This is a genomic window from Micromonospora sp. NPDC050397 (genome assembly GCF_044901685.1).
Lineage (GTDB): Bacteria > Actinomycetota > Actinomycetes > Mycobacteriales > Micromonosporaceae > Micromonospora_G.
Map to the genome: position 1 here is coordinate 229,952 of NZ_JBJDPS010000006.1, position 55,829 is coordinate 285,780.

Here is a 55,829-nt window from a genome sequence, read left to right on the forward strand (position 1 = left end):
CGGTGGGGCACAGACCGGCAGGCCAGGGGCATGGCCTCCCGTCAGCAGTTGGCCAAGAACCTGTCCGCCGCTGCGGTTCTACGGAAAGCGACCCGACTCCGCCCCGAACTCCCTGGGAAGCCGCAGCTGGTCGACGTCGCGGTGGAACTCGGCACCGCCGGGCGGATGCCGTTGTACGGGAGCCTGGAATCGTCGGTGCTGGTCGTGGCCGCACCCCGGCAGGGCAAAACCTCTCAGGTGATCATTCCGTGGCTGCGCGGGTTTCCCGGCGCGGCAGTGGTGACCTCGGTCCGCCCCGACGTTCTCGAAGCCACGGCGACGCTGCGTGCCGGCACGGCGTGGGTGATGGAGCTGACCGGGGACCTCACCTGGCCGCATCGGGTCACCTGGACCCCGATCGCCGGTTGCGAACGTTACGACATCGCCCGCAAACGCGCCGACGTCATGATCCAGGTCGGGAAGCAGGACGGGGCGGACGCGACCAACGCCGGGTTCTTCGGCCTGACCGCCACGAACCTCGTGGCCGCGTGGCTGCACACCGCCGCGCTCACCGGCAGAACCATGGCCGACGTCCTGGTCTGGTCCACCGATGACACCAACGACGAACCCGTCAAGCTCCTACGGGACGCCTACGGCGCCCGCGAGGGGGTGCTGCGAATGCTCGACGGGTTCTACCGCCAGCCACCCACCACCCGTTCGAACCTCTGGACCACGGTCCAGACCGGTACCAGTTGCCTGTTCGGCGAGGCCGCCCACCAGGTGTTCAGCGGACCAACCTCGGACTCGTTCGATGTCGAGAGGTTCCTGCGCTCGGGTACCGACACCATCTACCTGCTCGTCGACGAGAATCAGGCCGAAGCGCTCGCACCCCTGGTCACCGCGTTCGTGGACGAGATCACGACAACCGCGAAACGCCTCGCCCTGCGCGCACCCACCGGGCGCCTGGATCCACCGCTGGGCATGATCCTCGACGAGGTCACGAACGTCGTCCCGCTGCCCGACCTGCCGCAGCTCATGTCGTACGCGGCCGGTAGTGGAATCTTCGTCGCCGCCGTCCTGCAGAACCTCGCCGCCGCCGAACAACGCTGGGGAGCCGTCGGCCGCAAGATGTTGTGGGCCAACTCCACCATCAAGATCGCCCTCGGTGGCCTGGCCGGCGCGGACCTCGACGACTTCTCCCAACTCGCCGGCACCTACCGCGAAACGCTTCTCGTTCCGCAACGCAACGCCCACGGCGTCAGCGTCCAAGCCAGCGTCGTCGACCGGAAAACGATGGCGCCCGAAGCCATCCGCGTTCTCGACGAAGAACACCGTGAGGCGTTGGTCATCCACGCCACGACCCCGGCGGTGAAGACCCGGATGGTCCGTCACTACGAAAGCCGTCACGCCAAGGACTACGCCCGGGCCACCCGCGACGCCCGCACCCTCATGGACCACACCCCGAAGGCATCCCGATGACCGCAACACCCCAACGCGACACCGACACCCTGGACACAGGCCGGGCCCCTTCAGCGGGCACGGAGACACCGCGCCCGCTGATTCGGGAATGGCACACCATGACCGCCGACGAGCAGGTAGCCGAATGGAAGGCCCTTGTCGAGTGGGTGGTTTGGATCCACGACCTGTACGAGCTGTCCCGGGAAGAACGTCTACCGCTGTGCTGGCCTCAGCACCCCGGCCTCGTCGAAGAGTTCCGTAGCCTCAAAGCCTGGCGAAACGCGATCTACAACAGCCCGGACGCTGCCGCAGCCGCACACACCGCCCGGTCTTGGCATGGCGAACTACGCCAGACCATCGCCGCCATCACTTCCTTTTGGGCCCCTACCTGCCGCGCCGGCCACAAGGACGCCACCGTCCTGAGCGAGGCACACCCGGACCTGGCTGAGCGGTGGCAGAGGGTCGGGCCGCCACTCATGAACTCCAGCCCCACGGCAGAGCCAGGGGCTGCGATCAGTGACGAGATTAGCGATCAGGACATGACCACCGCCTTGAAAGCTGGTCACGCTCAGCCGCACAGCCGCAGCATGCCCTACTACACCCGCCTCGACGGGACGTGGTGGACCCGCAGCACCGACGGCACTACCTGGTTGCGCTGCACCGACCCCGCCCACCACGCCCAACTCGACGACACGAGCGCCCGGATGCGCGCCGCCGACACCGCCCGCGACCAGCTCGACCACCAGTAAGGAACGCCATGTCAGACCTGATCATGCGCGCCGAACAAGGCATTCTCGGCGCACTGCTCGCCGACCGCGACCAGGCCCTCATCACCGAGCACCTCAGCACCGAGGACTTCGGTCACCCCGCCCACCAAGCCATCTACACCGCGATCCTCGACCTACAAACAGCTGGCTACGAGACACAACGGCTCACCGACGCAATCGTCGAACTGGTCGACCGGCCCGATGTCGACACTGCCTGGCTACAAGCACTCGCGGTTAACGCACCAGGAAGCGACCGGATCCGCGCCTACACCCAGATCGTCATCCAAGCCGCGTTCGACCGCGACACCGCCGACTTCGCCGACCCCTACCTCGCGGCAGCCGCACTTACCAGCAACCCGGAAGCCCGAGATAGCCTGACCCGACTCGGACAGGCCCTCACCGTCCAAGCCGACACCTTCACACCCACCAGCACCATCGACCCGGACCGCACCGTCCAGGTGACATCGGTGACGGCCGTACAGCTACACCGGGAAGACGCCGTCATCGCCGATCTGGTGCAACACCCCGAACAAGCCCGCGCCGTGGCCGGATGGCTCACACCAGAGGTATTCACCACCGAGCAACGACGCCTGAGCTACGAGTTCGCCGTCTCGATCGCCTACGACAACGACCCCATCGACGCCGTCATCCTCGCCTGGCACGTCCAGCGCGCCCGCGACATCAACAGCATGTACGACCACGAAACGCGACTCCCGGACCCGCGCACCGAGTCCGAGTACGCCTACCTCACACGCCTGGAAATCACCACCGTCGCCGTCGGGACCGCGGTCATGGTCGGCCATGAGCTGGTCTCCGAACACGTGACCGCCACGCTCGCCCTCAGCGCCACCACTGCGACCGAACACACCAAACAAGTCACACCCGCACAGCGCGGTGAGCATCACATCGGGTTAGAGCCACCCATCACGCCAGCTGCCACTGTCGACGTTCGCCGCATCGAGCTGTGAAGGGAGGGCAAGACATGAACGAGATCACGAACCCGATGACCACCGCTCCCAGCGACGTCGACCCCGACCGCACACCGCGTTCCATCGACCACGCCCAGATGCGCCTATACCAGGAGCAGCGCCTCGTTACCCTGCTTTCAACCCGTGACCGATACCGGATGATCGTCCGTTACGACAGCTCGTGGTGGATAGGCGACCGCGAAGGCTTCACCGAGATCACCAGCACCACCCAGACAGCGAAGCTCGACCGTTGGCATGAGCGGCTCAACAACGGAGCCCTCTGGTCCTGAAGGGCTACTGACCGGCCCGTGAAGGTCCCCCGGCCCAGGCACGAGGCTGGCTCTAGTGCTTCGGCTACTGGTCGTCTGGCCCAACCCAGAACAGACCCCGGTCGGCACCGTCGTCGGCGTATTCGCGCACGATGAGCCAGCCGGGCCCGTCATCGGGAGGGCGGATTCCCAGCGACAGAGCGTGTGCGGTCAGCGCGGGGGTATCGAGGATGTGTGCCCGCTCCTGGAGGTCCGCCACGGCGGCTTCGTCGCCCTGTACGGGGTGCTCGTCAGCTTCGATCATCGGCGATCCCTTCCCCGGTTCCATCGAACAGCCAGACCCGCACGCCCCCGTTGGGGCGTACCTGGTACACGGTCAACCTATAGCCTGCCGGCAGTGTGGCCTTGATGTTCTGGGTGCAGCCGTCCTCGCCGAGGCAGGGCCTCATGTTCGTGTAGAGCACGGCGTGCCGGATGCGATGCCGGCGCATGTGCGCGGTGGCGTTCGACTCGATATGGCTGATGAACCGAAGCGACGGCAGCGGAGCGGCGAGACCCGCACCGGCGCCGGTGTCCCCCGGCCCGACCAACGGCGTCAACGGCCGCCCCTCGGTGTCGTACAACCGCCCCGCAGCGACATCACGCCCGACATGCGGTCGAATCTCGTCAACGGCCGACTTCTGCGGCCGGGCCTGCGCCGCAGCGGGCCCGACCGAGGCGGCGGCCTCGCCGCCACCGGCGGTGGCGACTGTTGTACCAGTGATGAGGCGGACGTAGGCCGCGACGGCCGCCTCGGCGCCACCGGCAAGCTGCGCCCCCTCACGTAACCGCTGCGCCCCAGCAGCGAGGCGGGCCAGGGCCATCCGGGCATGAGGGTTGGTGGACGTGCCGATCATCGCGGTCAGCCGGCGGGTGGTCTCATCGAGCTGGTCGGCAAGGCTCAATGCGCTCTGCCGCTGCTGATGGAGGTCGACGCGGACCGCGTTGAGCCGCGCCACGACCTCGGCGACCAACGACAACGCCTCACCTCCGCCACCCGGCCCGCACGCTATCGAGAACCGCAGATGTCAGGCAAGAGCCGCCAGCAAGGTCCCGAGCAGGACGTGAGACGCCCTCAACAGATGACTGGCGCTTGTTCGGAGGAGACCCCCGCTGGCAGCGTGGCTGCGGGCCACGACATCAACGGGCGGTGGGAAGAGGGCGAGCCGCGTTTACGCCATGATGGGGCGGTGGGGGCAATCGAGGTTTGGCTTCTGGACGGCCCGGCGGATGGCCGGTTCCAACTCGTGGAGACTGACGGGCATGGTGGCCTGCCGGCGACGCTGGTGTTGCCCCAGACGGGCTTTTATATCGGCACCAATGCCGATCCAGCCCCTCGCGTGGACCATGTCTACCGGCGCACCGACGACATTGATGGCAAGCCCGTCTATCGCCACGAGTCGCACCCTCACCCCGCGCAGACGCCACGACCCGAAGACCTGCCATCGTCGGCGACGACGGAATGACCGTGGTCGAGAAGGAGTCCCACCTCGCGGCGGCGTTACACGCGGCCTACGGACTGCCCGAGGCAAAACTGCGGCGAGTGCTCGGCGGGCAGACGACGGTGAACTACGCCGGCACGGCGGGCGGCAGGCCGGTGTTCGCGAAGCAATACCTGCCCGGAGTCGACCTGCACGCCGAGGAAGCGGCCATCGAACTGTCCGAGTTCGCGGCTGGACATGGGGTGCCAACAGCACGCGTGGTCCGGACGATCAGCGGGTCCGCGATACACCCCTGCGGCGAGGCGGGATTCTCGGTGTGGGAGTTCGTGGCGGGTGAGCCGGGCGGTGGGGTCGCGATGGGATCCCGCCGGATGGCTGCTGTCGGCCACGTGGTGGGCGGACTGCACCGTGTCCTGGCCGGCCACCCCATGGCCCAAGCCGTGATCGGGCCGGCTGCGGTCGTGTGCGACGTCGCCCGGTCAGCGCGGCGTTTCGAGAGGATGCTGGCCGAAGTATCGCGAGCGTCTGACCCTGACGAGTTCCTCGACTGGGCGGCGGACGTGCTCAGGTGGCGGTTATCGATCGTGCCCAGGGTCGCGGACATGCTTGCCGGGTTGCCGCCCTTGACGAGCCAGATCGTGCACGGCGACCTTGCATCACCCAACGTCTTGTTCTCGGGCGACGATGTTGCCGCGCTGATCGACTTCCGGCCACCACGGGCACGACCAGTGGCCTGGGAACTGTCCCGAATCGGCTAGTCCTCCTCGGGGAGGAATGGCGTCGCGGCCTGAAGACGATGGCCGCCGCGTACCGAACGGCGCACCCGAACGTCAGGGCGGAGGATCTACTCGCTGTCATCCCAGCATGGATTTGCTACACGGCCAGCTCGGTCTACCCCTACGAGGACCTGGTCCTCGGACAGGCGTTGCTGCCCGAACAACTGCAGACATACGCCAAGGATCGGCACGAGGCACTGCTCGCCGTCATGGAGGACCCCATTGCGGCAACAGACGCCCTGCGCGAGGGAATCGAGACCTCATGAGGCAACGCACCCGTAGCCAAAGACTGCTGACATGGGCAACAGCTTGGTGCCCGCTATCACCCCTGGCCCGGAGGTGATGTGGCCGTGATCCAGCGTCGACGAGCCGCGGCGGTGATCGTACGGGGCGACCGGCTGTTGATGGTGCGGGAGCGCGGCCCGCGGTCCTTCTGGCCGCCACGATGGTCAGGAATACTGGACGCTGCCGGGCGGGGGGATAGCCGCCGGTGAAACAGCCGAGGACGCGGTCCGGCGCGAAGTGGTCGAGGAGGTTGGTCTTCGGCCCCTAGCCGTTCGGTATCTGCTCGACATGCCGTACCCGTCGGGGCTGACATCCTGCTTCGCCGTGCAGGTGGCCGACGGCGAGCCGACCCTGGGCAATGACAAACTCCCCTGCGACTGCCCGGTCATGGTTGGCTTGGACTGGGTGCCTCTGCCACAGCTTCAGACCGAGACTCCGGGGTTGCCCATGCCGACGATGATCGTTGTTTGGGACCCATCGATCCGATAGCCTTCCGTGACAGCCCCGTCGCCGGTCACTTTCGCAGACAAGTGCCTATATGAGGGCTTCCACGCTTTCGACGATCTCGCGAGGAAAGGGCATCCGCTCGAGCTCGGCGCGTATCCGTTCCCGCGGCGGCCCCGATGGTTCGTTCCCTGTATCGCTTCGGCGGTGGCCCGGAGCCGTCCGGGTTGGAGTTCGTTCGGTCGAATGGTCAGGCCCGTGCCCGCGGCCGGTGCTCGGGATGACGCTGAGCCGACGCGGGGGAGTCGATCATTTGAGATATCAGTGTCGAGTTCACCAGCGTCCGACGGCCGGCCGATACGGTGGGCACTACGACATCGTCATAACCGCGCCTACGCGGGGCTTCCAGGATGTATGCACACCGCCCTGGCAGGAGAGATACCGATGGACGCTATCGAGCAGAGCATCGCCAGGCTGGCGGTCCTCATCGACGCTGACAACGCTCAGCCCGGACTCATCGCACCACTGCTGGCCGAGGTCGCGAAGTACGGCACCGCGCACGTCAAACGCGCCTACGGCGACTGGACCGGCGCCGGCCTACGCGGCTGGAAGGAACAACTGCTCGCACAGTCGATTCAGCCGATGCAGCAGTTCGCCTACACCACCGGCAAAAACGCCACCGATGCCGCCCTGATCATCGACGCGATGGACCTGCTCTACACCAACCGGTTCGACGGCTTCTGCATCGTCTCCAGCGACAGCGACTTCACTCGCCTGGCCTCCCGGATCCGCGAATCCGGCCTCACCGTCTACGGCTTCGGGGAACGGAAGACACCCCAGTCCTTCGTCGCCGCCTGCGACAAGTTCGTCTACACCGACAACCTCTCCTACGACGACCCCGTCGCACCGGCCGAGGCCACCGTCGTCAAGCCCCGAACCCCTACCCGCTCCGGGCAGCTCAAGAGCGACACCGCCCTCGTGACGCTGCTGCGCGACACCGTGGAAGCCACCTCCGGCGACGACGGCTGGGCCCACCTCGCCGCAGTCGGGCAGCTTCTGACCAAGCGGCAACCCGACTTCGACTCCCGCACCTACGGATACGCCAAGCTCACCGACCTGGTCACGGCGACCACCTTGTTCGAGGTCGACCGCCGCCTGCCCGGCGGCGGAAAACCCGCCGTCGTCTATATCCGCGACCAGCGCCGGCCCACACCCGAGCGAGCCAGCTGATGTCGGAGCTGCGAGTGCGCCAGATGAGAGGTGTGCCTGTAGCAGGCGCTGATGAATGTTCCCAGGCGGGCGGGCTGTCCAACCAACGTGGATGGGAGACCTCGTTGTGCGGACGCTGATCGCGACCCCTCGTCTGGAACTGCGTCCGTTCTGCATGGCGGACGCCGATGAGCTGCACACCATTTTCAGTGACCCTGAGACCCACACCATCGGCGATGGCCCCTTCACCTCGGCCGAACAAACTCGTGCCTGGATCCGTCGGCGGGTCCAGGTCGCGCAGGAATCCGGACTGCTCTGGTACGCCGTACGCGCGCGCCTTGGGGGTGACCTGCTGGGCAACTGTGGCCTGTTCTTCGGCCGGGTCGGGCAGGTCGAGCCGGAGATCGGCTACGAGATCAGGCATTCGCACCAGGGCCAGGGGTTCGCCGGGGAGGCCGCCCACGCCGTGCTGGACGAGGGGCTGGCAGCCGCTGTCCCTCGCGTCTGGGCAACGATTCGACCGCACAACGTCGCGTCGCTCCGTATCGCAGCCAAGATCGGCATGAGTGAGCGGTATACGAAGGTCGACGCCCGTGGTCCGCTCATCTACCTCGCGCGTCCCTGAGGATCGGACCGTTCGAGGGGCGGGCGGCGGAACCGGTGTTTGCGGAAGCTGAGGTCGGTCCCGCCGCCAGCCGACGACGTACTACCCACATCCAGTCGAGTGAGAACGCTTGTCAGACCAGGTGACGGACCATTTAATCGGTCACCAGAGGTCGAGGTGTTCGAGTATTTGGGCGGCTCGGGGGAGGGGCGGGGTGGGTTGCCCCGTGACGATGTCGGCGGGCAGGGCGACGTCGTCGCGCAGGCGGATGATGTCGCGCCACGCGAGGACCTGGTCCCACTGCTCACGCACCTCCCGGCAGCGGGGGCTGTCCAGCCGGGGTGAAGCGGGCAGATCTTCGAGGTGCAGACCGCCGGACAGCAGGGAGGCCGCGGTCTTGGGGCCGATGCCTCTGATGCCGGGGATGTTGTCTGCGGGGTCTCCGGTCAGGGCCCGGTAGTCGGGCCACTGACGGGGCAGTACGCCGAATCGCCGCTGCACGTCGGCGCCGGTGAGTTCGGCTCGCGTCGGGGTGAGGATCGTGACGGTGTCGTCGAGGAGCTGGTAGAAGTCCCGGTCGCCGGAGAAGCAGATGACGGGGCGTCCCTGCCTGGTGGCGGCGCTGATCGCGGTGGCGAGTACGTCGTCGCCTTCGTGGTTGTCGAGTTCGGCCCATCTCACGCAGGCGGCGCTGAGCGCCTGTTTCACGGCCGGGAGGGATTTGATCGGGGTGTGATCGGCGGTGGCGCGGTTGGCTTTGTAGGTCGGCTCGGCGCGGACACGATCCGCCGTGCCGAACTCTCCGTCGAAGACGACGACCATTTCGCTGTCGGGGGCGTGCAGGTGGTGGGCTTTCCGAGCGAGGGCGAGGAAGCCGAACACGCCGGTGAGGTCGCGGGTACGGTCGCGGCTCATGATCCGGGCCGGGAAACCGAACCAGGCGCGGTAGAGCAGATGGTGTCCGTCGACGGCGAACAGCGCAGTCACAGAGGGCCTCCCAGGCGCGGGTAGTTTGCCTGTGACCGTGGCGGCGGGTGCTCGTCGCCGAACTCTGAGAAGAGTACCGGCCGAACGACGCAGGTCAGAGAACCAACGCGAGGTGTCGGCCAAGTCTGAACAAGGTCCGGTGCTCGACAAGGTGTACCCGGTCTGAAGCCGAGAGAGACGCTCTCCGTCGCACGGTACTTCGACAGTGCGGACGACCGGGCCGCTCGGGCTCCCTTGCCGCTGGCGGCGATCGTCCTGGCGGATGTCTGCTCGTCCGCAGCATCGGTCAGCTGTCTGGACCTTGACGCCTGAGGAGCTGAGACGCGTGCACGTACTTCCGGTACGAGCCCGCTGACTAGGTCTGGAACCTGAACCTCAAACGCCTCCGAACGTGCCAACAGCCCCGCGCTTCCTGCGGCTCCGATACCCCTACCCTCAGGCAGAGACAGCGGTCCGGCAGCTCCGCGAGGAACTGGGCTTCCTCTAAACGGCGATGGCGCTTGCCCGTCTCGGCTCTCGGCCGTTAGGGGCGTGTCAGCTGGTTCAGCGCCGACGGTCCCCACCCGGTCGGGTCGTCGCCGGGTGGCACCATCGCGAGGGCTTGCCAGAGCAGGAGGATGTTCAACCAGCTCGCCTCGGTCGGAGTCAGCGGGTGCACGGACTCGTAGCCGGCGAGGAACGCCGCGCGAACCTCGGCCGACACCGGCCTCCAGTTGTGGTAGCGGGTGCCGAGCAGGACCGCCGCGCGGGCGAGCTCGACGAGCCGGTGGTCATGCTGGGCCTCCTCGAAGTCGAGGATCGCGGCGACCTCACCGTGGGCACACAGAATGTTGGCGGAGCGGAAATCGAAATGAACGAGCTGCCGCGGAAGTTGGCCGGGTGGTGCGTTGGCGACCAACCCGCGCAGCGTGTCACGAGCGGCTACCGGCAGATGGTCGGCGCGGGAGTCGAGCCAGTCGGTAATCCGGACCGTCAACGGCTTGGGCGGTACGGCGAGCGCGGGAATCTGGTCGGCGTTCGGGTATGCCGCCAGCGCGTCCTGCAAGCGGGCCAGTACGGCTCCGGCCGCCTGCACCTGGTGGAGATCAGCGGTGTCGAGGAGGTCGCCCACGATCTCGCGTTGCAGGCCCATCGAGACACGGTCGACCTCGACCTGAAGACGGCCGTCTCGGGCGGGAACCGGCGCCGAAACCGGCAGCTGTCGGCTGTGAAGCCAGCTGGTGAGACGCGCCGTCTGCGCCAAACGCGGGAAACGCTCGGGCATCACCGACCACTTCGCCAGCAGTCGGCCGGACGGCGTGCCGACCCACGCGAGCGCGTTGCCGTCGCTCATCACGATCTGTTCGCAGGAGTCGATGTGAACGCCCCAGTGCTCGTCCAGCGTGTCGGCAACCCAGGAGCCGGCGGCGTGCCCGTCGCTGAAGCCGAACCTTGCGTTGAGCGTGTGGTGGGGGTCCTGCGCCTCCCACAACATCTCCAACACCGGCGCCTGCGACTCGACCATGCGGCGTATCCCATCACAGGACCGGCGGATTGGTGCTGACGTCAGCTGAACTGGTGCCGCCGCTCGGCAGTTGGCGCTTCGGCCTGCGGAGTTTGAGACGGGTAGTGAGCGGCACGCTCACCAGGAAATTTCGATGCCGGGGTGAGGCTGCGGGTGTTCGAGGGGCGGTTCGAAGGTGGGTTGGTGCAGGGTGGCCGGACGCGTTGTTGCTGGGGGCGGTGGCGGCGTGGGGGTGGTGATGGGTGGTGGGGTGAGGTGTCCGCGGTTGATGAGTTCGGTTTGTAGGTGGGTGGCGTAGGTGGGTGCGGTGAGGAGGGTGTCGGCGTCGCCGTGGCGGGGGCCGAGCCAGTCGTCGCCGAGCCGGGCGGCGACTGCGCTGGTGATGTTGTCGCGGTCGGTGTCGGGTAGGGCGAGGTAGACGTCGGCGGTGATCCGAACGGTGATCGGGTCTGCTGGGGTGTGGTGTGGGTGGCGGGCGGCGAGTACGGCGTCGACGGTGTGGAGGTATGCCTGGTGCCCGGAGTGGTGCGCGGGGACGTACGCGCCGAGTGGTTGGGTGGGGTCGTCGAGGGTGATCTGGTGCTGGTCGCGGTAGGCGGCCACGGTCGACGCGTGCCGCATCCATTCGGTGAGTGTGCGGGCGTCGGTCGGGGGTTCGCCTAGTCCGGCGAGCCAGGCGGGCCGGCTGGTGATCGTGTTCATGGTCAGGTTGTGGACGCGTTCGTTGATGAGCTGGCTGATGTTGTTGAGGTAGGTGTCCCATTCCGGGTTGGTGGTCTGCGGGGTGGATTCGAGCCACGGCAGCGGCCCGGCCGTGGGGACTGGCCGGGTGAGGTGTTGGAGCTGGTGGCGTATGCCGTCGAGGTCGCTGCCGGGGCGTGCGGCGGCGAGGAGATGCTCGGCGGGATGCCCGTGGGCCTCTGCGGCTTTCAGGGTCCAGGCGAGAGTGCGCCAGGCGTCGGTGGTGCCGGGTTGTGCTGGTGGTGGGGTGGTGTCGAGGTGGTGGTTGAGGCGCCAGGCGAGGACTTCGGAGAGGGACCGAGCGTCGTAAAGCGGTCGGGAGATGACGGCGGTGGCCACGGCGGTGAGGGGGTCGTGGCCGGCGTGTTCGGCGCGTCGGATCGCGTTACGCAACGCCGGCCAAGCCGACTCTCCCGCGGCGCGGGAGGCATCGCGGTCACCGAGGACAGCGGCGAGGATTCGCTGGTGATCGACGACTCCGGTGGCTGGGTCGGTGTGGAGCAGCCGGGGTGCACGGGTGCCGTCGACCGGGTTCATGGGGTCGGTGGTGCGCAGGATGGGCTGAAGCAGGGCGGCGTAGCGGGTGGTGTCCGCGACGGTCGGCTGGGACAGGGCCGGGGCCGGCCGGCGGCCGTCGATGTGGTCATTGATACGCCAAGCGAGGAGTTGCGCCGGGGAGTCGGCGGCGGCGAGGGTGCCACGGCGGGCGGTCGCGGCGAGAACCTGCTGCAGATCCCACCCCTGCGCTTCGGCGGTGCGCAATGCGCGGACAACCGCCGCCCAGGCCGGGTCTCGGTACAGCCCGCTGCCGTCCGGACCGAGCGTGCCGGTGACGAGAGTCCGCAGGCGCGCGGTGTCGGCAATTTCGCTGGCGTAGCGCAGACGCGGGACGAGCGTGGCGAGGCTGAGCGCGTCCTCCTTCGCGCGGGCTATGGCCTCCGTCGCGGACGGTTGCGCACCCTCTGTCGCGAGGACGGTTTCCAGGATCTCCCGGGCGTCGCGGGCGTGCCGGTCGTAGACGGTTCGGTCCATTCGGGCGTCTTCGTCGAGGGGGAGGATGCGGTGGGTGACGGCGTAGAGGATGGTGTGGTGGCGGGCGCGGGTGGCGGCGACGTAGAGGCTTTCGCGGGTCATGTCGTCGGTGATCAGCGCGTGCGCGGTGTCGACGGTCGACCCTTGGGCGCGGTGGGTGGTGGTGGCGTAGAGCAGTTCGACCTGGGTTGCCACGTAGGCGGCGGGCAGGGTGAGGGTGCCGCCGTGGCCGAGGTGTTGGACCTTGAGGGAGCCGTCGCGGCGGCGGGCGGTGACGGTCCAGGCGTCGCCGTTACGGACCCAGTCCTTGCCTCGGTTGCAGGTCATTTTCCGGTCGTTGCCGCGGGTGACGATCCAGTCCCCACGCCCGGCGAGGTTCCCGTCGTGCAGGACGACACCTTCGGTTTCGACCTGCCCGGCGGCGACACGGTCGGCGCGGGCCCGTGCGGACAGGGCGGTCACCCCCGTGGTGGTGGATGACGACATGAGGGTTTTGAGGCCGTTGGTCATGTCGGTGTGCCAGGCGTTGTATGCCTGCTCGATCATCGCTTCGGCCGAGCCGCCTCGGATCCGGTTGTTGGCCTGGTAGTAGTCGATGGCGGTGGTGTCGCCGTCGCGGAGCCGGCGGGTGGCGTCGGCTTCGGCGGCGCTGGTGAACCGGTGCAGGTGGGTGAGTTCGACCGCGCCGACCTCGGTCGCGAGCAGGCGCAGGGCGCCGCCGGACTCAACCGCCGAGAGTTGCCGGTAGTCGCCGAGCAGCCGGATCACCGCACCGTGGCGGGTGGCGATGCCGCGCAGGGTGTCGAGGTTACGGGTGCCGGCCAAGCCGGCTTCGTCAACCAGGATCACGTCACCGGGTCGGACATGAAAGAAGGCTTTCTGCGCCGGCAGCGTGCCGTCGCGGCGTGGTGCGGGTTGACCGTGGGTGAGGTGTTCGTAGACGAACTTATGCAGGTTCTCGGCCGGAACACCAAGGTCAGCGGAGAGGACGGCCGCCGCCGCGGCGGAGGTGGCGAGGGGGATGAGTCGCTGGCCGTGGGCGGCGAGGACGTGTTGGTAGGCGTGCATGGTGGTGGTCTTGCCGGCACCGGCGGGGCCTAGGCCGACGGTGATGAGGCGGGGGTCGGTGGCGAACGCGACGACCATGGCCCGCTGACCCGGGTCGAGTGTCTTACCGAAGGTGGCCTCGTAACCGTCGAGGATGGTGTGCACGGCCAGTGGTGCGCACTTGGGGATGGTGGGGGTGTGCGCGGCGTTGAGGAGGCGTTGTTCGGCGTCGAGGATTTCCTGGCTGGTGTAGCGCATCGCCGTGTGCTGGACGAACACCGATGTCCCGTCCGGGCGCCGCAACGCGGCCGGTTCGACCAGGTCGGGCTGGGCGGTGACGGGCACGCACAACGACCCGATCGCCTCACCGACAACCCGGTTGAGCAGCATCGCACGGTCGTCGGTGGAGGCGAACCGGATGCCGTCCGGGAACTGCGTGTGCGGTGGTTCGCGGAGCAGCCGGTCGGCTTCGGCCCGCAGGTTCCACACCGTCCAGGTCGACCGGGATCCCTCCGTCCGGCCCACCGTCAGCGATGCCAGGGCGCCGATCTGGGCTGTGGATAGTTCTGTGGAAAACGGTGCGCGGACCGCCTCCGGTTTGGGCGCGGCGACCGTCTTCACGAGGTGGCGTAGTGCCGTTTGGCCATGGGTGGTGGTGAGGCGTTCGGCCCATTCGGTCCGGTGCGCTGCCAGTGATCGGGGTTTGGGTTTGGGTCCTCGGGTGTCGAGGTTGGCTTGCCCGGCGAGCCGGAACGCGGCCTGGTTGTCCGGGTCGTGGCCGTGCGCCCGGCGGAAGTCGACGATGAGCTGTTCGTAGCGGGCCTCGATGTTTGACCGCCGGGAGGAGAACGTCTTCACGAACTCGATGGGCATGCCGGCGACTTCCCGTACGGGGTGGCGTTTGGCGGCGGTGTCGGGGCGGACTTCGAAGTCGACGCCGAGGTGCTGGGTGGCGAGGGTTTCGACGGTGGAGTTGTAGTGCTCCGACGCGGCCACCGCGATCCGGTAGAGGGCGCGGCCGTCGAGGCTGCGCCACTTCCCGTCCACTCCCTTGATCTTGTTGCTGATCGGCACGTGGGTATGCAGGTTCGGATCGCCGTCGCGGGAGTCGTAGTGGTCGAACACCGCGTACATCAACCCGTGGGTACCGATCTGCGCCTGCCCGACGTCACCGATCCGGGTGAACGCGGCATGCTCGTCCAGTAGTGCGAGGGCGGAGTCGCGGGCCTGCTCATGCACGGCCCGCACCGCGTCTCGAACCCACTGCCGCTCGTCCAGGGCCCAGAGCAGGACGAGGGACTTGACCGGGGTGAACACCAGGTCGTAGCCGGCGACACCGCCACGCGCCCGGCGGGCCTCCTCCATGCGGATCTTGCCGACCTCGGCCTGCGTCGGCTCCCGCCCGGCCTCCGCCCTAATCACTGCAAGGCGCTCGTCCACACGGGTGTCGAAGTCTTCGAGGGTCTTGTAGACCGGGAACCGCCGCCCGAGGGTGGCGTGCCGGATCGCCTGCTGCGTCACCTCGGCCAGCTGTACTTCGGTCATCCCAGCGCGGGTGTGCTCAGCCAGGTAGGCGGCGATGAGCCGGTCGGCGTCGGGGTGCATGCCCTGCCCGAACAGGTGCCTCATCTGCTGCTCGGTCACCTGACCGGCCAGCCCGAGTTGGGCCAGGCCGCGTCCGCCCCACCGGCCGGGCGGGTTGCCGTTGGCGGTGTAGTAGTCGGCCGCGCTCTGCCCGGGTTCGCGGTCGTGGTCCCCGCCGACGACGTGTCGGGTGAGGTAGGTGTAGCCGTCGGCGACGGACAACTTGTGCAACGTCATCATCGGAGCGACACCTCCCCATGGCTGTTATTCGGTGTCCGCGAATTCCGCTGTCTGTGGGCACGGTGGTGCCTTTTGGTGTGTGCGGAATGGGGACGGTAGCCGCCGGAGGTGATCCATGACAAGAGCATCTGCAAGAGGTGTGTGGGAGTTCTCTTTTAGGGTGAGGTTTTGGTGTTTTGGCTGGTGGAAGGGTTGTAGTGGTGGGGTTTCGGGGGTTTTTGCTTTCGGTTGTTTTCAGTTGCCTTGATGTGTATTGAATTTGCGACTTGGGCTTGAGTGGATTGCTTTTCCGTGGCTATCGTCTGGGCTATGGTGAAGCGATTGAGTGGTGCTGGTGTGAACAGGTCGGCGGCGCGGCGGGCGTCGGAGGTGGCGGCGGCGAGGTTGGCGCGGCGGGCGGTGCACGAGGCGGCGGTGACGGCGGCGGTGGGGCTCTACTTCGACCGGTCCGGGCGGGCGGCGCAGGTCCGGGAGGAGGCGGGGGAGCGAGCACGCAGGATCATCACCGAGGCGGAGGCCGCGGCGGCGCTGCTCGACCGGGATGCGGAAGCGGCGGTGGCGCGGCTGAAGGAGCTCGGCGAGCCGGTGGTGGAGATTGCGGGGATGACCGGTCTACCGGTGTCCGGGGTCCGCGCGGCTGTGGCACGAGCAGGCGTTACCCCGGCGGCCGGGCTCGTTGCGGAGGAGGACAGCGAGGGCCAGGGGGATGAGGCGCCCGGCGGGGGTGGGGTTGCAGAGGCGAGCGGCGTGGCGTCGGGGGAGCGGCGGGAGTGGGAGTGACGCGCGGACAGGGCCGGACCCAGGTGGGTCCGGCCCTGTCCGTGTTGGTGGATTAGCGGTGGCGGTAGCGGACGACCATTCGGTACTCGGCCAGGTCGGCGGGGCTGCTGGGGTCGTAGAAGTCCTTCTGGCCGACCAGGACGAACCGGTGGCGTCGGGTCGGGTTGGCGTTGCCGCTGCGGCGGTAGTCGGTGGACTGGTTGGTGTGGCGCATGACGATGCCTCCTGGCGGTGTGGACCGGGTGCGGCGGTGCCCTGCGGGTCTGGCCCCGGGGTGCCGCGCTGACAGATCGGTGAGGGACCGGCCATGGCCAGCGGGCAGGCAAGAAAGCCAGGCAAAAGATCTTGGAAGCGCAGCGGCCGGGGAGCGAAGCGGACCGGGCCAAGATGTTTTGACGGCTCTTGCCTGACGCGGCCTGGTCGGTCACCACTGGGGCTGGCAAGCGCGGCACCCGCGGGCCAGCCGGGCGGCCCGTACGCCTCGCCCGCCGGGATGAACGGTGTGGGACGCCAACGACTCCGGACAACGGCTCGGGCATCCAGTGCCCGGGGCACGGGCCGCCGCGTTCAACGGCGGGACTGCGTGCAGGGCTCCCACCACGCCGGCCAGGATGTGCGGTGCGATTCATCCGCCGCTGCGGCGGGATGCGGCAGGGCCGTCTCGGGCAAGCAACCCGTGAGGGCGCGGGATGCGTCAGCGGTCGTGGCGCCGGCCACCAGCCGGGTATTGGTGTAGCCAGTAGAAGAAGTTCTTGCTGCGGTCTTCGATGTCGGCGGCGGAGCCCGGAACGGGTCTGCTGTCGACGCGGTGCCAGACGGCGGCCAGTAGTTGGTACCAGCGGTAGTAGAGCTCTTTCAGGGCGATGGCGTGTTCACGGTCGAGGTGGGTGCACCGGTTCCAGGCGGTGATCCACTGGCGGTGTGTGCCGTGGTGCTTGGGGTCGAACAGGTTGGCGGCGAGCATGTCGAGCTGCGTGCGGACGTCTGCGATGGTGTTGGGGACGCTGATCGGCGGGATCGGTAGGCACCTCGCCGCGTTCGGGTGGGCGGCCTCGACAACGGGTCGCAACGCCCGGTGGGCGGCGACGAGGTGAGTGCGGGCGGCGGTGAAACGCTGTTGGCTCGTCGGGGGCATGGGTCGCTCCAAAGGGTTCGAGCTGGGTTAGGTGCAGTCCAGGCCGCAGGAACGGCAGACCAGGACCTGGCCGTTGGCGATCCACTGGCCATCGGGCCGGTCGTCGCGGCACATCTCCGGCGAGGGGTAGAGCCAGTCGCCTTCGACGACGTGGCGGCCGGGGTAGACGTATTCGCCGCAGTGGTGGGTGACGGGTTGGTCCCGGTAGTGCACAGGTGGGGCGGGCGCGGTCGGGATCGTGAACAGAGTTGGCTCCAAGGGGGGATGGGTGTGAGCCGCTGTACGCGTCGGGGTGGAACGGCGGGCTCGGGCGGGCCAGTCGCGGTGGGAGTCCGCGACCGGCCCGCTCCCGGAGGCGCCTCAGTGGTGGAGAAGTTCCCGGTCGGTGGTGACGTCCGGGTAGGCGTCGGCGGCGTACTGCTCACCGTCAGCGGTGGTGACGATGTCGCCGCGACGGGTTTTGACCTGCGGTCCGGCGTGGGCGTCGGTGAACCGCATGGAGACCGACAGGTTGCGGGCCTGGACCTTCATCGCGGGCAGGTCGCTGTCGTTGATGTAGGGCAGGAGTTGCCCGGCCTCGATGATCACCTGGTCGCCGCGGGTGAGGTTGCGGGCCCGGGTGGCGAGGTCGCCCCAGCACATGACTTCGAAGAACATGGCGCGGGAGTCGACCCACTTGCCGGTGTGGTCGCGGTAGCGGTCGCGGTGCACGACGGGGAACTGGACGAACTCGCGGCCCTCGCGGGTGTGGCCGGTCTGCGGGGACGCGGTGAGCCGGGCTTCGATGACGCAGGCGAACAAGGACATGACAGGGGTGCTCCAAACGTCGACAGGGGTTCGGCGAGGCGAGCGGGGCCGGCCGGTGAGAGGGCGACCAGCCCCGCGCGGAGGGTTGGGGTCAGAAGGCCGGTTCGAGGTCGCGGTCCGACGGCGCCCACGGGTCCTGCTCGGTGGCGGGCTTGGCGGTGCGCTGGGACTGCGCTGCGGCGAATCGCATCGAGAGGGCGACGTTCGCGGCGGTGACCTGGAGTTGGCCGGCGGGCTTCTCGGTGGTCTGGTTGAGGTAGGCCCAGACGGTGAGGTCGTCGCGGGCGTCGACGATCACGGTGTCGCCCTTCTTGGCGCTCTCGGCGACCCGTTCGGCGAGGGCTTCCCAGCAGGTGACGGTGACCCACATGGTCGGCCCGTTGACCCACTCGCCAGCTGTGGTGCGGCGGCGGGTGTTGTGTCCGACGCGCAGCTTGCAGACGGCCTTGCCGGCGGGGCTGTAGCGCAGTTCGGGCTCGTCGGCCAGGTTGCCCTCGAAGGTGAAGCTGAACAGCATGACGGTGCTCCCATCAGGGTGGTGCGGGGTGCGGGTGCCGACCGGGTCGTGTGATCCGGCGCCGGGTGCCGCGCTGACGGGGCCGGTCAGAGCCCGCCCGTGGGCCGGGGCTGCAAGCAACCAGACAAAAAGATCTTGGCGTCGAGCGGAGCGAGACAAGACAGCCAAGATGTTTTTGGATGGGCTTAGCGGCCCCGCGCCCGGGTGGGCTGACCTTCGGGTCCCTCAGCAGCGGCATCAGGCGGCCACGGATCCCACCGACCACCAACGGCCGACAACCGCACCGCACCCTGCCGGGCCCAGCACCACACTGTTCAGCCCTCGACTCGTGGCCCGGTGCCGCGGCAACCGGCAAGCCCCGACCCGCCCGCTGCCCGTGCGCTCGGCCCCACCGGCCCCGGCCGTCACCACCGGTGCACAACGACCGCCAATCGAGGTCGCGGACCGGGTTAGCGCCGGGGGCGGCGGAGACCGGCCCGCCAACCGGACGCGATCGTGCGCCGCGCCTCCCCCTGGCTCAACCCCACCGACACCGCCGCGTCGGTCAACCGGGGCCACACCACGGCCTCGTCGAGCGCTCCACTCGCGGCGAGCTGGCCGAGCCGGAACGCGGCCCGGTTCACCGCGTTGTTACGGCCACCGCCCGTCACCCGCTGCCCGCCCCGGAACGCCGGACGCGGCGCGGCCAGAATCCGACCGACCTCCCCGTCCAACGCGGCCTGCGCGTACCGATCGACGTCGGCGATCGGCTCGGCCGCGACCGCCACCACCGGCGCTGGTGGGACCACCAACCGCGCAAGCGCCGGTGGGCACTGCGGCAGTGTGTCGCCGTCCCAGGGCTGGGTGAACAGGTACCGGTGGCCGGTCGCGTGCAGCGACGGCGGCGCGACCGCTGTTCCGCCCCGGCCGCGCCAGTCCACCCCGGGCAGTAACCCGATCCGACTGCCGTACCCGGTCGGGGCGAACCACAGGTGGTAGCCGAGACCCGTACGCACGAGCGGCCCGGCCGGGCGGACCACGTCGAGCAGATCGAGGACCGCGCGCAGGCCGGCGTTGGTGTCGACGTCGCAGACATCCAGCGTGGTTCCGGTGGACAGGCCGATGTTCGCCCTCGGCCAGCGCCGCCACCACGACCGGATCAACCGGGCGTCGGTCGACGCCTCGTGCAGCCCATGCCGCAGCCGTGGATGCTTTCCCGGCGAGCCGCACCCGTCACGCTCCCGGCAGGAACAACCCCGACCGGGGACGGGGGTGTGTAGCGGCATCACCGGGATACCGGCCTCCGCGTATCGCAAGGCCGCGCCGAGCAGACTCTCTCCCATCTCTTCACCTCCCCTGCTTCCCTCCATGGTGCGTGGCACCCGGGCGTCTCGGCGCTTTGTTCCGGGCGCCGAGGTTTGCCTTCTGCCGTGCTCGGGGGGCCAGTGCGGCTCCGCCGCCAGGCCGTAGGTGCCTAGAGCGGCTGGGTGCGGGGTGGGTTGGTCTCAGGGGTGGTTGTGGGCTGGCGTGGTGGTGAGGTGGCCAGGGTGTGCAGTTCGGCGGCGAGTTCCTCGGCGGCGGTGAGTTCGCGGTGGAGGTCGGCAAGTTCGTGGTGAAGGTCGACTTCACGCTGTCGTAGCCGGTCGATGGTGTAGGTGCGGAGGTGGGCGAGGCGGGTCGGGGCCAGATGTCGGGCGTGGGCGTGCATGAGGTCGTGGCGCTGCGGGAGGGTTGTCCATCGGTGGAGCAGTGCCCGTACGGCCTCGGTGAGGTATTTGGCGCTGTGGTCGGGTACGGCGTCGTCCCAGCGTCGGCGGCTGACGCGGCGGAGTCCGAGGTTCCCGTAGGTCATGTCCGGGATGAGTTTCGGGCTGATCGTGCACGAGCCGCTGACTTCGATGCCGTTGACCAGAGGTCGGTCGATACGGAAGGTGTTTGGCCTGGGCTCGAAGCCGAGCTCGACCCGGATTCGTTCCTCGGGTGTGGTGAGTGTCGGGGCGGGATCGGCGGCGATGGTGATGCTGCCGGTGAGCCGCGGCCCGGTCATCTGGTAGCGGACCCAGCCGGTGTCGAAGTGCAGTGTCTCGATAGCGCTGATGGTGGGGAAAGGTGCTGTCAGGGGCAGGGTGAGATGTGTCTTTCGGTCTGCGGTGGTGCTGGGTTCCTGCCAAGGGGCTTCGTCGGGGTGGCTCTGCGCTGGGGTGGTCACTGTTCGGCCCGTTCGTAGTAGGCGCCTTCGGCGGCGCTGGAGAGTTTTTCGGCGGCGAGTCGGAGGTGGTGCAGTTCGTCGGGGTTAGTTGGTCGAGAGCGTCTTTGGTGGCTTGTGGGTCAGGCTTGATGAGGGCGGTGGGGGACGGGAGCGGCAGGCCACGCGGGGGCGGTCGGCGTCGGGTGGCATCCCGGTCAGTCGGTCGGGGTCATGCCATCTCGGCCATGTGCGCCCGGTAGGCGCGGCCGGCGAGTTCCCGTTGTGGGTCGCTGAGGTCGCCGTCGCCGTGCACCACCTCACCGGCGGTGCGGGCGAGGGTGTCCAACTCGTCGCCGGTGAACTGGGCGGCAACGCCTCCGACGGTCACCACCCGCTGTACGGCATCGCGTCCCGGCGTGGCCGGAGAAGCGGGCGGTTCGTCGGATGCCAGGGTCACGCTGTCGACGGACCACGACTCGTCCTGGGCGGCGTGGAAGTAGAGGCGGGTGATCTCTTCGTCGGCGGTGGGCGGGTCGACGGGGCAACCGTGGTGGCCGGATACCTCCGGCCACCACTCCCGGGCGAACTCGGCTACACCACGCCTCGCGGCACTCTCCGACCGGTGGACCTCGACGGTCGTGCCGTGCCGGTGCGAGATCGACACCACCCACAGCTCACCGGCCGGCATGTTCTTCGGCTCGTTACGCTGCCGCTGCGCCTCGGCGATCGCGTCAGGCACCGTCAGTTCCCGCAGATCGCCCTCGTACCACCAGCGGGCACGGGTCAGCCCTCCGCCGGGCTGGATGACGACCGGGCTGGTCTCGGGGGCGGAGAGGAAGAACCCGCGCCCGTAGTCTTCGGCCAACTCAAGCCGAATCTCGATCGCGTCGCGTGTGTCGGTGTCGAGGTCCGGCATCACCGGCCCGCCGTACGCCTCGGCCTCGGCTCGCGTCACCGCGTCGGGGTGCGCCCCGATCTGGCCGTCGGACGGGCAGTGCCACAGCATCCGCCGCTCGGCATCCCAGACCGCGCATAGCTTCGCCGCCACCTCGGGGGCGTCGTAGCTGATCTCGACTGCCACCCGGTGCGCACCGGGGAACACCTTCGCGAGCATCTCGGCGGCCTGCCCGGCTTCCAGCGTCGCGTACCGGTCGCCGGCGGTGTCGGCGTCATCCTTCGCGGCCTGCCTCAGCGGGTCGACGGTGAGGCCGCTCACCGCGTGCGGGTCGACCAGTCGCGCCGCCGGACGGGGCCGGGTGGTGAAGGTGCGCAGGTCGATGGTCGTGCTGGTCATGATCGTTTCCTTCAGAGTGAGGTTGGGTCTGCCGAAGAACCGAGACGACCGCCGGCCCTTGTCGTGGGCTGGCGGTCGAATCGGAGTCGGCGCAGCGGATTTACGTCGCGCTCGGGCCGCCGTCGTGACCGGGAGCGCCGTAGTCGGCATTGCCGCAGGAGCAGCCCCGATCACCGTCCCCCGGCTTCGAGCCGGATCTGGTGGTGCCACAACGAAACCCCGGCCCCGTGCCGCCTCCACCGGGTCGACCAAGCGATGAGGGTGTCCGGACTGGTTGGGCCGTACACCGAGCGGTCGTCTGCGCGGACCAGGACCCGCTGCCCAGCGAGGAACAGCACGTGCCCGTGCGGCGAGTTCCGGAACCGGATCTCGCCGTTCGCGCGGCCGAACACCCAGGCGGCGAAATAGTCCTCGCCGTACTGCGGGTACCGGCCGTAGTCCGAGGCGATCAGCGCCATCCGGGTGCGCGCCCGCTCCAACGTCATCGACTCCAGGAAGTCGTCCGGCACAGTCGGGTGATGGGCGAGGGTGACGACCTCGACGTCGACGCCGGGAAACGTGGTGGTTGTCTGGTCGTCCAAGGTGACGGTGACCTGCCCGGCCTGGTGGTCGACGCCGGTGACGAGCAGCTGCTCGTGTTCGCCGCCCGGTCGGACGGCATGGCCGGGTCGTGGCTCGGTCAAGGGGGCGAGGCGGACCACGTCGCCGACGGCTATCGCGTGGCCGGGCCTGCCGTTGTGAGTGAGGCGCAGCAGCGCGGCAGGGCGGTCGAGGACCGGGTTTCCGGGAGTGTGAACGTAGTCGCGGATGGTCTTGATAGTCATGTCCGCTCCTCGGCCCCGGAATGCCGGGAAGTTGGGGGTGGGTTTTGTCGAGACCGGGAGACCGGCGTCCGGGCACCGCAAGGCCGCGTCGGGCAGGCTGCCCACCGTCTTCGCGCCTCGCCCGCGTCTCACCGTGTTTCATGGCACCCGCTTCGCACGGGCGCAGCTGTCAGAGCGAGTAGGGCCGTAGCTGGGTGCGGTCGGTGACGTGGGCGCGGACGGTCGGGTCGCCGACGGTGTGGATTTCGACACCGGCTTCGCCCCAGTCGTCGACCACCTTGTAGGGCCAGTCGGGGTCGCCGTGCCAGACCAGGTCACCGGGCTGGTACTCGACGCCGGGCAGCGGCACCATCTGGTCACCGCCCTCGTCGTGCCAACGGCGGACATCCGCGTCGATGTCGCTGTAGTTTCCGCGGTCGTTGATGTACCAGGCGCGGGGAAAAACCTGGTGGGTGACCATGGCGCGGGCCAGTTCGATCTCGGCGACGTCGCGGCTGGGAAAAGTCCCGACGATGCTGCCTTCGAGCGTGACGTGGTACCGGTCCCGGTCGAACGAGATGTAGGCGTCGGACTCGTCGGGGATGTCCCACCAATCGGCGAGGATGTCCGTTGCCGTGTTCTCGCTGAGGTCCCGCAGCCGCTCGGCCAGGCTGGACGCGTCGTCGTGGTCCCGACCGATGTTGATCCGCACGGCGGTCCCGTCGGCGCACACCATCAACTCGACGTCCCCGGTGTCGTTGCGCTCGACGTGGAACCGTGGCGCCGTGTCGTGGAGGGTGAGCTCGCCCATCAGAGGCCGCTGTCCCGGACGGATTCGTCAACGCCAGGGCCGGCAGCCGCAGAAACGACAGCGGGCGGCTCGGGTGTCCTGCCCGGGAAGACGGCGAGCCACTGGTGAGTCTGGAACTCGCGGGGTGGGCTGTCGGTGAGGGCGACGCTCACCCAGTTGCCGAGTTCACGGCGGTGTTCGACCGGCCCGACCGCCGTGACGGGTCCGGCGAAGTACCGCCACAACTCGCGTCGACCGCCGGAGTATTGCCACACCCCCTTGACGAGGTCGCCGGGGTGCAGGTCCTGCGGGTGGCGGTCAACCGGGTCGCCGTCGGGCAGCCGCCACGACGGTGCCCGCCGGTCCGCGAGCAGGGACGCCACGATGTCCGGCACGAGTTCGCCGGCCTCCAGGCGGTCGAACACCGCGAGGTAGGCGGCCGACAGGCGGCGGCTCTCGCTGACCGTCTCCGGGTCGGCGGTGCCGGGCCAGAACGCGGTGACCTCGGCGTCGCTGGCCGACAGGTCCAAGCCGTGAACGAGACGCTGCGCCCAGCGGACATGCCGGGCACGGGTCTGGTCAGCTGGGTCGTAGCCGGCGATCCGCGCCCCGTGCTCCAGACGCTGCCACCGCTCGACGGCGGTGGCGAGGTGCACCGGCCACGGCTGCCCGTGCGGGGTGTCGTACTGCAGGCCGTCGCGGCGGCGGCCGAAGATCTCGTCGAAGGGTGCCTTCTGCGGCCACATCGGGTTGTCGAGACTGACCGTCTTGCGGTTCACCCGCGTCACCCGGTACCACCCGTAGGAGCGCACCTGGACCAGGTCGTCCTTGGCGAGGTTGTCCGGCCCCCACGCCACGAACTCCCCGGACGCGGCGCGGTCGGCAAGCTTGGCCTCCTGATGGGCGATGTCCTCGGCCAGCCGGTCGATCTCCCGCTGCACCCGGGCCTGATACCCCGCACTGGTGTCGGCCTCGGCGGCGGCAACGCGTTCGCGTTCCCAGCGGCGCAGGTCGGCCCGGAGGCGTTCGAGCCGTCGCATGATCGCCCGAGGGTTGTCCTTCGCGTCCTCGTGCACGCGTACCGCGTTGGCCCGTTCGGCGAGGTCGCCCGCGTACCGGTCCTCCTTGATGGCCTTGTTGACATTGGTCCGGGCCCGTTCGCGGCGGTTGTGGTCGGCGGCGTAGGAGTGGTGGCCGGGCATCTCCGGCTGCCCGAACGGGATCGCCTCGTAGACCCGGTCCGCCGCGTGCTGCCGGGCGTCGCGGCGTGACGCTGCGGCGCCGGCCCGTTCGTGGAGTCGGTCGGCGCGTTCGTCGGCGCGGACCGCGCGGTCGGCTTCACGGTCGGCGGTCGGCCGCCACTGGTCGTCGACCTCGATCTCGACGTCGAACCCGTTGTCACGTAGCGCCTGCGCGGCGGCGTCGATACGCCACCGCTGGACGTCGCGGTCACGGCTGCCACGGATGTAGATCCCCACCGACGACGACCAGCGGAACCCGTGCGGCTTGACCAACTCGTAGACACCGTCACCCTTGCGGGAACCGGTCAGGACGGTGCCGTCCGCGTGCGAATGCGAAATGGTGATCATGGTGGTGCTCCTTGAGGGTGCTGAACGCGAAAAAGCCCGGCCCGCGCTGGGCGCGGACCGGGCGAGAAGAAACCGAGGTGGCGGCCTCCGGGTCAGCGGAGGCTCAGCGGGCTACGAGGGGCGGGTTGCCGCGCAGTCGTGTGCGGCGTGGGCGCTGAGTAGGCCGGCGAGGCCGTCACCAGGGGTGATCATGACGGTGGGGGTGTCGCAGGCGTGGCAGGTCAGCCAGTCACCGTCATCGTCAGCGCTGATGTAGGTGTCGGGGTGCGCGAAGGGCAGGCTCTCGGGGCAGCGGGACGCGGCGGTCGTCGGGTGGAGCTTGAGCGGTGACAGGGCCTGTAGTTGGTCGGCTAGGGAGTAGGCCGCGGTGAGGTCTTTGCGGACTTCGGTCAGGAGATGGTGGTTGAGGAGGATCTGACCGTGGGTCCACCGCTTGAGTCGGGCGTTCGCGGTGGTCCGGGCCGCCGCGTGCATCAGCTCTTTGACGTCGAGCCGGCGGTAGGAGTCGGCGAGCGTGCTGATCACGGTCAGGAGGTACCGGCGGCTGCGCTCGGGCAGCTTGGCGGTAGTCGCGGGGCGGTTCCGCTTTGTTTGGTCGGGCACCCGAAGCAGGTCCAGGTGGTGCTGCCAGGTTGGGTCGTCGAGGTTCACGACGGCGCCGCCTCTCGCGGTGATTCCGTGAACGACGGGCAGGTCGTCCTGGTAGTGCGCGAAGAGGTGGTCGCCGTCACCGAGCTGGATGATGATCCGGTCCGGGACGGCCTGGTCATCGCGGACGTCGGGTTTGAACGCGATCGAGCCGCGTAGGTGCGGCCCGGTCACCTGGTAGCAGACGACGCCGGTGGTCCGGACATCGGCCGTCACGGTGACTAGGCCGTAGCCGGCGAGGGCGTGAACGGTCTCGGTCATAGCAAACCCCCTGGGTTGAAATCGGGGTTGGACTGGCTGATGAGGGACGGCACAGCCACCGCCGGTGGCCGTTTACGGCGTCGGGATCGGTGGCCCGCCGGTGGGTGGATGTGTCAGGTGCGGCGGAACACGGCGATGCCGCCGCCGGGGACCCTGACGTCGCGGACGGAATCGCGGAACAGGCCCTCGACGAACGCCTCGGTGTGGAAGAACCGATCCGGGATACCAGCGGCCCGCAGGGCGCCGGTCCAGCCACGTCGGTCGCGTTCGACGGTGGCGAAGTCGTGGCGACCGGAGTGAACTCCCACGTACGCGGTGGCGAACGCGGCGGTGATCTGGTCGGCGGTGAGGTCGGTTTTGGTGGCACCCTCAACGTGCAGCCAGTCCCCGACGACCGCTGGCAGCAGGTCGTGGGTGGTGGCGAGGTCTTCGATGACGCACAGCACCTCGACGTCGAGACGGTCGCGGAGGCGGCCGTAGTCGCCGTACCCGAACGCGTCAACGATCAGGACCGGGCCGGTCGTATCGCACACCTGCCGCAGATGACGCAGTGACTCGGCAGGGTCGGCGGTGATCCGGGTCCAATGGGTGAGGGTCGGGTCGGCCGGGTCGGCGACCAGCACCTGGGTACCCGAATCACTCCGGTACGGCTCGGGCCCGGGGCTGCGGCCGTTGCTGGCGTCACGCAGATGGGCCAGGCATTTGAGGGCGCCGCGCGACAGGTGGGACAGGGCGACAACGGCTTGGGCCTGGTGGCGAAGCTGATAGCTGGTCAGCGTGGCGGCAGGGGTGACGACCCGTGCACCGTAGGTGAGCCACACGATCGGGGTTCCGTCGCAGGAGACAACGTAATAAATCGTGTCACCGGTCACCGGCGTCCCCCGCTCCCGGTAGATGCTGTCGTGCAGCAGGGCGGCGGCCTCAGGCGTCAGGGAGCCTGCCGGGATGGGCGCGTGACTGCGGTAGCGCAGCGACTGCCCTTGAACCCTCCCGGCGTTCGTGTCGATGAGGTCCCGCATCTCCCGCAGGGCCTCGGCCTGCGAAGACCGACTCATCGCCGCCCCCCGACATTGCGGTGATTCACGGGAGGGCGTGGCGACGTGTTGGCCGCGGACCCGCGATTCACGACCGGGTCCTGCCCGTCGGACGTCGGGAACGCGTACCGGAACGTATCGAGGTCGTCCAGGACGAGCGCGAGCCAGGGCCGCCGCTGGCGGGCCGCGGCCCTCAGGAGGTCGATCAAGAGACGGTCGGAGAACCGCTGGGTCAGTTCGAGGTGCTCGACGAAGTCGTCGCCACCGATCTCGTCGGTGTGCCCGAGTTCCTGACGGGTCCCTGAGCCCCAGCCGTCGGCGTAGACGATCCGGTGCCCGGCGTCGGGACGGGTCGGATCGGCGGGCAGGCCGGGGATGCCGTTGCTCATCAGGTAGGTGCCGTCGTCCTTGACCCACAGCAACGCCGGCACGGCGGGCAGGCCCTCTTCCTCGCGGGTCAGCGATCGGACGTGATCCGGCGCGGCGAGGGCGTGCTCGGCCAGGACCAGTGCCTCGTCCAGGGGGAACAGCAGGGTGATCATCGGTGGGTTTCCTTTGTCAGTTGCAGGTCGGGTGGGACGGTGCTGGTCCAGGTGAAGGTCATGGGGTCCAGGACCGGGCGGCCGTTGACGGTCACCGCGAGCCCGAAGTCGTCGCCGTCCTCTGTGCTCACGTCGACGCGTAGGTCGGCGGTGCGGTCGGTCGGCTGGTACACGCGGACCACGTACTTGTCCGCCGTGACGGCGGCGACCTGCAACCCGTGGCGGGTCTCGGTCACCTCGGCGTCGATCTCCCACGCCTCGTCGAGTAGCGGCCGTCCGCTGCCCGAGATCAGGGCAGATAGCAGGCTGACCACGTCGGCGCCGGAAGGGTCCGCCTCGCGATTGAGGAACGCGGTCAGGTCGTCGAGGATCACGGTGTCCGGATGCCGGTCGCCGGTCATCGCGCGCCTCCGGGGGCGGCCAGGACATGGTTGCGGAGGCGGTCCCATGATTCCTCCGGCAGCATGCCGAGTGCCCGTGCCTCGTCAAGGTGGTCCAGTGCCGCCGTATGGTCTCCGGCGTCGAACGCCGTCTGGGCCGCGACGAGCGCCGCTTCGCCCTGCTCGCGGCGCAGGTCGTGCCACTGCTGCGGGTTGCGGACCGGACCGGTCTCAGTGAGCGCTTCGGGGTGGGTGCGGCCGTGGGCGTAGATCCAGTCCCACTCGTCGCGGGTGGCTTTGACGATCTCGGCCACGTACCGGCAGCCATCGCCGGTGACCCGCTGGTAGCCGGGGCCGTGCTGTTCGAAGGCGAGCAGGATTTGCCGCTGGCGAATACGCACCAGCCGGGCGTCTCGATCATCGAGGATGTCGCCAGTGGTGGCCTGAGGGTTGATGGTCATGCTGCGTTTCCGATCAGGGTGCGGGGATGCGGGGGTGGGGTTCCGCCGGAGATGGGCTCGATGAGCCAGGCGATGAGGTCCCAGCGCCGAAGCGACAAGACGGCGGGAGGCCAGCGGGTTGCGCTGGCCTCCCACCGAAGGGGGTTGAGGTGTCAGACGGTGGTCAGGGACTCGGCCTCGGTGAGTTCGGCGATGTCGGAATCCGTGACCAGGCCCTCGATCGGGGCGCCGTCCTCGGGATCTGCTCCCTGCCCGTTGCTCGGTTCGCCGAGCTCACCGTCAGCGGTGTCGTCTCCTGGTAGCTCGATTTCGGTCACCTCGCCGTCGAGGTCCGGTTCGAGTTCCGGGTCGGTGTTCTCGTCGGGATCGTCGTCGCCGTGCAGGGACTGCCGCAGTGTGGTTTCCGCGTCGGAGAGGGTGTAGCCGTCGGCGACGAGTTGATCGAGCCAGAACGCCGCCGACTCCGGGTCGAAGCTCCAGGTCCGTTCGGTGGCGGCGTAGCCGAGGTTGCGCTCGTGGGCGCAGATCCACTGCGCTACCAGGCACCGGCGCAGCCGGTCCTCTCCGGCGGCCAGGACCACGTCCATGCCGTGACCACCCAACGCGGTGTAGAGGTCGTCGGCGTCGGCGAACCGGATCGAACCGGTGTCGGCGACGGCGTTGCGCAGCGCCTCGGGGAACAGGCGCTTCGCGGCGCGGGCGGAGGCGTAGGACTTGCGGTAGAAGTCCTCCCGCACGGTTGCGGCGAGGGTGAGGTTCTCGAGGTACTCGGCGTGGACCCGTTCGGCTTCCTCCCGCTCGGCCAGCTCGTCTTTCGACAGTCGGGTGGCGAATCTGTTCAGGCGGGTGTAGCCGTACCGGTCCGGGTCGGTGCAGTACACCACCGTCCGCGCGGCGTCGCCGAGGCCCTTCTCCACGAAGGCGGCGAACCCCGGCCGTGTCATCACCGCATCCGGATCGAGGCGCTGCCCGTCGGCGTCGACCAACGCCTCGGCGGCCACCTCGACACTGTCGTACGGGAACCCCTTCGGCTTCCCGGTGACCTTCACCCCGGCGAGAACCAGTTCGGCCTTGAGTCGTTCCTTCGCCGTGCCGAACACACGCTTGGACCGCTCGGAGGCGATCGCGTGCCGCAGTCCCCACGCCGACCCTGTCGCTTTGAGGATCCGGGTGAGGGCGGCGGGTTCCTCGGTGAACTCGGCGAGCGCGGCGGCGTCCTCCAGGGTGAGAGCACCGGCGTCTGCGGCCCCACGGGCCGCCTGCGGAAGGGCACGCAGTTGCAGGGTCTGCTTGACCTGCGCCGTGGGGATCGCCCTCACCTTCGCGATCTGCTCGGGGGTCCAGTCCAGCAGGGTGAGCTGGTGAAACGCCTCCGCTTCCTCGGTCGGTGTCAGGCCGATCCGGTGGCCGTTCTCGGCGAGTTGGGCGACGATCTGCAACGCGGCGCCCTCGTCGGCGGCGACCCAGCACGGCACCTGGCTCATTCCCAGGTCGATCGCCGCGTACTTACGACGGTGCCCGATGATCAGCTGGAACACGCCGTCGCGGCCCTCGACCGGGATGACGACCAGGGGGCACAGAATCCCAACGATGGCCATCGACGCTTTCAGGTCGGCCAGGTCACCAATGTCGGTGCGGAGGTTACGCGGGTTGTCGACCAACTCGGTCGGATCGACGTACTCCGACCGAAGCGCGGGCAGATCGGCCGCTGGGAACAGAGCGAGGTCCGGGCCGACGATCTCACCGGTGAGGACCTCGTCAGAATCGGAAGAGGAACGGGTCAGGGTGGCTGTAGACACAGAGAGTCCTTCCAACAACGAGGGAAAATGAGGAAGAAAGCCGCGCACGTCGGCCGGCGCGGTCGCCGGGTGAGCGGTGCTGGCCCGATCCGCCAAGGCCGACCGATCGGCGCAGCCCCGCAAGACCCACCCCCGGCCGCATCCACGCAGCCAGGAACGGTTGGGACGGGGTGGGCCTAGCGGGGCCAGCCGCGGTCGGCCAGGATCGAGGGCCAGCAACCGCACCCCGGCATCCCGCCGTAGACGAGCGGCAGATCCAGGACTTCGCCGCGACCGAACAGGTCAGCCGCCGTCAGGCGGCGGCGAGGTGCAGCGCCTGGATCGCGGTGGACTCCAGTTCGTGCGCGGCGTCGGCGTCGGTCAGGGTCTGCGCCACCGACGTGACGGCGTGCATCACCCCGCCGGCGGACAGGTCCGCGCCGGCGATGAAGTGCGCGAGAATGCTCTGCTGCTGCTCGTCGGTGTACCGCAACTGCTGCCCGACCACCTTCAGCGTCGTGTTCGGGTCGGTGATCGGAGTGCCCGCTGCGGCTTCCAACTCCCGCAACGCCTGCGCGATGTAATCCGCGTCGAGAAACGCGGTCACCGCGTCCGTGGTCCGCGACGTGATCAGTTCCAGGGTCTTGCGAGTCGTCGCCTCCGACGCGGCGACCACCCCATCGTCAGCCGTCATCCGCGACCCGATGTGCGCCCGCCGCAGGGCATCGCGGCGCAGCGTCATGCCGTTGCGGCAGACCTCGAACCGCACCCACGGCGAGATGGAAAACGCCCCGCAACCGGTCTCGGAGTTGCGGATCAGGAACCCGGCCGACACGATCGGCAGGTCCGCTCCGGCCCTACCGTCGAACGGCGACCGGTAGCGGGCCAACAGCCGGGGCGCGGCCACCTGCACCTGCGGTGAGTAGACCCGCAGATACATGCGCCGGTCGGTCAGGTCGCAGCCGGCGAACCGCACGTGGACACCGGCTTGGCGGATCCCGTCGAGGGCGGCGAAGAGGACGTCGAGGTTGTCGATCCGGGCGTACCGGTCCGACAGCACCGCCCTGGCGACCCCACCGCCGGTGTTACCGCGTAGGCAGCGGACCAGGAAGGTGCGGTGGTCGCGTTCCAGCCACCCGTTGACGTTGTCGTCCCACAGGTCCGGGTGCTCGGAGGCCAACCGCCGCAGGTAGGCGACGGGGATGCCGAGCTTGTCGGCCAGGCCGGTGTTCGCCACGTCGTTCGGGGCGTACGTACCGGCAGTCATCGTCACCCCGTCGGGACCGAGCTGGGGCTCGGTACCGTCCAGGACCAGGTTCCCGCCGACCGCGCGCATCCGCCCGGCCCCGGCCTTCACATCCACCACGCGGGTGGACTGGTCGGCGAGCATCCGGCGGAGCTGGTCGAGTTCCAGGTTCCGGTTGGCCGGCACAGTGATCATCGGAGACACAGAAGGCACTCCTTACAACGATGAGGGAAAAGAGAGACCGCCCGACCTCCCGGCGGAACGTGGCCTGGTCGAGAGGCCACGGCGCGCGTCGGATCGGGCGGTGGTGTGCCCGGCCTCCCCGGTGGGGGGCTGGGGCACGAGGACAGCTACCCGCCGGTCGCGCCGACGACGTCACAGCCCCGACGAGCCGGAAACAGGCGGGAGACGATCACGGCCGGCAGGCCGGGGTCTCCCGCCCCGGCGTGGGCGGGGCTTGACGGCGGCCAGCGACGGCGGGAGCGTCAGTCCTCGCACCCAGCACCCCGGGGACGGCCGGAACCCGGCAAGCCCCGCGCGGGAGCAGGGTGATGCGTCGTTCGCGTCAGCCGTAGCACCGTCGGGTAAGGACCGGGCGGCGGTCGTCAGAGCGGGATGACGCTCGGTTCGCCGCCGACGTGGTCGAGCACCTGCTGGAGGGCGTCGGCGCGGGTGAAGTCCCCGTGCCAGCTGGCAGTGTGGCGCTCTTGACGGATGACATGTACAACCCAGCCGCCCGGTTCGGGGTTGATGATGTGAACGCAGTCGGCGTACTGGCCCTCGCCGCCGATGACCACCACCGGTCCCTGCTGCACGCGGGACAACGTCTCGGCAACCAGGTGGGTGAGGTCGCGTCTGGCGTCGGCCTCGGTCACGGCGTCGCAGGTGTACGGGTTGAACCCGGTGTGGTCATCGAGCTGGAGGTCGACGTGCCACGCAGCGGCACGGGTGGCGGCGCGGTAGAGGGTGATCGGTAGGCGGATCACGGATTCCTTCAGGACACCAGGCACGCGACTTCGCCTTCCGGCACGAGGGTGGTGCGGCGTGCGGTCTGGTGCCGCCAGGCGTGGACCTGGGCTTGGAAGCGGGTGAAGCCGAAACCGATCAGCTCCCGCTCGTCGGCGAGGAACACGGCGTATACCGGTTCATAGGCCCGCCATCCGCGGTAGCCGGGCACAATCTGGTAGCGGTCGTCATGACGCCAGCCACGCCGGAACTCCGCCATCAGCCGGGCGGCAAACGCCGGCACCAAACGGGTGTAGTCCCACATCACGTGGAGTCCGTTGTGCTCGGGCCGGTAGCCCAACCCGGTCACGGTGTCCCACCACAACCGCCGCACAGTGGCGGCGTCGAGCGCGGACCACACCTCCTGCGCCCGCTCACCCAACATGGTGAAGACGTCAGCGGAAACCCACTGCTCCCACGAGGCGTCGATGTCCTCGTCCTCCAGCGCCGCGTGGTCGTCTTCGTCGAACAGCGGATACGACTCCTTCAACCGGCACAGCACGTCGACGACCTCGGGCGGAAGGTCGGCGACGAACGCCCCGAGCGCCGTCACGTTGCTGAACACCAGGTCCGTCCACACCCCGGGGTGTGCGCGGTGTAGCGACCGGTAGTTGCTGCGGTGCACGGTGGTCGACTGCCCGGCCCGGCAGTCACCCCGGGCCACCTTCTCCAACGACACGAACATGGCCTGCTCGTCGTCATACCGCTGGTCCGACAGGTCATGGCTGAGGAGGTAACCGGGGTCATCGGCCGCAAGCCGGTGGGCGTACCCGATCCGGAACCCCGCCGACCGCAGCCGGTCGACCACATCACCGCCCGCGCACCGTAACTGCTCGGTCAGCCACCGGTTCGCGTCAGGAACGACAGCCACGTACGCCGCACCGATCCCAGCTGCCGCTTCGAAGGGAGAGAAGTCGCTACGGCTCGCAGAAACGATGATCAATTCGGGGGTGGTGGGCATCGACGCGAGTTTCGGTGTGCTGAGCAGATCGGCGCCGAGCAGGACCAGTTTCGCGCCCGTCCAGTGCGCTTTCGCGCTGGTGACGGTGGTGTGGTCGGTGAGGTGGACGCCCACCCGATCGGCGTAGGCATGCAGGTGCTCGCGGATGTTGGGGTCGCCGGTGACGACCAGCACGGTGCTCATTCCTGCTCCCCGCCGGTTGGGGTCGTGGCGGGTGGCCACGCGCCGACGGTGAAGCCGGGGATGTGCGCATCGAGCGCCGCGGCGATAAGCAAAGTCAGCCGGTCTACGGGGTTGACCATCAGAACACGGCGAACCGCGGCGTGAGCGATCGCCTCCTCGCCCCGCATCCACGCACACCACGCGGCCAAGCTCCCCGGCCCGGTGACGTAGGCGTCGGGCATCCGGCGGGTCATATCGAGCCACAGATCGCGCTGCCACATCCGCCCCGACGTCGCCTTCCACGCCCGTGCGCGTAGCCGCTTGTCGCGCAGCAACACACCCAGCTCGGCGACCTGCGCGGCGGTGAGCCGAACCCCGTCCCCGGCCAAGTCCATGTAAAAGGCCAGCTTCGCCGGCTCCGGGTAGCCCCCGCTGCGGATGGCGGCGATCTCCCCACCGACCGCGGCTTGTTCCACCGGATCGGGTTTGGCGAGCGCGAGCAGGTCGGACCGGCCAGGTAGGGCGACGATGCCGTGGAACGCGGCCCGCGCGGCGGTCGCCGTGGCCGTCGGGTCGAACACCACCCCACCAGAGGCGCCACAGGGGCACCCGAGGCAGTAGTAGTGCCCGGCGGTGACCAGGAACGCCTCCGCCACGGGCACGTGACGTGTCAGGTCAGCGGCGATGGCCGCGACCGCGTCGGACGTGCTCAGCGGACCGTAACCGACGACAATGAGGGACTGGGAATGCTCCCGGGCGGCGACGGCACGGATCGTGTCGGTGACGTGGGTGGCAGGCGTGGTGAGGTCGTGACGGGCGGCGACCCGGATCTCGTGGTCGGCCTGGACGAACAGCACCACCAGGCTGTCCGCCGGGTGATAGCCGAGCAGGTACGGCACCAACCCGAGTAAATCCTCGGGGGTCCGCATCTGGAAGGGGAATCGGTTCTTGGGCATGGTGAGGAACTCCGTCCGGTCACAGGAGGGAAGGAAGAAGCGACGAGAAGCCGCGAGCGACCGCGCAGGGCTCTGCCCAGGTCGGCGGCTGTCGCGGCGAGGATGTCGTGGCGAACCCGGCGAAGTCATTGCCCGCACTGGCGCGTCGACGCCGCACTGAACGCCGACTTGCCAGTGGCGAGGCGGCCCGCGCTAGAGGAAGGCGCTCACCGGTGCCTGGGGTTTCGGCGGTTTCCGTCGGGGAGCGGGGGGCAGCGGTCGCGGGCCCCGGCCGTCAGGAACACATCGGCGTCGTTGATGACCCACGGGGCATCGGAAAACCGGGGCAGCCGGCCGATGGCTTGACGACGAAGCGCGTCGCAGAACTGGTACGCCTCACTGCCGCGCCAACCGGGGTGCTCACGCGACTGGGATTCGTAGCAGGACAGCGCCTTGAGGACCACGACCGGGTCCGGAGTTCCCGGAAGCCAGGTGAACAGGTACGGCTCCTCGATCTCGTCCTCGGCGTACCGGTGGTTCACGCTGGCCCGGTTCTCCGCCAACAACATCGCCCCGACCCGACCCGCGGTCTGCAAGCTCAGGGAGCGGAGGCGCTGCGAGGACTCCACCTGCAACTCAGAGGAAGTCCAGCTCCCCGGATCCGATGCCGCGGTCGGGCTCGGCCAGTACCAGGACAGCGGGTACCCGGTTTCGGCGAAACGAAGGCCGGCGGTGAGCAGAGCATCGATGTGCACGTTGGGAACCTCGAACGCACTCACCGGGCACCGACCAGCGGAAACGGGGAAGTAGTAGATCGCATGGAACACCTCTTCGGGAGTCGCACGATCGCGGCCCCGACGACGGTGAAGCCCGCCGGGGCCGCGCTGACTCCCGCCGCGTACCGGCCCGGGTACCCGCAGGCAGGCAAGGGCCTCGGCCGGCACCGGTCACCCGCGCCAACGCCCCACCAGCGACAGGTATGTCGGTGACCGGTGCGGACGGAAGCGCCCTTGCCGGGCAAGGGCCGGGACGGTAGAACGCGCGGGAAGGACAGCGCGGCACCGCGCCGCCACGACCGCTCCGCGATCTGGACGGACAAAGCATGGCAACGTGTGTGGGCGACGCAGCACGACCCCGCGCTACCAGGAATGAAAGGCCGATGTCTGTTGTGGAGTTGGTGGGGCTGCCGTGGTGATCAATAGCCTTACCGACAGGCAAACTTGCGGGGGCCCAATGCGTCTGGAAGTGGTAGGCACCCCAACTTCCGGTCGCGCCATGACCAAGGCGTAGCGGGCGTCGACCCTCGCGACAGGTCACCTAAGCGATCCACAATCGGTACGGTCGAACCGAACCACGTCGTGCGTCAGGGGCGGTTCTTCGAAACTTCGTTCTGCAACTTGCAAATGGAAGTTCCACGGTTCTTGTGGGTCGGCCGGCGGGAGGTTCGACGTGTTTCGGGGCGTCAAGCTAAATCGTTGAAGGTGACAATGATTCACCTAATTGCCCGCAGGCTACCTCGTGGCGTCTGACTGGTTCGTTGGGCCGTGCCGAAACCACATCAATCAGGTGTAGTCCGGCATCTCTTGCGTGTGGCGCATCGAGAGATCACTATAGAGTGTACGTAACTGGCCGTAGGTGGTTGCTGTCGGAGCGTACGATGGCGCCTGGTAGAAATCCCACCTACCGCCCACAGACTGTACGTAGCAGATCTACAGAATGATCCACATGATAGGTCCACAAAGGTGTCAGCTGAACATGACCGTCTTGGAGGCTTGAACGTGGCAACTTCTGGCTGGCAGAGGAGCACGAAAAGTGGGGCGGGCGACAACAACTGCGTCGAGGTGGCATATGGCGACGAGGGTGTTCTCGTGCGGGATTCGAAGGACCGGTCCGGTCCGGTTCTTATCGTTGGCAGAGCCTCGTGGGAGTCCATGGTGCGTGAACTGAAGAGCGGTGGAATCGACGGCGTGGTGTAGTTCCATCGCCGATGTGGAGGCGTATCGGGCGAGCCCGCCCGCCGCGGCTGAGGGGTGTGCGCGCTTCGGTTGAAGGGCGTTAATCCACGGGCGGGGTACGCATAGAGACGTCCTGGATGGCGGCGAGAGATGTAGGCGGTTTCCACCTACATCTCCGCGCGCACCTCCTCGATGAGTTGGGCGGTCTCGGTCTCGTTCAACGCGAAGTCCTCCAGTTGCAGGAACTGGTCCTTGTAGAAGGAGACGTCGCTCGCGTCGTCGCGCGTTGCGATGCTGTGGGTGCCGTTTTCGAGGAAGAGCAGGTCGTCATCGGCCGGGTCGGGGAATTCCAAGATGACGAACGGCCCCTTGAGTCCCAAGTGGATGCCGTGTTGGAACCGCATCACCCGTAGGTGCACGTGCTCCCTGCTTCCGATGTCGCCGAGGTGTTTCAGCTGGTGTTGCATGATCTTCGAGTCCGCGGGGCTCGTTCCCACCCCGCGCCGGATCACCGCCTCGTCGAGGATGAAGAACAGGGCGGGCGGGTCGACGCGGTCGAGGATCTCCTGCCGCTTCATCCGGACATCGACCTGCCGGTCGATGGTCTGCGGCGAGGTCTGCGGCGTGCTGAACCCCTCGATGACCGCCCGCGCGTACTCCTCGGTCTGGAGCAATCCCGGCAGGATCAGCGTTTCGGCTTGCCGGAGAGTGGACGCAGATCCCTCGAACCCCAGATAGATGAGGAAGTCCTGGTTCAGCACATCTCGGTAGGTATGCCAGTGTTGCTTCCGGCTCTGCTCGGCCATCTCGGTGAAGGTGGCCACCCGCTCGGGGTCGCTCACCCCGTACAGCTCCAGCAGCGCCTTCAGGTCGGTGCGCGAGATGCCCACCTGGCCGGTCTCGATCCGGAGGATCTTCGAGGAGGCCCACCCGAGTTCCCCGGCGGCTTCTTTCTGAGTCAGCCTCCTCGCGTCCCGTGCCCGTCGGAGCTCCACCCGCAACCGTCGACGTTGGACAGTCGGATCGACGTCATGCACCATACGACCGTTTTCCTCCCATATCCGCATGTGGACCGTGTCACGGCGACACTAGACGACTACCCATGGTGACCATGCGTCTGTCGGGTAGTTACCATCGGGTGTCGCTAATTTGGTGGTACCAAATTCCGTGTACGATCACACGCTAGTTGACACGCCCTGCAACATGCCAGCCGCACATTCGTTCAACTCGATTGACCTGGGAGTACACCGCCGCCGCCATGGCCGCAAAAGGCAAAGACGCCCCCGTGCGACGTCCCGTCGACCTTCCCGAACCGGAGTTCCAGCGGTGCACAACACCCCCCAGGCGGGCGGCAACCCGTCGCCCGATCGACCGCGCGTGCCACCCCAGAAACACGGCACCCCACGCGACCGCGAACCCGGCCCCGGCCCCGGCCGCGACGCACTACCAGCGGACAACCAAGTCGAGGTGCGCAAGGCGAAGCAGTCCAACGCCCCTTCGCCCCAACCCAGACGTTCGCTCAATACCCGAGGACAGACGCCGCCGTCCGCCGCCTCCGTCGGTCCCAACGAAGAGCAGACCATCGAGGTCCGGTCCGGCCCGCCGGAACGGGGCCGTCGCAGGCCGGACGGAAGCCCGCCACTGGCCCAACCCAGCCTTCCCGCGCAACGCCCGGCGATACTGTCGACCCTCCTCGACTTCCACGAGCGCCGCGCGAACGTGACCGGCAGCGTCGACGAGGAGATCCGCCTGCTCAGGGCCCACGAGAAAGCCTTTTGGAGGGTGTTTATCGCACCGGCGCTGATCCTGCTGCTCCTAGGCATCGTGATCGTCGCCAAGGCACCCGACCTGGGGCTGAGCCTAGGACGCTTCATGGTCGCGCTCGCGATAGCTTCGGCCATCGGTGCGACCCTGCACCTGCTACGAGGTTGGATCGCGGACCGGCGGTCAACTCGGAAGGGAGACGGCTCTCGTCGGTCTCGCCGCCGCTGACCACCACATCACCTTCATACGTCGCCGCGGCTACCGTTCAAGGCCGCGAGCGAGCGAGCAACCAACGGTTGACTCCACCAACCACCGGCGGCGGCTCCCACGCCCATCCCGATGACGACGACGAGTCCTTTGGTCGACGTACTCCGGCCGTCCAGCAACAGCCACACCGCCGCCGCCGTGACGATCGCCGAGACCAGCGCGGAGAGCGACCCCACCACGATGGCAGCGGTGAGAGCCCGTATCCGGCGCCTAGCAGAGGCGGAAGTGGGCGCCGCAGGCCGGTGCTCCTCCGCGGAACTGCTGTCACGGGGCGCGGCGCCATCACTCATCGCCGCAAGCCCGCGCCGGACCAGTCCGCTCAGGGAACCCGCTCTTGCTGCCGTCACACCATCACACCCCTCCCTGCGACTCCAGCACGCGAAGAACGCAAACACAATGGAACGTGCCCAGCGATGTCACGCTGGGTGCCGTACACCAACCGTTCAGGGAACACCCCGTCCCCCTGACGACCCACCCCACCAGCTAGACCATGGTCAGTCAACCAGCAGCGCCGCTACGGATCGTATTCACTCAAATTCCTTGCGTGAATTCCGCGGTTCATCAGGAACAAAGATCAACGAGGCGCATAATCCGAAATCGCCTCAGGGCCTACCCGTCAGCACATGACACCAGGGAAGGGGTCGAGCGGATCGCCTCTGCGGGCGTCGGGCACCTCAGGGCCGCGCCGCTGGCAGGGACCGAAGAAGACCCTGGCGCCAGCGCATGGCCCACCGGCGGCAGTTTCCGCAGTGCCCACGGTGGGAGCAGTCGGGCAGCGGCGGGCTGTACCTCGCGGCGAGTGACCACGCCATAGAGTCACTGGAGTCAATACGGCTGGCGAAGCGACGTAGTCCGAGCGTCTTGACCCCGTAGGTGTGCAGGCGTCGTACGCCGAGGTCCCGGAGGGTGTCGATGACTTGTTCGGCTTCGGTGGTGCCTTGACGTCGGCACACCGAGCCCACCCCGACCAGGGGTTCCCTGGTCAGGTCCACGCCGTGACGGGAGTACAACGCCACACATCGGGCGTAGTCGCGCGGTAGCCACCCCTGGACCACGGGTATCACGGGCGAACCCGGGTCGACGCTCTTCAGTTCGAGGTAGTTCCCGACGGTCAGGTCGATGTGCCGTTCGACGGTCAGACCGGTCCGGTGGAGCATGTCGGGCTCGCACATGTGATCTTGGGGTGATGCCCAGGCGAGGTGGCCGATCTCGTCGGCGTAGCGGCGTATCCGGGCGGCGTACTGGCGTGGGGTGGGTCCGTCCTGCCAGCCACCGCGGCGCCACAGTTGGCTGTAGGCCCCGGAGTCCAGGGCCCAGGTGGTGCTGGCGCGAGGCAGGGCACGGTAGCGGCGCAGCGTCGTGTCGGACACGAACAGTGCGACGGTGCTGCCCCGCAACCAGGCGGGTCGATGCGTGCCCAGGTAGAAGGTGCGCACCGGTTCTACCCGGTGCCTGGTCCGCACATCGGGGCGTCACCGCCGTCGGCGGTGAGGTCGTGCTACACCCGCTCGGTCGGGCACGTCCTGATCGTCGCGGCTGAAGCCGGACGGCGCGGCCTGATCGCCTGTCGAAATTGGGCCGGCGACTGGGGTGGTGTGCTGGTCGAGCCACGCCTGTGCCTGCTCTTCGGTGGCGAAGTAGGCGCCGTCGCCGTCCTCACCGTCAAGGCCTGCGATGGGTGCGACCCGGCCGCGTTGCGTGTCGTAGACGCACCAGCGCTTCTCGGCGGTGCCGCGCAGTTCGCGCTTCGACGGTCGGGCGGTGATGAGGCGGGGCGGTCGAACCGTCTCGGTAGGCGGTCCGTCGGGCAGCCGGGTCCACGTGAACGCGACCAGGTCGGATCCGGCTTCCTCCAGCACGTCGATGGCGTTGCTGGTGATGCGGCACTCGCTGGCCTTCGGAAAGTCCATCCCGCCGTTGTCGATCGTCGATCCGTCGGCTTTGGTGCCGGTGTAGCGCAGCCGGGTCTTGCCTCCGGTGACGGTGCGGAGTCCGGATACCTGGGGGTGGATCCGGTGGATGCACATCCAGCGGCTGCCGGTTACGGCGGCGCGTTTGAAGTCCGCGAGCGTGTTCATGCTCGCTCTGGATGGGGGTAGGCAGGTGTCGCACAGTTCCAGGCGGTCGACTCGCCGTTCGTTGGCGAGCCAGGCTGTCATTACCTCGCGGCCGGCGGCGTTGCGGATGTGTTGGTGGTTGACGCCCTTGGCGTGCGGGCAGTCCCGCTTGCTGTGGACGGTGTACGTGGGTGGGCGGCTCTGGTGGTTGTGGGTCTTGAACAGGTGCCGGTGTGGCATCGTGTCGGGAGCGCTGTCTGGTTGCCGGTCCGGGCTGGTGGGGCCGCTGGTCTGGACTCCGTACCAGGCGCTGGTGACGAGGCGCAGGCCCAGGTTCTTGGCCGCGGCCTCCGTGCCGTGGATGTTTTTGCGGTCGAACAGCCGGGTCCCGGTGGTGTCGTGGCCGATCCAGCGGCCGTTCTCGACCACCACGGCGCCCCGGGCGTTGTAGGTGTCGTCGGTGAGCACGAACATGGGATTCGGGTGCTGGTTCATGGATGTCCTTAGGTGGGATGGGCGGGAAGAGGGCGGCCCGTGCCGGGCTGCGCGGGCGCGCGCCGAGGGGTTAGGGGTTCGAGCCGGCCCGTCTGCCCGAGCGCGTTCAGGGCGGCACGGGCGAGGTCCTGCGGGGTGTTGCCCGGCCTGTCCGAGACGGCCGTCAGCGCCTCGGTGACGAGTACGAGGTCAGCAGCCGTGTACGGCTCCAGCAGGCCGGGGCCAGCATCGGGGTTCGCCGCCTCGCCGTGCGGGTGGTGACCGAGGTCGACGTCTTCCCATGTGATCGCGGCGGACCGGGGACGGCGGGGGTGCTGTCGGAGCGTTAGATCTGGTGGATCGTGTCGCCGCGGTTGCTGACCTCGACCGCGAGTTCGGTCGGTCCGCGGCCCTCGTTCTCGATGTGCACATACAGCTGAGGTCGGCTCATCGGATTGGTCCGGGTCGTGCGGAAGCGGACCAGGACCGAGATACCGGCGACTTCCAGGACGTACATGTCGCTGGCGTCGTCACTGCCCAGGTCGGCGCTGCGGTCGAACAGGCGCACGACGGCGTCGCCTACCGGGAAGATTTCATGGCTCATGGCTGCTGTCCCTCGTTCGGGGTCGGGTGTGGCTGGGGTCGGTCGAGCAGGTCACCGCGTCGGGGGCAGGAGCCTGGCCTGGCGCTGGCGGGGGTGCGTTTCACGCGGGGGTGCCGGCTTGTTCGGCCGTGGTTTGTGCCCGGCCGCCGGTTAGGTGGGCTGGACGGGGAGGTGCAGGCCGAGCCGCTGACGTTCGAGGGCCACGAGAGCGCGCGCCGGGGCCTGCCAGGTGTCGTCACCTGTCGGGGCGGGTGTCTGACCGTTGACCAGGGCGCGCAGGGCGGGGATCTGTTCGGCGTAGGGCCCGCCGAGCGCTTCCAGGTCGGTGCAGGCGCGCAGGGTCAGCTCGCGGATCCTGCGCGCCCACGGGCCTGGTTGGCCCCAGTTCTCCCGTCGACGCCCGTGGAGGGGGCCTTCGCAGAGGTTGTAGCCCAGCCAGACCACGGGTGGATGCACCCCGACGGCCTCGGCGAGCAGGGCGACCTTGTCGTAGTCCCAGGCCCGGCCGCCCGCGCCCATCTTCCGGCGGTAGCCGGCGGGCCTTGGGTTGGTCAAGGTGCGCCAGTATTCGGGGTGGACCGCGGTGGAGGCCACCAGGTCCTCCTCGCTGGCGTACCCGCCGGCGGTCAGGGCGTGCGGCAGCCGATCGGTGAGCAGGTGCGCCAGCTCCCGCCGGCTGACCGGCACAGCCGGGTCATCCGCACCAGACAGGCGCACCCCGGCGGCCGGTGCACGGCCTGGCTGGTTTACGGGATCGGGCAGGGTGCCGCCGTCCAGGTATCCGAGAAGCAGTCCGCCGAAGTCGCTGAGGATTCCTTCGAATCCCCGTGTTCGGTCGCCGTAGTCGGGAATGGGAGTCCACCGGCCACCGCCCCGATGCCCGATCCGGTGCGCCGCCTCGTGCAGCAGCGTGCGGAGCAGCGCGTGTCGGTTGGACAGCGTGTCGCGGTGGACGGCCGTGTCACCGTTACGGGGGTGGTAGAACCCGGCCGAGCAGGGTGACTCCTCGCTGTCGGAGTACACCCGGACCCGGTCCAGTGCGTAGGACCCGATGGTGCGGCGAACGAGCTGGCAGGCGTCTCGCAACGCCGTCCGCTCCGCCACGGTGAGGGCATGCTGGGGTACCCAGGTGGTCTTGTCGCGGTTGCGCTCGTAGTGGCGTCGCTGCGACGCTCGGGCGATCTCGACGCCGAGCAGGTCCATCAGCGCGTGCTGATGGTTGGCCGGCAGCTCGCGGGCGGTGACCTCGGTGTACCCCTTGTCGCGCAGGTCGAGGGCGGCTTCGGCGTTGGCGCCCGGGGCGGTGTAGAACGTCTGGGCGGGCAGGTGAGAGCGCCCCCACGCCCGCCACGCCGCCCGTGCGCGGGGGTGGGTCACCCCGGCGAAGAACTGTTCCGGCTCACGCAGGCTTCCGCCGCCGAGGACGTGGGTGGCGAAGCGGTCGATGACGGCCGGGTCCTCGGTGGCGGTGAGGATGCCGCGGACAGCGTCGCGTAGCGCACCAGCCTCGATGACAGTGCGGTCCCGGTTCTGCAGGGTCTTGTTGTCCAGCGGCAGATCGTAGGAGGCGCGGAATCCCGGAACGGTGGTGACGAGCACACCGCCGATCCAGACCCGTCCGGGATCCCCGGTCAACACACACGCCCCCGGGAGCCCTGGCGCCCTGTAGCCGGGTTCGATCAGCGCCCGGAACCGTCCGATGGCCTCCTCGGCGATTGCCTGAGGGCATTCGACGGTGATCACGGTTCCTCGAGCACGGTCGGTCTGGGCCAGGTGATACACGAGGACCTCCGCGCCCTGCGCGGAACGCGACGGGATCAGGCCGCCGAGCAGCCGACGCCGCTCGACCGTCGGGACGAAGCTGTAGCCGACCGTCTCGCAGCGGACCGCCCCGATGTCCGTGCTCCGGGCAAGGACCAGGCAGGCGAGCTTCTTCCCCTCCCCGAACTGGCCGATTTGCTGATCATTCTTCGTCGAGTAGCCGAGGATGAGTCCCTCCTCGGGAATACCGGGGCCGTTGTCGGCAATCGTCAGGACCCCGTCGGCCCACCCCACTTGCGCGTCGCGGTCTTCATCCAGTGCGTTCGCGATGAGTTCGCACAGCGCGCGCACTGGGGTCCAGGGCCGTACGTAGTCGGGAGAAATGGGATAGGCGAGTGTGTCGAAAGTCGGAGCTATGCGGTCTTGGGTATCCACTGTGGTCTTTCTTTGCTCGCGTTGCCGGCCGTTGCGTGCGCTGCCGTCGGGATGGGGACGAGCACGACAGGCCCGGCCGGGCACCGCCGGGGTCAAGCCGGACCGGCAGGCCCACGCCGAGGATCTGTGGCCGAGCGAAGCGCCCGGTGCAGCGCAGCAAGCCGGGCGGCCACGGATCCGAACGTGGGGCGTCGGCGGGCGGCTTGACGACGGCACGACCGGCCGGGACCGTGCCGAGTCCCCAACCCAGGCACGCCGTATACGCCGGCCCGGACCGCCCAACCGCGGCTCAGAGCTACTCGCCCATATATTCCCGGAAGTTGACCTTGACTCTGCTAATCCGCTTGCCCAGCACTGTCACGACGTGATTTCCCTCGGGGTCGGAGAAGTGATAGCCGGGCACGCGCGGATCGAAGTTGTACGCGTACCGAACGCCGCCGATGAGCACCACCCCGGACCGAACCGCCTTCGCGGTCACGCGGTCCGACATGCGCTCGAGACCGTGATAAGCGGTGCGCTGAATGTTCACAGCACCGTCACCCGTTGCTGGTCATCGTTGTCGGTGGCGGTCTGGTCCGTCACGGTTCCGACCAGGGTCTGCCCGGTGACGGCGAGTAGCTCGAACCCGAGGTGTTCGCTTTGGTATCCGTCGTCGAAGGTGAGCCGCCACCAGCCGGCTTTGCCGGCGTGGCGGGTGGCGAGAGTGCGGGTGAGGCCGGCGTATGGCCCCCGCTCGCAGAAGAACGTGTGGACGATTCCCCCGTGGTCGACGGTGCCGAGGACGACCGCCCCCGGGTCGGCCTGGTCCACGCGGATGGGCGTGAACGCGGGAACGTCGCGTTCCTCCGCCGTGGCGGGAATGCCGCCCACCTCCTCTTCGAGGCCGGGGCACTGATCGCGCCACGTTCCGGCGATCCGGTGCTTCGCGTGCGCCTGGGTGTTAATGCACACGGCCTGCGGGAACTCGGTGTCGCCGATGTCGTCGTCGTACATGGTTCGCAACTCCTCAAACGTTCGGGTAGCTCCGGTGTCAACAGCGTCATGAGCTACTAGAGCTAGGAGCCGTTCAGCGAGAGCGGCACCGCAGGGTTGCCGTGCGCCGCCAACGCGGAAAGCAAACAGCGCCGGCCTGCCTTCGCGGCCGGCCGCCGGTGATCTCGGCAGGTTCGGTGTTTTCAGCGCCGACCAACAACGGGCGCCGGACCCAACGCGGCAAGGGCGGACTGGATCTGCCGGCCCGGCCGGTGACGCTTGGGGTAACGGTGAGCGGACAGGTCGATACGAGTACGCCGCCGCTGCGCAGGTGAGCCCAGCCGCATCAGGTACCGGTGGTTACCCGGGTGCCGGACGGTCGTGGCCCCGATGACGGCGAGCGCTTCGGTGAGCCACCGGCCCGGCGGCTGGTCCTCGGCCGGAGGTGGTGCGCCGAGCGCTACCAGGCGGGCGACGACACCGCGCGCACCACGCTCATTCCCAACAAGCTTGGCGACCGCCCGTGCGTTGAGCACGGTGGCGTTCGGGAGCATGATCAGCGACCGGGGCGTGGCGAGTCCGGTGTAGATCGCCGAACATGCCTGGTAGATCGTGCCGGCGTGCCCTGGGCTGATGGTCACGGGACCGTCGGGCGTATGCTGGACCCGAGGGATGGGGTCAGCGAACGCGACGACGCCGCGTACTCCGCGTTCGGCCGCCATTCGTAGAGCGGCTGTGGTGAACCACGATTCGCCGTTCGCTGGCACATCGCCCAGGACGAGCCGCGCAAGATCCAATGACTCGGTGTAGGGCTCAAGATCTGGGAACGGGCGGGTCAGGACGTGCTGGTGCACGGGAACGCCGAGGACCAGCACTCCGCATAGGCTGCCGTCGTGGCGGTCGATCATGCCAAACCGCATCCGCGCCGATGGCCAACTGTGGGCGTAATGATGCCGAAGGACGTAGCGTTTCGCCTCGGCTTCGGGCAAGTCGACGGTTTGGTAGCGGCGGGCGTTGAAGCCACCGTGTCGGCGGTGAACCCAGCTGTGGCGGCCCTGGTTCCACCGCTGGCACCACGCTGACAGGTGCGGCAACGTGGTGTCGCTCATCGCGGGCGCCGAGGGGTGAACGTGTGGGCGCGGTAGGTGTCGTAGACCCGGCAGACGGTCTCCGCGATCTCCTTGAGCACGAGGTCCGCCGTCCGCGGGCGCTGGCCGTGGAACATGCGTGGGTGGATCTGCGGGGCGGCGACGGTGACCGCGTTGTCCAGGTGGACCAGCAGAAGGAAGCCACCATCACGGGCCTCGCCGACGGTGGTCGGGTGGACGCTGACGTCGGTAATCGGCTCCCGGTACCGCATCGCGCCGTGCGCGACGCATCGGACGAGCAGGTCGTGAACATCGGTACCGAAGTCACGACTGCCCGGGTCGAGTACCTCCAGAAGGCCGTTCAGTTCGGCGATGTTGTCCGGGTGCGCGAGGTCGCGGGAGACATCCCCGTCGACCAGGCGGTGGAACCTGGTGGTGTCGAAGACGGCGACGGGCGGAGCGGGCCGCTGGTCGCGCAGGCGGGCGCCGTGCCGGTCGGCAGCGGTGGGGTAGGTCATGCCGGGGTGGTAGATGGCGTGGGTCTGCCGGTGGTGGCGGGCGTGGTAGAGGGCGATGTCGGCGGCCCGGAACGGTTTACCCGGAACGGGTGTCGCGTTCGGTGGCGCCAGCCCGATCACGCAGGTCACCGGAATCGGACCGGGTGCCCCGTCGATGGTGATGGGTTCGGCGAGCGCTTGTTGGACCGCGGCGGCGGCGTCCAGGAGCTGCTGGTCGGTGATGGCGTGCGGGAGGAGCAGGACGAACTCGTCGCCGCCGAGACGCCCGGCGAGCCCGCGCTGCGTGGTGGCGACGGTGGCCAGGCGGGCGGCGACTGCGGACAGGAGGTCGTCGCCGGTGTCGTGGCCGAAGGTGTCGTTGACGTCCTTGAACAGGGCCAGGTCGAGAAGCAGGACACCAGGCGGGGTACCGGCGATGGCCAGGTCGCGGTGGGCGTCGTGTAGGCCCCGTCGTCCGGCGATTCCGGTGAGGTAGTCCCTGCCGGCGCTCTCGGCGATGGTCGCGATACGGCGGTGCAGATGCCGCAGTTTCAGGCCAACGGCGACGGCTTGGAGGACTTCGGCGGTGGCGATCGCCGCGATGACGGCGATGGTGGTAGCGGGCATGAGAGGTCTCCCAGAAACAAAAAAAAGCCCGCCATCAGGCGGGCTGAGAAACAGCGATCAAAACGCGGCGAACCGCGACGGATCTTCGTGCTGCCGAATCGGCTATGGCGCTACGACGGGCAGGCCAGTCACACGGCTTGCGAGTTGCGGACGGGACCATCGAGGCCCACCGGCCAGTGGTTCCCGTACTTCGTCTACGAGGTGGTGATGAGCGTCAGGGGCGCGACGCCGAGACCCGTCAGGCCGCTGACGCCTGACGTGACACGGCTGCGGCGGCAATGCTCGTGACCGTTATCCGCGACTCCTGGCGCAGCTTGCGGCGAAGCCATGCTTCCTGCTGGTCGATCGACGAACCCTCCAGGGCTTCGTAGTGCACGCTGCTGTCCGTCATCTCGATCGCCGGCAGTTGGGCGAGGGCCCACATGCGGGCGTAGAGGCCGGCCGCGCTGGTGTTCAGCGGTGCCCGCAGACTGGTTTCGGACAGGGCGATGCAGCACTCGGCGGCAGTACCTGGTCGGGTGTCTTCGCGACGTGCTACCCGGTCGAGCAGTTCCCGGCAATGCGACCGGTACACAGCCTCCGAACGGCTCATCAGGTCATGTGTGGGCGTGAGGAGCAAGAAGCTGTGCCAGATACGGTCGGCGGCGTAGCGGTGTCTGCGTCGTGCCGCTTCGATTTCCTCCTCCGCCCATTCCATCGCCTGGAACAGCGGAGTGAGCAGGTCTTGCAACTCGTTGATATCGGGCAGGGACACGGATTCCTCCTGTGAGGGCTGTGATTCGAGGGGTGTTGGCAAGGCAGGGGAGGTGGTGAGCCGTCCCGGTGCGCAGAGCGCTGTCACCGGGTGGCCCGCAAGCGGTTCTCGTCCGGGGAAGGACGGGCGAGGTAGGGAGACACCGTTGGCCTGCCACCTGCCGGAGGCGAGCGGGGGTACGTGCGGTGGGTCAGCCGGTGGTGATCTGGATGGCCTCGTACACCCCGCCGGGGCCCACGACCCCGGCGTCGAAGGTCGCGTACGCGTGCGGGTTCGCCGCGAAGATGACCTCGAACCCGCGGTCGGCGGCGTCCCGGTGTGATGCGGCCCGGACGAGGAACTCCGGTACCTGCCGCGTGTGCCAACGGCCGTCATCCCACGACGCGGTGCCAGTGACCTGGAACAACGACTGCTCCGACCCGTCGGGGACGACCGGCGGGTCGATAGCCGCGATGACATCGGCGGCGAGGATGACCAGCCGGGCGGTGCCCTCGGCGATCAACCGGTGACAGCCCGCCGACCAGGTAGAGGTGATCGGGCCCGGGACCGCGCAGACGACCCGACCGGTCTGCGCCGCGGCCTGGGCGGTCAGCAACGCCCGGCTGGTGACCATGGCCTCGACAACCACCGTGGCCTTGGTGAGCGAGCCGAGGAGCCGCTCCTGGACCGCCCACCGCGCCCGACTACGCGGGCATCCCGGCGGGAACGCGCTGACCAGGGCACCATGCTTCGCCACATCCGCCAGTAGCCCGTTCAACTCGGCGGGGTAGGGCTGGTCCAGGCCGTTGCCCGCGACCAGCAGCACGGGGCGTCCGGCAGCACGCGCGGCCAGCGCGGCGTGAGCATCGGTACCTGTCGCGGCGCCGGCTGCGACGGTCCAGCCGTAGGTCGCGAGGGCGTAGGCCATGTCAGTCACGGCCTGCTTGCCGTACGGCGTCCCGCCCGGTGTGCCGGTGACCGTGATCGCCTCGCGCAGCAGACCGGCGACATCGGCGTCACCGATCACCCACAGGCACGGCAGTACATCGCAGCCGGTGCCAGCCGGCCAGCCAGGATCACCGGGCACTAACTGCGTGACCCCGGCCTGTCGTGCCTGATCGAGCAGAAGCCCACCGAGCGCGAGGAGATCCGTCGGCGGGTCGATGCCAGCGTCGGAAGTCGTGGCCAACTCCTGCGGGAAGACCCACCCGTCTGTGGGCAGGCCGTGGGCTTCGGCGGTCCCGCGCAGGTCTTCGGGCAGGGCACCGCCCACATACAGCGACAGTGCCGCTCGGACACTCCGGAAAACATGGTCATCGGTGGACATCGCTCGGCTCCCAAACGTTCGGGGGGATCCCGACGACCGCCGCGGGGGCGTGCCGTCGGGATGGGGACGAGCACGACAGGCCCGGCCGGGCACCGCCGGGGTCAAGCCAGACCGGCAGCCACACGCCGAGGATCTGCGGCCGAGCGAAGCGCCCCGGCGCAGCGGAGCAAGCCGGGCGGCCACGGATCCGAACGTGGGGCGTCGGCGGGCGGCTTGACGACGGCACGACCGACCGGGACCGTGCCGAGTCCCCACCCCGGCACCCCCACAATCCGGTCGCGGAGCCTCGTCGTATCGGTGGCCGCAACACAGAGCATTCACCGATGAATGGGAACGAACGGTTCACCATTGGCGACGTGCACGGAAACGGTGACCGGCCCGGAATTCGAGGCGCGGTCGGATGCGCGGGTGACGCTCCCGTATTTTGAGACGGGCGTTACGAGTTGCCGTCACTCATTTTCAGATGTCTTCAGGTGGCTCGCCGCCTGTTGACGCAGGTCAGGGCATGTCTGCACAGTGGTCCTCCCGGCAAGAACACGCGCGCCGGAGAACCTTCAGACATGGGGAGAATTGATATGCCGTGCAAGGTGCGCTGGACGCCGGAGCAGGTACGAGAACTGGGATTGGTCACGAGCCTCGAAACGGCTGGGCAAATCCTCGGCATTGGTCGCAGCAAGGCGTATGAGCTCGCCCGTCACGACCGGTTCCCTGTCAGGGTGATGCGCGTGGGGCGGTGTTATCGGGTGGCAGTGCCCGGTATTCTCGCGCACCTTGGCGCGGACTGAGTCCCTGCCGGTGAACCTGTGGGCGAGTTAATTGCCTGAGCCGGATACGTCGCGCCCGGTCGTGATGTGTCCGGCTCCGCTTGTGCATCCTGGCCCGGCGCGCTCAGGTCGGCGTATCGGGTGGGCGTGGTGGGGCTGCGGGTTGATGGACGGCGAGGCACACTGCGTGCATGAGGCAATACGGTGAGCAGGTGCCCGATCATCTGCTGATCAAGATCGAGCATCGGGACGATCCGGTGTCGGCGGTGTCTGAGGATGACGCGCGGCGCCGTTCGGTCGCCTATCCCAGGCTGATGTGGGGTGCCCCCGTCTTCGGCTCCGCTGAGGAAGTCGACGGCCGGTGGCGGATTCTGAGCCTGATTGGGAACCGGCCGCAGGGCACCCGTGATGGTCTGGGTTCCCACTTCCGGCGGCTGTTGAGCGAGACGCCGGACACCGCCGAGAACGCGGCCGAGCGCAAGGAGTACGAGGCGGCGATCCGGCTGCTGGACTGGGAGGTGGTCAACGACCTTACCGTCAACGGCCGCCGCTATCGCATCATCCGCGCCCAGCCGTTCATCCGGATGGGACCGGACGGGCCGGAGCCGCCCCGGCCCACCGACCCGGACCCCCGCCCACAGGGCAAGGGACGCGCGACGGGCTCGGTGGGGTCGCAGATGGAGGGATTCGTCATCGACCCGGGCGCGAGCACCGGGTTGTCCGACGGCATCCTGCGGATGGAGCTCGTCCCCGCGATCTACAAGTCGGCGGGGGTGCTTCCCGACGAGGTACGGGAGGACTCCCGCCGCGCGTTGGTCACGCACCCGAACGTGGTGCTGCTACCGGTCGGCTTCACCCTCGGTGAGTACGTCGACGGGACGTGGCGGCCCCGGTCGTTCTCGATGGAACCGACGCCGGGAGCCGCCCGGGAACTGGCGAGCTTCACGTTCGAGGACATCGTCCCGCACGAGAACGCCTCGTTCGAAGAAATCAGAGCCGCGTACGACCGTGCGGTCGAGGAGTTCGAGGCGCCGACCACCGACGAGTTCGAGGTGAAGGGTGTCCGCTGCCGGGTGACCCGGGTCGAGTCGTTTATCCGGGTGGGCGCGGACGGTCCGGAAACGCCGCGGCCGTCGGACTGGGACCAGGAGCCGCCGCCGGAGCTGCACTTCCAGCAACTGCGCGCCGAGGGCAGGATGCCCGATCTGGAGTGACCTCACCTCCGGCTCGGTGGTTACCGTCTGCTCCGGTTGCGGATGGAGGCGAAGGCGTTGATGGTGGCCTTGTCGAGGTCGGGCAGGGTGTGTAGGTATTTCTCGCTGGTGGTGATGCTGGCGTGGCCGAGCCGGTCCTTGACCTTCTGCAGGTCGACGCCGGCGGCGACGAGCCAGGACGCGTGGGCATGGCGTAGGTCGTGCGGCCGTACGTGGATACCGATGTTGGCGACGGCGAGCGCCGGTTTCCAGATCTGGTTGCGGAACCACTCGCGGGGGATGTGGCCATCGGCGTCGACGTGGCGCTGCCGGGGCCGGCGGGGGGAGTCCTTGCCGGCGTTACGCCGCTTGGCGCGGTAGATCGCGAACGCGTCGCGGCAGTGCTGGCAGCGGCATTTGCCCGCGGTGTAGGCGGTGGTGGTGCCGTGCCGGTACTGGCGGCCCTTCTCGTTCGGTTCGGTGAGTCCGAGGGTGTCGGGGTTCGGCGGGGTGCGGGTGCCGGCCGCCGGGGGGTGTTGCCAGCGGAAGATGAGGTCCGTGTCGCCGAGTTGATGTTGGGCGATGTGATGCAGGAGCCGGGCCAGGACCTGTTCGGTGACGTCGACCCGGCGGGGGTCACGATCCTTCGGGTACTCCTTGACGAGGAAGTTCTCCCCGTCCGGGTGGAACTTCGCGTCGATCTGTACGACGGCGCGTTGGATGGAGAACACGCCGGTGCGCTTGTCGAGGTCACCGACGCGTAGTTCGGTGAGTTCACCCCACCGCAGGCCGGTTTCGATGGAGACCTCGACGAGCAACTGCATGAACGAGTCGGGCAGCGCGTCGTAGATGACGTCGAACTGCTCCGGGGTGATGATCCTCAGTTGTCTGGTCGGCGCGTGGGGTGTGGTGACGCCCTTGCACGGGTGGAAGAAGATGATCTGGTCGTTGAGGGCGGTGGTGAAGATCGCCGACAGGATGTTCTTGATGTTCTTGAGGGTTTTGGGTTTCATGCCGTCGGCGGTCATCTTGCTGACCCACTCGCGGATGTCGGTGGGCGTGATGTCGACCAGGCGCATGGCGCCGAAGTACGGGATCAGGTGCCTGTTGATCTGGTACGTGTAGCCCTGGAGTGTGGATGCCTCGATGACGTGGAACGGCAGCCACTGCTCGATGACGTAACGCTCGAACGATTGCCGGCCCCGGCGGGGGTCACCCATCCGCCCTTCGGCGTTCTTGACGTCGGCGGACTTGGCGGCGGCCTCGGCGTCGCGTTTGACGGTGTAGATGCCCTGGGTCTGCTTGATGCCGAGCCGGTCGCGGTAGCGGGCGTAGTAGGTCCGCTGGCCGTCACCTTCGTAGGTGTCTACCCAGCCCACGGCCGTTGCCTTAAGAGCTGGCGGTGGTGAGTCCGCGTGGACATGAGGGATGTGTCCTTTCTGGAGTCACCGGACGCCGCGCGGTGCGAGGGGTGTGCGGCACCCGGTGACGAGCAGTGCGAAAGCGGGGGAGCGGGGTGGTCGTCGGTCAGTCGTGGAACTCGCGCAGCAACGCCTGGATGTCCTCGGGGGTCGCGTCGTGCAGCGCGCGGCGTAGCCGCGCGATCGGGTCGTGGTCGCGGCTGTGGCCCATCGCCGAGCCGGAGCTGCCACCGCCGACACGCCTGCGGCTGCTCGGTTCGGGAGCGCGACCGGCAGGCCGTGGGATACGGGGCAGAGCGACCCAGCGGCAGGGATCGGCGCGCAGGATTCCGATCTGCGAGGCCCAGCGGGTCGTGGACGCCAAGACCCGGAAGTGGTCGCGGACGGTACGCGGGCTGTAGTGGCGCTCGTCGGTGAGCCAGCGGACCCAAGCTGCGACCATCTCGGGAGTGATGTCGCCGGGGTGGCGGTCGCCGAAAAACGCGGCGATGCTCGTCCGGCATATCGACCGCAGGCGGTTCACGGTCGAGTCGGTCAACGGGCGACCGGCGATCGACTGTTCGCACAGCCGGGAAAGTGTCTGAGGTTCCGAGGTCCCGGTGTCGCTCGGGTTATGCCTCGGCTTGGTGGAGAACTCGTCGGCGTCGACGCGGTTGGTGAAGGTCTGCTGGTGACGACGGTTGGTTTGGGGATCCCGCCAGGTCACGCGGTAGTGGGTGGCCCCGTTGTTGGGGATGTGCGAGCAGTACATGAGGGGTACTTCCTTCCGTCGGGGAGGTGGGGTGAGGGCGTGTGGGATCGCCCCGTCGGCGCCGCGCGTCACGGGTGGATCAGGGCGTGGGGCATCGGCCCAGAGGCCGTCGGCCGGCCGGGCTGTGTATGGGTGTGGGGTATCGACCCAACGGCGAAGGCCGCTGGACGGTGTTCGGATATGGGGTTATCGCCCGGTGTGCCCGATGGGAGCCACCGGGTCAGGCGGGTGCGGTTGAGGGGTTAGCTGGCGGGCAGCCGGGCGAGGTAGCTGTCGATCGTCTTGAGCAGGTCCTCGCGGCTGGTCTCACCGTCGACCGCTGCGCGCAGCTCTTCCAGCAGGTCGCGGACCTGGCCGCGGGTCTGCCGGATGATCTGGTCGCTGTCGGCGAGGAAGTCGTCGAGCATTCCCGCCGCGTTGCGGAGGAACTCGGATTTCAGGTCCGCGTTGGTCGCGGACCCGGTGTCGCCCAGCACTTCGGCGCTGACCTGCTCGTACTGGGTCGAGTCGGTGAGGGGGAGGGGCCGGCGGCCACGTACCCACGCCAGGAACGCCTCGGAGTCGATGACCACGGCAGGCGCGAGTTGGACCCGGTCACCCTCCGGCGGGGCGAGGAAGAACTCCGGCGGCACACCGAGCGCGAGGGACAGCAGGAGCATCTCCTCGACGGTGACCGCCTGCTGCCGACGCCCCGCTTCCAGATTCTGCAGCACGTTGGCGCTGAGCTTCGTCCCGCCGCCGGTCATCGCGGCGAGCCGGTCGGCCAGCTGGTAGGTGCTGATCCCGCCCAGTCGGGCGCGGCCGTCCTTGAGCCGGCCGATGATCAGTGCCCCCGGGCTGATGGGCGCAGTCACCTGGGCAGGCGCCTCATCCGCATCGCGTGCTGTCATGGAGACAGTATTACTCGTCCCCTTGACAGTACGCAAGCCCCTCGTGCAAAGTCTGCGTCCTGAACGACAGATGTGCCGGTCAGGCTGCCGTCTCAATGACAGCAAGGAGCGGATGATGGACGAGTCAAAAATGTGGACCCACGAACAAACAGCCCGCTACCTGGGCATCGAGGAGCAAACCCTCTACTTCCTCAACCACCAGCGTAAAGGCCCCAAATATTACAAAGTCGGGCGCTACAACCGGTACCGCAAGGCCGACGTCGACCACTGGCTCGAAACCCAGTGCCTACCCCGCTGACCCGCCGCGTCGACCCCTCGCCTGGAGAAGCCCCATGAATCACCACACCCGGTTCCGCCTGCACTACATCGACGACTCAGGATCCGCCGACACCGGCTACACCACCTTCACCTGGCTCGCCCTCGCCCCGGAAAGCTGGGCCGCAGCCCAACAGCAGTGGCTGCGCTTCCGCGCCGACCTCTACGCCCGACACCGCATCCCACCCGGCGCCCGCCTCCACGCCACCGACCTCACCAGCGGCCGAAGCCGACCATCCCTGAACCCGGACTTCCACGTTCGCACCCACGGACTGGCCATCGTCCGCGACGGCCTCGACGTCATCGCCGCGATCCGGGGACTGACCGTCGGCACCGTCTACCGCCATGGCGGACACCCCAGCCAAACCAAACGCGAGTTGTACCGGGCGCTGGTCAACCACCTCGACGGCGAACTCCACCGGACGGGCCACATGGGAATGATCTTCATGGACGGCGACGGCAGCGACCACCGCTACGCGGGCGCACACCGAGAACTCCACCCGGACACCCGCGGGCTCATCGAAGCCCCCGTCTTCCGCTCCGCCGAACACGACCAATGGGTCCAAATGGCCGACTTCGCCGCCTGGAGCGCCTACCAGTCAATCCTGCGCAAGCCCGCCAAGCGACGCTTCTGGAACTGGTATCCGCGCACCCTCGGCCCCCTCGACCCGCACGGCCCGCTCGCGCTCTAGAACCGCCCCGGGCCGCCATCCGTACGACGGCGGGAAAACAGCAGGACCTGCACATCCACGAGCGTGGGGCAGGTCCGCGCCGCCACCGTAACACGCGCCCCGCCGCCCATAAGCGGGTGGAGCGGCGCTGTCGACCACAGGACCACCGCACGGGAGAACAGCCATGACCACCCTGCCGCACTTCGCCACCCTGCCCGGCGACTGGAACACCCTGTTCCTCGGCAACGGCACATCCATCAACATCTGCACCGGCTTCTCCTACAACAGCCTCTACGAAGAAGCCGACCTCTCCACCGCCGCAGCCCAACTCTTCGCCGAATTCGACACCACCAACTTCGAACTCGTCCTGCAACTCCTCGGCGCCGCCCGCCGCGTCAGCGCGACCCTCGGCAGCCCCCGCAACGGCCAACGACTGATCGACGCCGAATACGCCAACATCCGCGAAGCACTGTTCGCAGCCGTCAACGCCACCCACATCCGCCACGACGAGATCCCCGAGACGACTCTGCGGGCGATCGCCGGGGAACTGCTCAACTACCGGCGGGTCTTCACCACCAACTACGACCTGCTCG

The 55,829-nt window shown here is 68.5% G+C and carries 58 protein-coding genes (2 of these 58 running past the window's edge); 17 read left to right on the forward strand and 41 right to left on the reverse strand.

Translation table 11 applies throughout. The features are described from left to right. The 4 genes from ACI2K4_RS22090 to ACI2K4_RS22105 all read left to right on the forward strand — a co-directional run. A protein-coding gene (locus ACI2K4_RS22090; RefSeq protein ID WP_404513718.1) for a type IV secretory system conjugative DNA transfer family protein crosses the window boundary here: on the forward strand, nt 1-1,458 show its 3' portion. Its footprint begins 330 nt before the window's first position; 1,458 of the gene's 1,788 nt are visible here — the last part of the coding sequence; its start codon lies off the left edge, out of view; the stop codon is at nt 1,456-1,458. Between the two features lie 98 nt (nt 1,459-1,556). After that, nucleotides 1,557-2,186 carry a hypothetical protein gene (locus ACI2K4_RS22095; protein WP_404513720.1) on the forward strand — a complete coding sequence of 210 codons (630 nt, stop codon included), beginning with the start codon at nt 1,557-1,559 and terminating at the stop codon, nt 2,184-2,186. Nucleotides 2,187-2,194: 8 nt separating this feature from the next. After that, the gene (locus ACI2K4_RS22100) at nt 2,195-3,172 is read left to right on the forward strand and encodes a DnaB-like helicase N-terminal domain-containing protein (protein ID WP_404513722.1); all 978 of its coding nucleotides are present in this window, start codon (nt 2,195-2,197) and stop codon (nt 3,170-3,172) included. A gap of 14 nt (nt 3,173-3,186) precedes the next feature. Continuing rightward, nucleotides 3,187-3,462 carry a hypothetical protein gene (locus ACI2K4_RS22105; RefSeq protein ID WP_404513724.1) on the forward strand — a complete coding sequence of 92 codons (276 nt, stop codon included), beginning with the start codon at nt 3,187-3,189 and terminating at the stop codon, nt 3,460-3,462. A 64-nt stretch (nt 3,463-3,526) separates the two neighbouring features. Here the strand turns inward: ACI2K4_RS22105 and ACI2K4_RS22110 are convergent, their stop codons facing one another. Further along, nucleotides 3,527-3,745, reverse strand: coding sequence for a hypothetical protein (locus tag ACI2K4_RS22110; protein ID WP_404513726.1), 219 nt, complete (start codon nt 3,743-3,745; stop codon nt 3,527-3,529). Next, entirely contained in the window at nt 3,732-4,460 is a 729-nt protein-coding gene (locus ACI2K4_RS22115; protein WP_404513728.1) for a DddA-like double-stranded DNA deaminase toxin, read from the reverse strand. The genes ACI2K4_RS22110 and ACI2K4_RS22115 overlap by 14 nt, the downstream gene beginning before the upstream one ends. A gap of 210 nt (nt 4,461-4,670) precedes the next feature. On the opposite strand from ACI2K4_RS22115, the gene ACI2K4_RS22120 reads away from it, so the two are divergent. The 6 genes from ACI2K4_RS22120 to ACI2K4_RS22145 all read left to right on the forward strand — a co-directional run bounded on the left by ACI2K4_RS22120 (nt 4,671) and on the right by ACI2K4_RS22145 (nt 8,261). Continuing rightward, the gene (locus ACI2K4_RS22120; RefSeq protein ID WP_404513730.1) at nt 4,671-4,946 is read left to right on the forward strand and encodes a hypothetical protein; all 276 of its coding nucleotides are present in this window, start codon (nt 4,671-4,673) and stop codon (nt 4,944-4,946) included. 2 nt (nt 4,947-4,948) lie between these two features. Then, a complete protein-coding gene (locus tag ACI2K4_RS22125) occupies nt 4,949-5,680 on the forward strand; it encodes a phosphotransferase enzyme family protein (protein ID WP_404513732.1) in 732 nt (243 codons plus the stop codon). A 38-nt stretch (nt 5,681-5,718) separates the two neighbouring features. Next, nucleotides 5,719-5,964, forward strand: coding sequence for a hypothetical protein (locus ACI2K4_RS22130; protein WP_404513734.1), 246 nt, complete (start codon nt 5,719-5,721; stop codon nt 5,962-5,964). Nucleotides 5,965-6,178: 214 nt separating this feature from the next. Next, the gene (locus ACI2K4_RS22135; RefSeq protein WP_404514064.1) at nt 6,179-6,472 is read left to right on the forward strand and encodes an NUDIX domain-containing protein; all 294 of its coding nucleotides are present in this window, start codon (nt 6,179-6,181) and stop codon (nt 6,470-6,472) included. Nucleotides 6,473-6,871: 399 nt separating this feature from the next. Then, nucleotides 6,872-7,657 (forward strand): NYN domain-containing protein, encoded by a 786-nt coding sequence (locus ACI2K4_RS22140; protein ID WP_404513736.1) that lies wholly within the window; start codon nt 6,872-6,874, stop codon nt 7,655-7,657. Nucleotides 7,658-7,763: 106 nt separating this feature from the next. Next, entirely contained in the window at nt 7,764-8,261 is a 498-nt protein-coding gene (locus ACI2K4_RS22145; RefSeq protein WP_404513738.1) for a GNAT family N-acetyltransferase, read from the forward strand. A 141-nt stretch (nt 8,262-8,402) separates the two neighbouring features. On the opposite strand, the gene ACI2K4_RS22150 is transcribed toward ACI2K4_RS22145, so the two are convergent. The 3 genes from ACI2K4_RS22150 to mobF form a co-directional block, all read right to left on the reverse strand. After that, nucleotides 8,403-9,227, reverse strand: a complete 825-nt coding sequence (locus ACI2K4_RS22150) for a 5'-3' exonuclease H3TH domain-containing protein (RefSeq protein ID WP_404513740.1) — start codon at nt 9,225-9,227, stop codon at nt 8,403-8,405. A 523-nt stretch (nt 9,228-9,750) separates the two neighbouring features. After that, nucleotides 9,751-10,731: a phosphotransferase gene (locus ACI2K4_RS22155; RefSeq protein ID WP_404513742.1), complete on the reverse strand. Its 981-nt coding sequence runs from the start codon at nt 10,729-10,731 to the stop codon at nt 9,751-9,753. A gap of 117 nt (nt 10,732-10,848) precedes the next feature. Then, nucleotides 10,849-15,375, reverse strand: a complete 4,527-nt coding sequence (gene mobF / locus ACI2K4_RS22160; protein WP_404513744.1) for a MobF family relaxase — start codon at nt 15,373-15,375, stop codon at nt 10,849-10,851. 309 nt (nt 15,376-15,684) lie between these two features. Here mobF and ACI2K4_RS22165 point away from each other — a divergent pair, with 309 nt between their 5' ends. Beyond that, nucleotides 15,685-16,155, forward strand: a complete 471-nt coding sequence (locus ACI2K4_RS22165; protein WP_404513746.1) for a hypothetical protein — start codon at nt 15,685-15,687, stop codon at nt 16,153-16,155. A gap of 52 nt (nt 16,156-16,207) precedes the next feature. On the opposite strand, the gene ACI2K4_RS22170 is transcribed toward ACI2K4_RS22165, so the two are convergent. The 22 genes from ACI2K4_RS22170 to ACI2K4_RS22275 form a co-directional block, all read right to left on the reverse strand. After that, complete coding sequence (locus tag ACI2K4_RS22170; protein WP_404513748.1) at nt 16,208-16,369, reverse strand: hypothetical protein; 162 nt, start codon at nt 16,367-16,369, stop codon at nt 16,208-16,210. Nucleotides 16,370-16,849: 480 nt separating this feature from the next. After that, nucleotides 16,850-17,290, reverse strand: a complete 441-nt coding sequence (locus ACI2K4_RS22175; RefSeq protein ID WP_404513750.1) for a hypothetical protein — start codon at nt 17,288-17,290, stop codon at nt 16,850-16,852. Nucleotides 17,291-17,317: 27 nt separating this feature from the next. Further along, nucleotides 17,318-17,548 (reverse strand): hypothetical protein, encoded by a 231-nt coding sequence (locus ACI2K4_RS22180; RefSeq protein WP_404513752.1) that lies wholly within the window; start codon nt 17,546-17,548, stop codon nt 17,318-17,320. A gap of 102 nt (nt 17,549-17,650) precedes the next feature. Continuing rightward, the gene (locus ACI2K4_RS22185; protein ID WP_404513754.1) at nt 17,651-18,097 is read right to left on the reverse strand and encodes a single-stranded DNA-binding protein; all 447 of its coding nucleotides are present in this window, start codon (nt 18,095-18,097) and stop codon (nt 17,651-17,653) included. Between the two features lie 91 nt (nt 18,098-18,188). Further along, the gene (locus ACI2K4_RS22190) at nt 18,189-18,614 is read right to left on the reverse strand and encodes a single-stranded DNA-binding protein (RefSeq protein WP_404513756.1); all 426 of its coding nucleotides are present in this window, start codon (nt 18,612-18,614) and stop codon (nt 18,189-18,191) included. A 449-nt stretch (nt 18,615-19,063) separates the two neighbouring features. After that, nucleotides 19,064-19,936, reverse strand: a complete 873-nt coding sequence (locus ACI2K4_RS22195; protein WP_404513758.1) for a bifunctional DNA primase/polymerase — start codon at nt 19,934-19,936, stop codon at nt 19,064-19,066. A gap of 131 nt (nt 19,937-20,067) precedes the next feature. Continuing rightward, complete coding sequence (locus ACI2K4_RS22200; RefSeq protein WP_404513760.1) at nt 20,068-20,640, reverse strand: hypothetical protein; 573 nt, start codon at nt 20,638-20,640, stop codon at nt 20,068-20,070. A 370-nt stretch (nt 20,641-21,010) separates the two neighbouring features. After that, complete coding sequence (locus tag ACI2K4_RS22205; protein ID WP_404513762.1) at nt 21,011-22,075, reverse strand: hypothetical protein; 1,065 nt, start codon at nt 22,073-22,075, stop codon at nt 21,011-21,013. Nucleotides 22,076-22,245: 170 nt separating this feature from the next. Further along, nucleotides 22,246-22,899 carry a hypothetical protein gene (locus tag ACI2K4_RS22210; RefSeq protein WP_404513764.1) on the reverse strand — a complete coding sequence of 218 codons (654 nt, stop codon included), beginning with the start codon at nt 22,897-22,899 and terminating at the stop codon, nt 22,246-22,248. Nucleotides 22,900-23,068: 169 nt separating this feature from the next. After that, nucleotides 23,069-23,689, reverse strand: coding sequence for a hypothetical protein (locus tag ACI2K4_RS22215; protein WP_404513766.1), 621 nt, complete (start codon nt 23,687-23,689; stop codon nt 23,069-23,071). Next, nucleotides 23,689-25,146, reverse strand: a complete 1,458-nt coding sequence (locus ACI2K4_RS22220) for a DUF3560 domain-containing protein (RefSeq protein ID WP_404514065.1) — start codon at nt 25,144-25,146, stop codon at nt 23,689-23,691. Before ACI2K4_RS22220 ends, ACI2K4_RS22215 begins: the two co-directional genes overlap by 1 nt. Before the next feature lie 222 nt (nt 25,147-25,368). Continuing rightward, nucleotides 25,369-26,166: a hypothetical protein gene (locus ACI2K4_RS22225; protein WP_404513768.1), complete on the reverse strand. Its 798-nt coding sequence runs from the start codon at nt 26,164-26,166 to the stop codon at nt 25,369-25,371. 113 nt (nt 26,167-26,279) lie between these two features. After that, the gene (locus tag ACI2K4_RS22230; protein WP_404513770.1) at nt 26,280-27,221 is read right to left on the reverse strand and encodes a hypothetical protein; all 942 of its coding nucleotides are present in this window, start codon (nt 27,219-27,221) and stop codon (nt 26,280-26,282) included. After that, nucleotides 27,218-27,742, reverse strand: coding sequence for a hypothetical protein (locus ACI2K4_RS22235; protein WP_404513772.1), 525 nt, complete (start codon nt 27,740-27,742; stop codon nt 27,218-27,220). Before ACI2K4_RS22235 ends, ACI2K4_RS22230 begins: the two co-directional genes overlap by 4 nt. Next, entirely contained in the window at nt 27,739-28,143 is a 405-nt protein-coding gene (locus tag ACI2K4_RS22240; protein WP_404513774.1) for a hypothetical protein, read from the reverse strand. The genes ACI2K4_RS22235 and ACI2K4_RS22240 overlap by 4 nt, the downstream gene beginning before the upstream one ends. Further along, complete coding sequence (locus ACI2K4_RS22245) at nt 28,140-28,583, reverse strand: hypothetical protein (RefSeq protein WP_404513776.1); 444 nt, start codon at nt 28,581-28,583, stop codon at nt 28,140-28,142. The genes ACI2K4_RS22240 and ACI2K4_RS22245 overlap by 4 nt, the downstream gene beginning before the upstream one ends. A 152-nt stretch (nt 28,584-28,735) precedes the next feature. Next, the gene (locus tag ACI2K4_RS22250) at nt 28,736-30,382 is read right to left on the reverse strand and encodes a ParB/RepB/Spo0J family partition protein (protein ID WP_404513778.1); all 1,647 of its coding nucleotides are present in this window, start codon (nt 30,380-30,382) and stop codon (nt 28,736-28,738) included. A 292-nt stretch (nt 30,383-30,674) separates the two neighbouring features. Next, nucleotides 30,675-31,802 (reverse strand): DUF932 domain-containing protein, encoded by a 1,128-nt coding sequence (locus ACI2K4_RS22255; protein ID WP_404513780.1) that lies wholly within the window; start codon nt 31,800-31,802, stop codon nt 30,675-30,677. 410 nt (nt 31,803-32,212) lie between these two features. Then, nucleotides 32,213-32,617 (reverse strand): hypothetical protein, encoded by a 405-nt coding sequence (locus ACI2K4_RS22260; RefSeq protein ID WP_404513782.1) that lies wholly within the window; start codon nt 32,615-32,617, stop codon nt 32,213-32,215. Beyond that, nucleotides 32,602-33,795 carry a hypothetical protein gene (locus tag ACI2K4_RS22265; protein ID WP_404513784.1) on the reverse strand — a complete coding sequence of 398 codons (1,194 nt, stop codon included), beginning with the start codon at nt 33,793-33,795 and terminating at the stop codon, nt 32,602-32,604. The genes ACI2K4_RS22260 and ACI2K4_RS22265 overlap by 16 nt, the downstream gene beginning before the upstream one ends. Continuing rightward, nucleotides 33,753-34,691: a DUF4192 domain-containing protein gene (locus ACI2K4_RS22270; RefSeq protein WP_404513786.1), complete on the reverse strand. Its 939-nt coding sequence runs from the start codon at nt 34,689-34,691 to the stop codon at nt 33,753-33,755. The genes ACI2K4_RS22265 and ACI2K4_RS22270 overlap by 43 nt, the downstream gene beginning before the upstream one ends. Nucleotides 34,692-34,897: 206 nt before the next feature. Then, complete coding sequence (locus ACI2K4_RS22275; protein WP_404513788.1) at nt 34,898-35,425, reverse strand: hypothetical protein; 528 nt, start codon at nt 35,423-35,425, stop codon at nt 34,898-34,900. Nucleotides 35,426-36,448: 1,023 nt separating this feature from the next. On the opposite strand from ACI2K4_RS22275, the gene ACI2K4_RS22280 reads away from it, so the two are divergent. Next, nucleotides 36,449-36,646 carry a DUF397 domain-containing protein gene (locus tag ACI2K4_RS22280; protein ID WP_404513790.1) on the forward strand — a complete coding sequence of 66 codons (198 nt, stop codon included), beginning with the start codon at nt 36,449-36,451 and terminating at the stop codon, nt 36,644-36,646. Between the two features lie 146 nt (nt 36,647-36,792). On the opposite strand, the gene ACI2K4_RS22285 is transcribed toward ACI2K4_RS22280, so the two are convergent. Continuing rightward, nucleotides 36,793-37,620 carry a helix-turn-helix domain-containing protein gene (locus tag ACI2K4_RS22285; protein ID WP_404514067.1) on the reverse strand — a complete coding sequence of 276 codons (828 nt, stop codon included), beginning with the start codon at nt 37,618-37,620 and terminating at the stop codon, nt 36,793-36,795. Nucleotides 37,621-37,951: 331 nt separating this feature from the next. Here ACI2K4_RS22285 and ACI2K4_RS22290 point away from each other — a divergent pair, with 331 nt between their 5' ends. Next, nucleotides 37,952-38,617, forward strand: coding sequence for a hypothetical protein (locus ACI2K4_RS22290; RefSeq protein WP_404513792.1), 666 nt, complete (start codon nt 37,952-37,954; stop codon nt 38,615-38,617). Nucleotides 38,618-39,330: 713 nt separating this feature from the next. Here ACI2K4_RS22290 and ACI2K4_RS22295 read toward each other — a convergent pair. The 10 genes from ACI2K4_RS22295 to ACI2K4_RS22340 form a co-directional block, all read right to left on the reverse strand. After that, nucleotides 39,331-40,092: a hypothetical protein gene (locus ACI2K4_RS22295; protein WP_404513794.1), complete on the reverse strand. Its 762-nt coding sequence runs from the start codon at nt 40,090-40,092 to the stop codon at nt 39,331-39,333. 36 nt (nt 40,093-40,128) lie between these two features. Further along, nucleotides 40,129-41,142, reverse strand: coding sequence for a hypothetical protein (locus ACI2K4_RS22300; protein ID WP_404513796.1), 1,014 nt, complete (start codon nt 41,140-41,142; stop codon nt 40,129-40,131). A gap of 391 nt (nt 41,143-41,533) precedes the next feature. After that, nucleotides 41,534-41,791: a hypothetical protein gene (locus ACI2K4_RS22305; protein WP_404513798.1), complete on the reverse strand. Its 258-nt coding sequence runs from the start codon at nt 41,789-41,791 to the stop codon at nt 41,534-41,536. A gap of 150 nt (nt 41,792-41,941) precedes the next feature. Continuing rightward, on the reverse strand, nt 41,942-44,071 hold the full coding sequence (locus ACI2K4_RS22310) for a hypothetical protein (protein WP_404513800.1): 2,130 nt from the start codon (nt 44,069-44,071) through the stop codon (nt 41,942-41,944). A 211-nt stretch (nt 44,072-44,282) separates the two neighbouring features. Next, the gene (locus ACI2K4_RS22315) at nt 44,283-44,516 is read right to left on the reverse strand and encodes a hypothetical protein (RefSeq protein WP_404513802.1); all 234 of its coding nucleotides are present in this window, start codon (nt 44,514-44,516) and stop codon (nt 44,283-44,285) included. Then, a complete protein-coding gene (locus tag ACI2K4_RS22320) occupies nt 44,513-44,980 on the reverse strand; it encodes a hypothetical protein (protein WP_404513804.1) in 468 nt (155 codons plus the stop codon). Before ACI2K4_RS22320 ends, ACI2K4_RS22315 begins: the two co-directional genes overlap by 4 nt. A gap of 182 nt (nt 44,981-45,162) precedes the next feature. Then, nucleotides 45,163-46,068, reverse strand: a complete 906-nt coding sequence (locus ACI2K4_RS22325; protein WP_404513806.1) for a hypothetical protein — start codon at nt 46,066-46,068, stop codon at nt 45,163-45,165. Further along, nucleotides 46,065-47,171, reverse strand: coding sequence for a GGDEF domain-containing protein (locus ACI2K4_RS22330; protein WP_404513808.1), 1,107 nt, complete (start codon nt 47,169-47,171; stop codon nt 46,065-46,067). Before ACI2K4_RS22330 ends, ACI2K4_RS22325 begins: the two co-directional genes overlap by 4 nt. Before the next feature lie 238 nt (nt 47,172-47,409). After that, nucleotides 47,410-47,925, reverse strand: coding sequence for a hypothetical protein (locus tag ACI2K4_RS22335; protein ID WP_404513810.1), 516 nt, complete (start codon nt 47,923-47,925; stop codon nt 47,410-47,412). Nucleotides 47,926-48,115: 190 nt separating this feature from the next. Further along, complete coding sequence (locus ACI2K4_RS22340) at nt 48,116-49,231, reverse strand: DNA-processing protein DprA (RefSeq protein WP_404513812.1); 1,116 nt, start codon at nt 49,229-49,231, stop codon at nt 48,116-48,118. Between the two features lie 955 nt (nt 49,232-50,186). On the opposite strand from ACI2K4_RS22340, the gene ACI2K4_RS22345 reads away from it, so the two are divergent. Continuing rightward, on the forward strand, nt 50,187-51,209 hold the full coding sequence (locus tag ACI2K4_RS22345; RefSeq protein WP_404513814.1) for a DUF5954 family protein: 1,023 nt from the start codon (nt 50,187-50,189) through the stop codon (nt 51,207-51,209). 20 nt (nt 51,210-51,229) lie between these two features. Here the strand turns inward: ACI2K4_RS22345 and ACI2K4_RS22350 are convergent, their stop codons facing one another. The 3 genes from ACI2K4_RS22350 to ACI2K4_RS22360 form a co-directional block, all read right to left on the reverse strand. Continuing rightward, nucleotides 51,230-52,567: a tyrosine-type recombinase/integrase gene (locus ACI2K4_RS22350; protein ID WP_404513816.1), complete on the reverse strand. Its 1,338-nt coding sequence runs from the start codon at nt 52,565-52,567 to the stop codon at nt 51,230-51,232. Between the two features lie 148 nt (nt 52,568-52,715). Beyond that, nucleotides 52,716-53,360, reverse strand: a complete 645-nt coding sequence (locus ACI2K4_RS22355; RefSeq protein WP_404513819.1) for a phage integrase SAM-like domain-containing protein — start codon at nt 53,358-53,360, stop codon at nt 52,716-52,718. Nucleotides 53,361-53,602: 242 nt separating this feature from the next. Further along, nucleotides 53,603-54,214, reverse strand: coding sequence for a hypothetical protein (locus tag ACI2K4_RS22360; protein WP_404513821.1), 612 nt, complete (start codon nt 54,212-54,214; stop codon nt 53,603-53,605). 148 nt (nt 54,215-54,362) lie between these two features. Between ACI2K4_RS22360 and ACI2K4_RS22365 the strand changes: the two genes are divergently transcribed. From ACI2K4_RS22365 to ACI2K4_RS22375, 3 genes are all read left to right on the forward strand, one after another. Then, nucleotides 54,363-54,548, forward strand: a complete 186-nt coding sequence (locus ACI2K4_RS22365; RefSeq protein WP_404513823.1) for a helix-turn-helix domain-containing protein — start codon at nt 54,363-54,365, stop codon at nt 54,546-54,548. Between the two features lie 34 nt (nt 54,549-54,582). Further along, a complete protein-coding gene (locus ACI2K4_RS22370; protein WP_404513825.1) occupies nt 54,583-55,257 on the forward strand; it encodes a DUF3800 domain-containing protein in 675 nt (224 codons plus the stop codon). 163 nt (nt 55,258-55,420) lie between these two features. Then, nucleotides 55,421-55,829, forward strand: partial view of a DUF4917 family protein gene (locus ACI2K4_RS22375; protein ID WP_404513827.1) — the start only. Its footprint extends 593 nt past the window's final position; 409 of the gene's 1,002 nt are visible here — the first part of the coding sequence; its start codon is at nt 55,421-55,423; its stop codon lies off the right edge, out of view.

What these genes read in the sequence shown, in the direction of transcription:
- ACI2K4_RS22190 (WP_404513756.1), bottom strand. Translation starts at nt 18,614, where the DNA reads ATGCTGTTCAGCTTCACCTTCGAGGGCAACCTGGCCGACGAGCCCGAA.
- ACI2K4_RS22370 (WP_404513825.1), top strand. Translation starts at nt 54,583, where the DNA reads ATGAATCACCACACCCGGTTCCGCCTGCACTACATCGACGACTCAGGA.
- ACI2K4_RS22235 (WP_404513772.1), bottom strand. Translation starts at nt 27,742, where the DNA reads ATGATCACCCTGCTGTTCCCCCTGGACGAGGCACTGGTCCTGGCCGAG.
- ACI2K4_RS22330 (WP_404513808.1), bottom strand. Translation starts at nt 47,171, where the DNA reads ATGCCCGCTACCACCATCGCCGTCATCGCGGCGATCGCCACCGCCGAA.
- ACI2K4_RS22205 (WP_404513762.1), bottom strand. Translation starts at nt 22,075, where the DNA reads ATGACCAGCACGACCATCGACCTGCGCACCTTCACCACCCGGCCCCGT.
- ACI2K4_RS22365 (WP_404513823.1), top strand. Translation starts at nt 54,363, where the DNA reads ATGATGGACGAGTCAAAAATGTGGACCCACGAACAAACAGCCCGCTAC.
- ACI2K4_RS22165 (WP_404513746.1), top strand. Translation starts at nt 15,685, where the DNA reads ATGGTGAAGCGATTGAGTGGTGCTGGTGTGAACAGGTCGGCGGCGCGG.
- ACI2K4_RS22215 (WP_404513766.1), bottom strand. Translation starts at nt 23,689, where the DNA reads ATGGGCGAGCTCACCCTCCACGACACGGCGCCACGGTTCCACGTCGAG.
- ACI2K4_RS22355 (WP_404513819.1), bottom strand. Translation starts at nt 53,360, where the DNA reads ATGTACTGCTCGCACATCCCCAACAACGGGGCCACCCACTACCGCGTG.
- ACI2K4_RS22175 (WP_404513750.1), bottom strand. Translation starts at nt 17,290, where the DNA reads ATGCCCCCGACGAGCCAACAGCGTTTCACCGCCGCCCGCACTCACCTC.
- ACI2K4_RS22140 (WP_404513736.1), top strand. Translation starts at nt 6,872, where the DNA reads ATGGACGCTATCGAGCAGAGCATCGCCAGGCTGGCGGTCCTCATCGAC.
- ACI2K4_RS22210 (WP_404513764.1), bottom strand. Translation starts at nt 22,899, where the DNA reads ATGACTATCAAGACCATCCGCGACTACGTTCACACTCCCGGAAACCCG.
- ACI2K4_RS22170 (WP_404513748.1), bottom strand. Translation starts at nt 16,369, where the DNA reads ATGCGCCACACCAACCAGTCCACCGACTACCGCCGCAGCGGCAACGCC.
- ACI2K4_RS22225 (WP_404513768.1), bottom strand. Translation starts at nt 26,166, where the DNA reads ATGACCGAGACCGTTCACGCCCTCGCCGGCTACGGCCTAGTCACCGTG.
- ACI2K4_RS22230 (WP_404513770.1), bottom strand. Translation starts at nt 27,221, where the DNA reads ATGAGTCGGTCTTCGCAGGCCGAGGCCCTGCGGGAGATGCGGGACCTC.
- ACI2K4_RS22100 (WP_404513722.1), top strand. Translation starts at nt 2,195, where the DNA reads ATGTCAGACCTGATCATGCGCGCCGAACAAGGCATTCTCGGCGCACTG.
- ACI2K4_RS22340 (WP_404513812.1), bottom strand. Translation starts at nt 49,231, where the DNA reads ATGTCCACCGATGACCATGTTTTCCGGAGTGTCCGAGCGGCACTGTCG.
- ACI2K4_RS22200 (WP_404513760.1), bottom strand. Translation starts at nt 20,640, where the DNA reads ATGACCGGGCCGCGGCTCACCGGCAGCATCACCATCGCCGCCGATCCC.
- ACI2K4_RS22345 (WP_404513814.1), top strand. Translation starts at nt 50,187, where the DNA reads ATGAGGCAATACGGTGAGCAGGTGCCCGATCATCTGCTGATCAAGATC.
- ACI2K4_RS22240 (WP_404513774.1), bottom strand. Translation starts at nt 28,143, where the DNA reads ATGACCGGCGACCGGCATCCGGACACCGTGATCCTCGACGACCTGACC.
- ACI2K4_RS22155 (WP_404513742.1), bottom strand. Translation starts at nt 10,731, where the DNA reads ATGGTCGAGTCGCAGGCGCCGGTGTTGGAGATGTTGTGGGAGGCGCAG.
- ACI2K4_RS22270 (WP_404513786.1), bottom strand. Translation starts at nt 34,691, where the DNA reads ATGCCCAAGAACCGATTCCCCTTCCAGATGCGGACCCCCGAGGATTTA.
- ACI2K4_RS22130 (WP_404513734.1), top strand. Translation starts at nt 5,719, where the DNA reads ATGGCCGCCGCGTACCGAACGGCGCACCCGAACGTCAGGGCGGAGGAT.
- ACI2K4_RS22195 (WP_404513758.1), bottom strand. Translation starts at nt 19,936, where the DNA reads ATGGGAGAGAGTCTGCTCGGCGCGGCCTTGCGATACGCGGAGGCCGGT.
- ACI2K4_RS22185 (WP_404513754.1), bottom strand. Translation starts at nt 18,097, where the DNA reads ATGTCCTTGTTCGCCTGCGTCATCGAAGCCCGGCTCACCGCGTCCCCG.
- ACI2K4_RS22320 (WP_404513804.1), bottom strand. Translation starts at nt 44,980, where the DNA reads ATGTACGACGACGACATCGGCGACACCGAGTTCCCGCAGGCCGTGTGC.
- ACI2K4_RS22110 (WP_404513726.1), bottom strand. Translation starts at nt 3,745, where the DNA reads ATGATCGAAGCTGACGAGCACCCCGTACAGGGCGACGAAGCCGCCGTG.
- ACI2K4_RS22245 (WP_404513776.1), bottom strand. Translation starts at nt 28,583, where the DNA reads ATGACCATCAACCCTCAGGCCACCACTGGCGACATCCTCGATGATCGA.
- mobF (WP_404513744.1), bottom strand. Translation starts at nt 15,375, where the DNA reads ATGATGACGTTGCACAAGTTGTCCGTCGCCGACGGCTACACCTACCTC.
- ACI2K4_RS22105 (WP_404513724.1), top strand. Translation starts at nt 3,187, where the DNA reads ATGAACGAGATCACGAACCCGATGACCACCGCTCCCAGCGACGTCGAC.
- ACI2K4_RS22095 (WP_404513720.1), top strand. Translation starts at nt 1,557, where the DNA reads ATGACCGCCGACGAGCAGGTAGCCGAATGGAAGGCCCTTGTCGAGTGG.
- ACI2K4_RS22305 (WP_404513798.1), bottom strand. Translation starts at nt 41,791, where the DNA reads ATGAGCCATGAAATCTTCCCGGTAGGCGACGCCGTCGTGCGCCTGTTC.
- ACI2K4_RS22255 (WP_404513780.1), bottom strand. Translation starts at nt 31,802, where the DNA reads ATGATCACTGTGCCGGCCAACCGGAACCTGGAACTCGACCAGCTCCGC.
- ACI2K4_RS22325 (WP_404513806.1), bottom strand. Translation starts at nt 46,068, where the DNA reads ATGAGCGACACCACGTTGCCGCACCTGTCAGCGTGGTGCCAGCGGTGG.